We start from the raw sequence: 56,278 nt of genomic DNA, 5'->3' as shown, positions 1-56,278 counted from the left end.
CCAGAGCGGGTGCCCGCGTCCACCGCCGTCAGGATGAACAGTGCCTCGAACAGGATCGCGAAATGGTACCAGAAGGCCTTCATGCCAGGACCGCCCAGCACGTTGCTGAAGATTTCCGCCATCGCCACCGCCAGGGTTGGCGCGCCGCCGGCGCGGCTGACGATCGTCGCCTCGCCCACTTCGCGCGCGGTGGTGGCCAAAGTCTCGGGGGACACGGGGAAACCCATGGCGGTGACGGCGGCAGCGGCTGTCACGGGATCGCCGCCGGTGATCGCGGTGGGTGCGTTCATGGCGAAATAGATGCCGGGATCGAGGATCGATGCCGCGATCAGCGCCATGATCGCGACGGCGCTTTCCATCAGCATCGCCCCGTAACCGATGAACGGCGCATCACTCTCGCTGGCGATGAGTTTGGGCGTGGTGCCGCTGGAGATCAGGGCGTGGAACCCTGACACGGCCCCGCACGCGATGGTGATGAACAGGAACGGGAACAGCGGCCCAGCCCACACAGGTCCGGTGCCAGTGAAGGCAAACTCTGTCAGGGCCGGCATCTTCAGCGGCGGAGCCAGCACGACGATGCCGATCGCCAGCGCCGCAATCGCCCCGATCTTGAGGAAGGTCGACAGATAGTCGCGTGGCGCCAGCAGCAGCCAGACCGGCAGCAGCGACGCGATGGCGCCATAAGCGATCAGGCCGAAGCAAAGCTGTACCGGCGTCAGCGTGAAGATCGGCCCCCAGACCGGGCTTTCCGCCACCGACTGGCCAAAGATGATCGCAGCGATCAGGCCGATAAAGCCGATGATCGACACCTCGCCGATCGCACCGGGACGGATCCAGCGAGTGTAGGCGCCCATCACCATCGCCAGCGGGACGGTGGCGATGACAGTGAACAGCCCCCAGGGGCTTTCCGCAAGCGCACGCACCACGATCAAGGCGAGCACCGCCAGGATGATCACCATGATCATGAAGGCGCCGATCAGCGCGATTGTGCCCGGGATCGCGCCCATTTCCATGCGGACGAGCTCGCCCAGCGACTTGCCATCGCGACGCATGGAAATGAACAGGATCATGAAATCCTGCACCGCGCCGGCGAGCACCACGCCTGCCAGAATCCACAGCGTTCCCGGCAGATAGCCCATCTGCGCCGCGAGCACTGGTCCCACCAGCGGGCCAGCACCGGCAATCGCCGCAAAGTGATGACCGAACAGGACGCGCCGGTCGGTCGCGACATAGTCAAGGCCATCAGCGCGGCGAACCGCCGGCGTTGGGCGGGATGGGTTGATACCGACCACCGCGCGCGCAATGAACAGGGCATAATAACGATAGGCCACAAGATAGACCGACACGGCTGCTGCCACGATCCACAGGGCGTTGACCGGCTCGCCGCGCACGGTCGCGACCACGCCCAGGCTTCCCGCGCCGACCATCGCCAGCGCAATCCATGGAAGATGCCGCGTCATCAACAATCCCCTCCGCGCGTCGCCTTGTTGACCCGCCCGTAGTGCATGGCACGGCCGGCGACCAGCGCCAGGGGCACCGGCAGCGCAATCATCCCCGTTGCGGAACCCTCGCGTGGGTTCCGGCGATTGGGGGCAGTAACGGAACCGCGCGGGAGACGCAGCATGGCGGAAGCCACCTGGGGCGATGCACTCGACCCCTCGATCGACTGGAAGATGAGCGCTTCGCTCGAAGACGTGACCCGCGCAGGCGAAGCGGTTCCCGAGGTGACAAACCTGGAGGCGGCCGTGCGCGCCTGGCAGGATCTGGACGATGCGATGAAGAGCGACGCGGTACTGACCCTCGAACGGCCCGTGCACCTGGACGGCGCCATGCCACTCGACAGGTTCGTCGGCGAAGCTATCGGCGATCTCGCACAACGCCTGCCGGCCTGAGCCGCCGGCCACGCACCAAAGTAGAAGGAAGTAACTGATGGCAGACGGCCAATTGGAAATCGACACCAGTTCCGTCCTCGACAACATCGATGCCGAGCTCGTGGAGTTCACTGGCGAGGTCGACGGGGACGATTACGAATTCGCGGTTCAATATGATCTGCTGGAGGCGTTGAGCGGCGATCGTCCGGATGGAGACGCAGTGGACATGTTCAACCGCTTCATTGACCAAGTGGCCGAGGCGGCGCTGTCGGCGCTCGGCCGCAATTCCGACGCGAACCCGATCGTGGTGAGCGAATCGGATCTGGAGTAGCCCCGCAGCCGGGTTGCGCGATGCCCCTACGCACGTAAGACCTTCCTTCATGAAGCGAAGGGTTCATCGCGCTATCGGCAAAGGAACGCTCCGGCGCCCCAGCTACGGGATTGCCGAGCAGGGTTCGTCGCGATGAGGAGTGACATACGTCCTCCGCGCGGCGGGTTCACTGGGCCCGTCAAGCGGTCGATCACCATCGCCGGGCACCCGACCTCGATCAGCCTGGAACCATTGTTCTGGAAGGCATTGGAGCAGGCGGCGGTTGTGCACCAACTCCCGCTGTCTGCTCTGGTCGCCGAAATAGACGCCGTGCGCATCGTCGTGCCCGATCCTCCCAATCTCGCCAGTGCCCTGCGAACCTGGCTGCTCGACGACAGCATTCGGCGGTTAGATGATAATCAATCGCAACAAGATTGACATGACGGCAGTTCGCGGGCCATCGGGCGTTCAAGCCCGTTAGCAGCGCTGGCACCGGTCGCAGGTGCCCGGCATTGCTCGTTCGTTCCGGCGTGCGTGCCGCCTTCCGGAGGGCCGGGCGAGTCGGCGGCCGCGGGCGAGACGGGCGCCATCACCTTGTCGGAAGAGCCGTTCATGCTGATCGCCATCCCGGATGTTCTCGATGCCGATGAGCTCGGCCAAGTGCGCCGGATCATCGACGCCGCTGAATGGGTCGACGGCAATGTCACTTCCGGCCACCAATCGGCCCTTGCCAAGCGCAACGAGCAACTGCCGGAAGAAGGAGGCGCTGCCCGTGAAGCCGGGAGGATCGTGCTGGACGCGCTCGGCCGGTCGCCACTCTTTTTCGCGGCGACGTTGCCGTTGAAGGTGTTTCCGCCCTTGTTCAACCGGTACGGCGAGGGCCAGACATTCGGCACGCATGTCGATAATGCCATCCGCATCCAGCGTGGCACCGATTTTCGCATCCGCTCGGACATTTCCTGCACGCTCTTCCTGGCGGATCCCGCCAGCTATGACGGCGGCGAGCTGGTAATCGAGGATCTGTTCGGGGAGCAGCAGGTGAAGCTGCCGGCGGGACATGCAGTAGTGTACCCCTCCTCCAGCCTGCATCGCGTGACGCCGGTCACGCGCGGCACGCGTGTGGCTTCCTTCTTCTGGCTGCAATCCATGGTGCGCGCCGACGCCGATCGCCGCATCCTCTTTGAACTTGACCGCAGCATTCAGTCGGTTGCCGCGGAGCGGGGGCAGGGCGATCCCGCCGTGATTCAGCTGACCGGCGTTTATCACAATCTCCTGCGGCGCTGGGCGGACGCCTGAGCTGAGGTGCGTTCTCTTCCTGACATTTCCTTGGGCGCACTTTCGCGCTAGCGCGTTCCTGTCGATCCGTTCAGGAAACCGACAGCGAAACGAGTTACGCACGGGCCCGGGGGCATGCCGCCCGGTGCGCGTTAGAGAAAGAAGGAAGCCGCGATGTCGCAGACGGAAACGTTGATCGAGACGCCGGAGGCGCGCGGCCCGCAGCGCGCCGATCGACGCGCCTTCTTTGCCACCGCATTCGGGGCGGCGGCGGTTGGAGCGGGCGCCCTGGCGCTGACGACACAGCCGGCCGCGGCACAGACGATCGCCAGCGAAGTCGACGTGCTGAACTTCGTCCTGAACATCGAATATCTGCAGGCGAACTTCTTTGCGGTTGCGACCGGTGGAGCCGCTCTGGCGACGGCAGACATTTCGGGCAGCGGGACAGCAGGTGCGGCCAGTGGCGCACGCGCCGTTTCCTTCACCGATGCGGTGTTCGGCTCTATCGCCAAGGAGATGGCGGCCGACGCGCTTGCCCATGTCCGATTCCTGCGATCCTCGTTGACCACCGCTTACGCCGTCGCGCAGCCAGCGATCGATCTGGGATCGACACCCACCAGCGCGTTCAGCGGCTTGGCGCGTGCGGCCGGGCTGGTCGGTGCAGGGCAAGCGTTCGATCCGTATGCGAGCGAGGAGAATTTCCTGCTCGCGGCGTTCATGGTAAAGGATGTGAGCGTCACGGCCTATGGCGGCATCATGGGCCTGATCACGACCCGCGCCTATCAAGAAGCGGTCGGTGGCATGCTCGCCGTGGAGGCGCATCATGCCGCCGCGATCCGTGGCCTGTTGTACCGCCGCGGCTTGAGCACCCCGTCACTGATCGATGCCAGCGAGGCAATTTCCAACGCGCGCGACACGCTGGACGGCGCCGCTGCCGACCTGGATCAGGGCGTCCGGCCGAGTGCCTCGGCCTCCGGCGCGGCGATTGCCAATGTCGCGCCGCTGAACGCCAACGGCCTGGCAATCAGCCGTACGCCGCAGCAGGTGCTCAACGTCCTTTATCTGAACAGTGGCACGGCGACGAGCGGCGGCTTCTTCACCGCTGGGGTGAACGGCACGATCAAGTCAACCGCGACGAGCTGAGGCGACCCCGCTTCGCCCGCTTCTTAGTTTCCAGGACCATTCGCCATGACCGATCACGACAACCTGCCCCAGCCGCTCGAAGCCACCAGCCGGCACGCCGAGCGTCGCCGCTTTCTTCAGCTCGCCGGTGGCGCCTCGATCGCCGCTGGAGGGCTCGCACTGCTCTCCGCCTGCGGAGGCGATGACGACGACGATTCCGGGCCGTCCCCAACACCGTCCCCCACTCCGACGCCTACGCCCACCTCGACGACGAATGCCGACCGCGCGGCTGTGAACTTCGCGCTGCAGCTGGAATATCTCCAGGCACAATATTTCGCCTACGCAACGACGGGCGCGGGCGTGTCGGCCGACCTGCTGACCGGTACCGGCACCCCCGGTGGTGTGACCGGCGGCGCGCCCGTAACCTTCAGCGACCCGTTCGTTGCCGCCTGCGCGCGTGAGATCGCTGCTGAGTCACAGCGGCGCATCGCTTATCTGCGCGGTATCATCACTGCCGAAGCAGTGGCGCAGCCGGCGATCAACATCTCGGGCGCCGCGGACGGCCCGTTCTCCGCGGCGCTGAAGGAGACGTTCAATCCCTACTCGGGCGACGGCAACTTCCTGCTGGGTGCGTTCTTCCTGCAGGACGTGATCGTCACCGCGTACAAGGGGCTGCAGCCGCTGATCAATATCGGCAATACCCGCACCGGCTTCTTTGGTCTCCTTGGCGCGCAAAGCTATCATGCGGGGCTGATCCGCACTGCGCTCTACAGCGACCCCGCGCTTCGCACGCTGGCCGGTCGGTTCAGCGATGCTCGGGACTCGCTGGATGGCAGCAGCGATCTGGATCAGGGCGTTTCCATTGATGGCGCTGCGAACATCACCCCCGCCGATGGGAACGGCATCGCCTTCAGCCGCACCAATCCCGCCGTGCTGAACGTGTTGTACGTGAACAAGGCGTCCGTCTCGTCGGGAGGGTTCTTCCCGGCGGGCCTCAACGGCGACCTCAAGACCAGCGCGGCCAATTGATCCGCTTTCCCGGGCGCGGCGTCGGTCGCGCCCGGCTTTACCACGTCCGTGAAGGCGCGTAGAACGGCCATATCCCCGGGGGACCGCTGACGGCGGTTGAGAGGGGGGCACGAGCCCCCGACCCGCTGAACCTGATCCGGTTGACACCGGCGGAGGGAGGGAGCGGCGCGCCACCACCGGCAATCCGTCTTTCGCTCTTCGGCTATTGGAGAGTGAGACATGGCCGACGTAGATTCCCCCATCGAAGCAGCGCGCGGCGCCATCGGCGTCACCACCGGCCCGATCCGCGGCTCGCGCAAGATCCACGTCGGTCCGCTTAAGGTCGCGATGCGCGCGATCGATCTGGAGGCGGGCTGCGGCGAGCCCCCGCTCAATGTCTACGACACGTCGGGGCCGTACAGCGACCCGAACGTCCGCATCGACATCAACGCCGGCCTTGCGCCGCTGCGCCGCGACTGGATCATGGGTCGCGGCGATGTCGAGGCGTACGACGCGCGCGAGATCCGCCCGGAGGACAACGGCCAGCTCGGCCCCGACCGCTCCGGCGGCGTCCAGCCCTTCCCCAACGTCGTGAAGCGCCCGCTGCGCGCGAAGCCCGGCGCCAACGTCAGCCAGATGCACTACGCCCGCCGCGGCATCATCACGCCCGAGATGGAATATGTCGCCACGCGCGAGAACCTCGGCCGCGAGATGCTGCGCGAATACGTTCGCGACGGCGAGAGCTTCGGCGCGGCGATCCCCGATTACGTGACGCCCGAGTTCGTCCGCGACGAGGTGGCGCGCGGCCGGGCGATCATCCCCAACAATATCAACCATCCTGAATCCGAGCCGATGGCGATCGGCCGCAACTTCCTGGTCAAGATCAACGCCAACATCGGCAACAGCGCCGTCGCGTCGAACGTCGCCACCGAGGTCGACAAGCTCGTCTGGGCGATCCGCTGGGGCGCGGACACGGTGATGGACCTCAGCACCGGGCGCAACATCCACGACACGCGCGAGTGGATCATCCGCAACTCGCCCGTGCCGATCGGCACCGTGCCGATCTACCAGGCGCTGGAGAAGGTAGGTGGCATCGCCGAGGACCTGACGTGGGAGATCTTCCGCGACACGCTGATCGAACAGGCCGAACAGGGCGTCGACTATTTCACCATCCACGCCGGCGTTCGCCTGCCGTACGTGCCGCTGACCGCCAAGCGCGTCACTGGCATCGTCAGCCGCGGCGGCTCGATCATGGCGAAATGGTGCCTCGCGCACCACAAGGAGAGCTTCCTCTACGAGCGGTTCGACGAGATCACCGAGATCATGAAGGCCTATGACATCGCCTATTCGCTCGGCGATGGCCTGCGCCCCGGAAGCATCGCCGACGCCAATGACGAGGCGCAGTTCGCCGAGCTCTATACGCTCGGCGAGCTCACCCACCGCGCCTGGGCGCAGGACGTGCAGGTGATGATCGAGGGCCCCGGCCACGTGCCGATGCACAAGATCAAGGAGAATATGGACAAGCAGCTTGAGGCGTGCGGCGAGGCACCCTTCTACACGCTCGGGCCGCTGACCACCGACATCGCGCCCGGCTATGACCATATCACCAGCGGCATCGGCGCGGCGATGATCGGTTGGTATGGCACGGCAATGCTCTGCTACGTGACGCCGAAGGAGCATCTCGGCCTGCCGGACCGCGACGACGTGAAGGTCGGCGTCGTCACCTACAAGCTCGCCGCCCATGCCGCCGATCTCGCCAAGGGGCACCCGGCCGCCAAGATGCGCGACGACGCCCTGTCGCGCGCCCGCTTCGAATTCCGCTGGCGCGATCAGTTCAACCTCAGCCTCGATCCCGACACCGCGGAAAAGTACCACGATCAGACACTGCCGGCGGAAGGCGCCAAGACCGCGCATTTCTGCTCGATGTGCGGCCCCAAGTTCTGCTCGATGAAGATCACGCAGGAAGTGCGCGACTTCGCTCGGCTGCAGAACCAGGGCAGCGAAGGCTTCCTCGCCACCGAAGAGGCGGAGGCCGGCATGGCCAAGATGAGCAACGTCTATGAGGAAACCGGCCGCGAACTCTACATGGGCGCCGGCGACCGCGAGCATGACTAGGCCGGCCGCACACCGCTGAAACCTCACGTACCCGCGGCCCACCAGCCGCGGGTACAATCGTTTTGGGGTCACGCCCGGCGGATGCCCCGCTAGCCTTGGCGGCAAGATCAGGTTGGATGGCGTTAGGTTTGATGGCCCCGGAGTTGAGGCGCTGACGGAAAAAGGAGAGGCTTCGCCTGCTCCTCGTCTGGCACGACGCCAAATCCATGGCGCGGCATTTCGACCTGTCGGTGCATACGATCAACGAACGGCTGCGCGACGCCCGCCGCAAGCTCGCCGGCTCAAGCAGCAAGAAACAGCGCGGCTGCTGCACGAAGCGAAGGGCGACACGTCGCGCCAGTGCGCAAGCCCCGCCGGATCCACCTCTCGCACCGGGCCTGCCGCAATCTGCCGTGCTGTGCAAAGGTCCCGGCGATGCCATCCTGCCGGCCATCATACCATTACGCGATCAGTGCAGCCTTTCCGCATATCCCTGCTACATCCGCCACATGCCTCCCGAATCCACGCTCGAGCATCTCGCTGACACGCCCGCCACGCCGGACCAGACCGCGCCCGAGGGCATCTCACACCCACCCTATGCCTTCATCGCGCTGGCCGCCCTCGCGGGAGCGGTGCTGATCGTCACGCTGCTCGGCGGGACGATCGCGCGCGGCACGCAATTCGATTTCGACCATGCGATCATGCTCGCGCTGCGTACGTCCGGCGACGCCGCGACGCCGATTGGGCCGTCATGGCTGCAAGGGGCCATGATTGACATCACTGCGCTGGGCGGCGGCACGGTGCTGACGCTGATCGTCGCGCTCACCGTCGGCTTCCTCGTCGCCTGCCGCCATTTCCTTACCGCCGCGCTCGTTTTGGGCGGCACGGTGTCGGGCTCACTCGCGATCTCGTTGGGCAAGGAACTGGTCGGGCGGGATCGGCCAGCGCTGGTCGATCACCTGGTAGAGGTCGCCTCCGCCAGCTTCCCAAGCGGCCATGCCGGTAACAGTGCGATCGTCTATTTCACCATCGCGCTGATGGTGATGCAGATCGTGCCGCGCGCCGCCGCTCGCTGGTTCATCTTTGCTGCAGCGATCGCGCTGGTCGGGTCGGTCGGGTTCAGCCGCGTCTATCTGGGCGTGCACTGGCCAAGCGACGTGCTGGCCGGGTGGAGCGCGGGCGCGCTTTGGGCGCTCGCCTGGTGGGCGCTCGGCTCCTGGCTGCGGCTGCGGAAGGTTCACCGCTAAGAGCCTGTCCTACAAGCATGGCTTCATGTCATGGCACCTGCATCGAACATAAGGAGAACAAAGATGCAGATGCTGGTGGAGCGTGGGATCGACGGTGCGGGCCGTATTCTGCCGCGAGGCGCCCGCAAGCAGGGGCGCAGTGTCACGGTGAACATTGCGGAATCGCCGCTGTCATGGCTTGGCGCTCGCGGACTGCTCGACGCTCGGCAGATTGCCGCCGGTGAGCGACTGCGTGCCGATTATGAACGGGCGGCAATGGCACCCGCGGTGACGATGCGATGGTCCGTTCGGGTTGATGGCGGCGCGGGGCAGGGACTGGATCCGACGAGTGCTCACCTGGCCGCGAAGCGTCGCTTCGATGCCGCCGTGGCGGCGGTCGGACGCGGCCTCAGCGACGTGCTGTGGCGGGTGGTATGCGCGGGCGAAGGGCTCCCGGTCGCGGAAAAGTCGCTGGGCTGGCCCGCGCGGTCCGGCCGACTGGTGTTGACCATGGCGCTCGACCGATTGGCGGATCATTACCGGCTCGATTGATCCGCGCGTTCCGAGGCGGCTAGGGCGGTGACTTGGGACAAGGCTTGCGGCATCGGTACGGGGCGCAGATAAGCCGCAGCCATGCGCTTCGACATCACCAAATGCCATGGCTCCGGCAATGATTTCGCTCTGATCGACGCCCGCGACATCGGGTTGTCGGACGGTGAGTGGGCGCAGGTCGCGCGCGCCCTTGCGGATCGTGCCGGGCCGGTCGGGGGCGACGGCATCCTTCTGCTGACGCAAGGGGATGATCGTGCAGCCTTTGGCATGCGGATTTTCAATGCGGATGGATCGGAGCCGGAAACGTGCCTCAACGGCTTGCGCTGCGTGGCGCGGGCGGGGCTGGAGGCGACTGGCCGGCGTGAGGCATTCGTGCGGCTGAAGACGAGCGAGGCCGAGGTTGCGCGTGACGATGATCTGGCCCCGGGCGTCTACACGGTTCGTGAAACGGCAGGGCCAGCGACGCTGGGCGTGCGCGATTGGCCACTCGAGGGTGAGGGCGACCAGATCCGCGAAGCAGTGATCGAGCGGCTCTCGCCAAGCCTGCGCTTTACCGCGGTCGCCTTGCCCAATCCTCATCTGATCGCCTTTGTCGATCGCGTTGACGAGGCCGAGCTGGTCCGCATCGGGGAGATCTGCGAAGCCGCGCCCACCTGGCTGCCAAATCGTGCCAATGTGTCGTTCGTTGAGGTTCGCGATGGCGCAGAGCTTTACGTTCGTACCTTCGAGCGCGGGGTCGGCCTGACTAATGCCTGCGGCAGCGCGATGGGGGCAGCCACCTTTGTGGCGGGGCTGACGGGGCGCTTGCCGTTCAATCAGATCGTAACGGTGCGCAATCGCGGCGGCCTGGTGCGCGCCGCCGCCAGCGAAGCGGGCATGGTGACGCTAAGCGGCAATGCGACGGTTGAGTGGACCGGCGAAATCTCGGTCGATCTGGCCGAGGGGAAGGCAAGCGGTCTGCTGATAACGCGCCGGCATGAGGACGAAATCGCCGCCTGGGCGACAATCTAGCTAGTCGCTACACCCGAGCGCCGCTTCGTGCCCCGCCGGCGCCTAGCGCCCGGCGCCCGGCGCCCAGCGCGCGGGCCAAGCGCCCAGCGCCCGGTCGCGCTCCGCATGTTCCGCGGAGCGCGACAAGGCTCAAGCGGCGCTATGCACCGTCAGGTTCAAGCGCCGGCTGCCTTCAGCGCCTGCTCCACCTGCGGCCAGCTTGCCGCATCGAGCTTCTCGCCGTTCAGGATGAAGGTCGGCGTGCCCGTCACTTCCTTGTCGCGCATGGCGACTTCGGAAACCTTGGCGAGGTCCTCGATGCGCTTGCTGTCAGACAGGCACTGACGCGCCTGCGTCTCGGTCAAGCCGCGCTGCTTCACCCAATCGACATAGCCGAGATGCTCCACCCACGCGGTTGCCTGCTGGGCGGGGCTCATGCCTTGCAGCCGCTGCTGGAAGTCGGCCGGCACGCTTTCGAGCTTTTGGAGAAACTGGTCCTGCTCGACGAACATCTGCTCCAGGATCTGGAAGAACGGCGTCTCGCCAGCGCACTGGCCGAGGATGGCAACGCCAAGGTCGGGCGCGTGAACCAGGAAGTCGCGGAATTCGTAACTGACCTTGCCGGTCTTGATGTAATTGTCCTCGAGGGGGCGCGTACCGGTGCGGCCGAAGTTGCCGCAGGTCGGGCAGGTGCGCGAACCATATTCGACCAGCTTCAGCGGCGCGTTGGGATTGCCCATCACGAAGCCGCCGTCTGCCGTCTTGGAAACGACCTGCGTCCAATCCTGGCCCGCGGGTGCCGGTGCTGCCGCAATGGAGTTCGGCGCAGCGGCATTGGTGTTGCCGCTCTCTCCGCACGCGGCCAGCATCGCGAGCGCGCAAGCCAGGAGAGGGGTGGACGCGGCAAAACGCAGTTTCATGCTATCACTCCGTATCAATCACTTGGCGCCGGCGGCGCGCAGCATCGGTTCAAGCTCCGCCCAACCGGTGTTCTGGATCAGCTTGCCGTTCAGTTCAAAGGCGGGCGTGCCGCTGATCTTGCCCTGAATCGACTGTGCCACCTGCAGTGTTTTCGCGACATTCGACTCGTTGGCGAAACAGGCGGCGATCGCGCCGTCAGTCATGCCCGCCGCCTTCGCGATGGCAGTCAGCCCTGCACCGTCGGCCAGCGCGCGCATGATCTGGGTCTGCGACTTGCCGGCATTGGCTTGCCCCGATGCCTGATCATAAGTCGCGGCCTGCTTCAGCCACGCCTCCTGCCGGGTGAACAGCAGGTCATGGATCTTGGGAAACAGCGCAGGGCCGGAGCAGCGCGCCAGCGTAGCCGCCACCAGATCGTAGCGATCGTGGATCGAGCTGCGCACCTCGAGGCTGGTGGAGCCCGACGCGATCATCTTGCCCTTCAGGACAGCGGCGGAATCGCGGGAAAAGTGGCCGCAATGAGGGCAGGTATAGCTGACATATTCGATCAACTTCACCTTCGCCTTGGGATTGCCGATGACATAGCTGCCGGAGGGCGCGACAGCCGCAGTCGCCGTCCACGGCTTCTGGGTCGCGGCGGTCAGCGGCGCGGCAAGGGCGATAGCGGCGAACGCGAATAGCTTTTTCATTTGACGATGGGCAGTCCGCTGGAGGCGCCAACGCTGGCGGCGAGCGCCTCCAGCACGGCCTTGAGTTCGGGATCTTCGATGGTCTTGAGGCTGTGCCCCAGTTCGACCGGCACCGGGCGAGGCTCCGGTACCGGGCGCGGCTTGGGCCGGGGCGCCAGATCGCCCTGGCGAATGGCCACCTTGGCGACAGCGGGATAGCCGAAGAACAGGTTCACCCGCTCGATGATTTCCGGCACGACATGCTGGATCATCACCGCATGGGCACTTCGCACCATCAGGGTCAGTGTGCCGTCCTGCTTCTTGCCGATCGGAAACTTGATCGATTCGGGTGCGCTGGCGGCGGCCAGCTTTTCGCCGACGATCTCGGGCCAGCGGGTCACGATGGACGATTGCACGAAGCCGAATCGACGGAATGCCGCGCCGCCCACAGAGGGCAACAGTTCGGACACCGGGCGCGAACGGTTCGACCGCGCGGGTTCCGGTTGTGATTGGGACGCTCGCACCCGCTTGCTCATCTGGCGCCCCATGCCATAGCCGGGCCGTGGACGCCAAGCGCTCGATCGCCGACAAGCTGCTCGATTGGTATGATCGGCATGCCCGAACCCTGCCGTGGCGCGCGCCGCCTGGTGTGCGCGCGGATCCCTATCGCGTCTGGTTGTCGGAAGTGATGCTTCAGCAGACGACGGTCGCAACGGTGCGCCCGCGCTTCGAGGCATGGGTCGCGCGCTGGCCGGACATTGCCAGCCTGGCGGCGGCGGACGAGGCGGAGGTGATGGCCGCTTGGGCAGGCCTTGGCTATTATGCGCGTGCCCGCAATCTCGTGCGGGCGGCAAAGGTGATCGCTGCCGATCATGGTGGGCGCTTGCCGGCGACGGAAGCCGCGCTGCGCGCCTTGCCGGGGCTGGGTGACTATACCGCGGCGGCAGTGGCGGCTATCGCTTTCGGTCAGCGCGCCGTTGTGATCGATGCCAATGTCGAACGGGTGGTGTCGCGCCTGTTCTGCGCTGCCGGGAAGCCGGCGGTACGCGCCGCGGCGGAGCAGGTGACGCCCGATCAGCGCGCCGGTGATTTTGCGCAGGCGATGATGGACCTGGGATCGGCCATTTGTTCGCCGAGAAGGCCCAAGTGCCTGCTGTGCCCGCTCGCTGATGATTGCGCCGCCCATCGCGCTGGCATGGAAGAAGCGTTCCCGGTCAAACCGGCGAAGAAAGCGCGGCCAGCGCGTTTCGGCACGATCTTCTGGCTGGAGCGCGAGATGGGCGCGGCTGACAGCGCAAACCGACGCGAGCTTCTGCTGGTCCGTCGCCCGTCCAAGGGGTTGTTGGGCGGGATGCGGGCATTGCCGACCGGGCCGTGGGAGCTCTCGGCGCCCGGTCTCGCCGAAGCGCCAGCGCCTGCCGACTGGGTGATGTTGAACCGTGCCGTCAGCCATGGTTTCACGCACTTCACCCTCGAACTCGCGCTTGCCGTGGGGCGCTGGGACGCGCATTCCACGCATGCCGAGGGCGAATGGTGGCCGGTCGATGATCTTGCGTCAGCGGGGTTGCCGACCGTCTTTGCAAAGGCCGCAGAGGCGATAGGGAGGACGCGATGAGGGCGCATTGGCTTGGCGGCACGGCCGCGTTCCTGGCATTCGCTGCCACGGTCGGCGACGCGCGGCAGGCCCGCCCGGCGGTGCAGCCCGCGCCGGCCGCGGCCAGCGCGACGCCTGCCCGCAATGCGCTGCTGCCTGCAACTCAGGCGCTCTTCGACGGCTATGTCGCCAGTGGAAAGATGCCGGGCATCGTTGCTGCCTTTGGACTGGGGGATTCCCCGCCGCAGTTCGTTGCCGCCGGCCGTATCGCCGATGATGCCGGCGCGCCGATCGCCGGCCCGGACAGCTTGTGGCGGATCTATTCCATGACGAAGCCGGTCACTGGCATCGCCGCCATGCTCCTCGTTGAGGACGGACGAATCAGTCTTGATGATCCGGTCAGCAAATATTTCCCGGCCTTTGCCAACATGCGGGTGCTGACCAGTCCGGATACGTCGCTCGACAGTGTTCCGGCGAAGAACCCAATCCTGATCCGTCATTTGCTCACCCACACGGCAGGCCTGGGTTACAGCATCAGCGCCAAGGGGCCGCTGCTGCAGGATTATGAGCGGCGCGGCATCGTGCCGGCACAGGTGAATGCGCAAGTGGAGGTAAAGGCGCGCCTTACGCGCCCCACGAGCCTTGCCGAATTCGCCAACCGGGTGGCCGCCGTGCCGCTGATCGCCGAGCCGGGCACCAAATGGCACTATTCCATCGGACTCGACGTGATGGGGGCGGTTATAGAAAAGGCGAGCGGGATGCCGTTCGACCGTTTCGTGCAGGCGCGCTTGCTGGATCCGTTGGGCATGCGCTCTACCTATTGGAGCGTGCCGGCAAGTGAGGCTCGGCGCCTGTCCACCAACTATGTCTTCGTCGGGGACAATCGGGCGCCGATCGATGCGGGTGCGACCTCGGTGTACCTGAAGCCGCCCAGTTTCCCCTATGGCGGCGCAGGCCTCGTCTCCAGCGCGCGCGATTACGACCGCTTTCTTCACATGCTGGCCAATGGCGGCACGCTGGACGGACGCCGCGTGATGAGGGCGGAAACGGCGGCGCTTGCCATGTCGAACCTCTTGCCCGCTGGCGTTTCGTTCGCCGGATTGGGTGATGGAACAGGCGGCGCCATGTCGGCCCGCATGGGCTTTGGCGCCGGCGGGTCAGTCTATCTCGAGGATGCGCCCGGCGGCGTACCTTCCAAGGGAACATTCGGCTGGGGCGGTGCCGCTGGCACCATCGCCTGGGTCGATCCGGTCAAGAAGATGCGAGGAACGGTGATGGTGCAATATTTTCCGGCGGAGAAATGGGGTCTGCGGCAGAGCGTGCCCGCCGCTTTGGCGCGCGACATGCAGCGGCTTGCCGCACGATGAGCGTCCCTGGCTTCACCGGCGGCACCCTGACCCGCGTCGCCGATCACCGCAACGATGCCGAGGCATTTGCCGCCGCGCTGGGCGACTGGCGCGCACGGCTGCTCAAGCTCGACGGCTATGATCCCGAAATCACCGAGGACGGCCGCCTCGGCTGGACGATGGTGACCGAGGCCCCGGACGATGCCCATATCGTCCTGCTGGGTTTTGATGAGGGCCGCCCGCGCTTCGCTGCCGCGCCCGAGGGCGTGCCCGCACCCCCGCTGCGCTCGCCGGCGCTGTTCCGTGCGCTGGACCAGCTCGCGCCGGGGGAAGCGGCGACGTATGCCATGGCCCGTGCGGTGCTCGACTGGAATGCGCGGCATCGTTTCTGCGCAAACTGCGGCACCCAGACGGAGGCGTTCCGAGCCGGCTGGGGTCGCAAGTGCACTAACTGCTCCACCGAGCATTTTCCCCGCGTCGACCCGGTCGTCATCATGATCGCGGAGCATGAAGGGCGCGCGCTGCTCGGCCGGCAGCCAAGCTGGCCGGCCGGCCGCTATTCTGCGCTGGCAGGTTTCCTGGAGCCGGGCGAATCGATTGAGGAAGCGGTGGCGCGCGAGATCCAGGAAGAGGCCGGCGTGCGCGTCTCCGGCGTGCGCTACGTCGCCAGCCAGCCCTGGCCGTTTCCGTCACAGCTGATGATCGCCTGTGTCGGCGTGGCAGACGATGATGCAATCACGCTGGACGAGAACGAGCTGGAAAAGGCCGGCTGGTTCACCCGCGAGGAAGTCCGCGCGTCGCTGGCCGGCGACGGCCCGTTTGTGGCGCCGCCGACCTATGCCATCGCCCATACTTTGTTGACACTCTGGGCTAACGAAGGCTGATCGCGGGCCCGCCCTTCCCGGTGGTGACCGGGACGGGCGGGCAGCCGCTTATTTCACGACGTTCAGCTGCTGGAGCACGAAGGCGCCCCATTCGGCATTCTGGCGATATCGTTCGAAGCGGCCGGACTTGCCGCCATGGCCTGCTTCCATGTTCACCCGGAACAGCAGCGGATTGTTGTCCGTCTTCTTGTCACGCAGGCGCGCCACCCACTTTGCGGGCTCATAATATTGCACCTGGCTGTCCCACAGGCCGGTGCCGACATACATTGCCGGATAGGCCCTGGCCGCGACCTGGTCGTACGGTGAGTAGCTCAGCATATAGTCATAATATTGCTTCTGAGCCGGGTTGCCCCACTCGTCATATTCGAAGGTGGTGAGCGGGATGGAGGCGTCCAGCATCGTCGTTACCACGTCGACGAACGGCACCTGTGCCACGATCACCTTGTAATCCTCGGGTGCCATATTGGCGACGCCGCCCATCAGCAGCCCGCCCGCCGATCCGCCCATCGCGGCAACGCGGCCTTTGGCGGCATATTTCTGCGCGACGAGATAGCGGGTCACGTCGACGAAGTCGGTGAAGCTGTTCTTCTTGTTCAGCAGATGGCCGTCATCATACCATTGGCGGCCCATTTCCTGTCCACCCCGGATATGGGCGATGGCATAGACGACCCCGCGGTCGAGCAACCCGATCCGGCCCGGATCCACCGCCGGATCCGTTGAGATCCCGTAGCTGCCATAGGCGTATTGGAACAACGGCGCCGTGCCGTCGCGCTTCACGTCCTTGCGATGAACCAGGCTCACCGGGATCTTCGTGCCGTCGCGGGCAGTCGCCCACACGCGTTCGGTGATGTAATTCGCGGGATCGTAGCCGGGGACCGGCGCCACTTTCAGCACGCGCCGCTCGCCCGTCTTGGCGTTCACCTCATAGGTGGTCGTCGGGGTGACGAGCGAACCATAGGTATAGCGCACCCAAGCCGTGTCCGGCTCTTCGTTGACGTCCAGCGCCATGCGATAGGCGGGCTCGTCGGCCCTGACCGGCAGCGACTTGCCAGTGGCATCGAGTACCCGGATCATCCGGTTGCCACCTTCGCGCTGATCGATGGCGATGAAGCCGGTGAACGGCTTGAACCCTTCGATGAACACCGTGTCGCTGGCGGGGGTCAGATCCTTCCACGCGCCGGTGCCCCGGGCAGCATCGCCATCAGCGACCGTCATCAGCGTATAGTTTTTCGCCCGCAGATTCGTGCGGACGATCCAGCGACCGTCCATGTGATCCGCTTCGTAGCGCAGCTCACGCTTGCGGGGTGCCAGCGTCTGGAAGGCAGCGGGGCTCGTCGCGGGCGCGCAGCGCTGCTCATCGCTGACGGTGGACTGGACGATGATGCAGACAAAGCGATCATCGCTGGTGCGCGTGATGCCCATCTGGAAGGTATCGTCCTTCTCCTCGTAGAGCATCTTGTCCTGCGCGACAGGGGTGCCCAGGACATGCGCCATCACCTTGTAACCACGTAATGTGGTCGGATCCTTGGCGACGTACAGGATCGTGCGATTGTCGTCGGCCCAGACGATGTTGGGTTCGGCGTTGGTGATCGTGTCGGCCATCAGCTGACCGGTGGCGAGATCCTTGATCTTCAGCGTGTATTGCCGGCGTCCGACCACATCCTCGGCATAGGCCACCATGCGGTTGTTCGGGCTGACGGCCCAGGCCGACAGGGCGAAGAAATTATGCCCCTTGGCCATCGCCGGCTGATCGAACATCAATTCTGCCGGTGCGTTGCGATCGCCCTTGCGGCGCTCGATCACAGGATAGTCTGCGCCCGTCTCGAACCGAGTCTGATACCAATAGCCGTTCTTCAGATAGGGAACGGAACTGTCATCCTGTTTGATGTGGCTGACCGTCTCCTGGTACAATGTGTCCTGCAGAGGCTTCAGCGTCGCCAGTTGCGTGTCCGCATAGGCGTTCTCGGCCTGCAGGTAGGCGAGCATCTCCGGGTTCTTGCGGGTGTCGTCGCGCAGCCAGTAATATTCGTCGCTGCGGATGCCGTTGGGGGAGGAAACCTCATGCGGCTTCTTCGCGACGCGCGGCGCACTGGGCGCCCCTTGCGCAACCGCACTTGTAGATACGGCGAGGGCCACGCCCGCCAGCAACATCTTACGCATCGTCATCCGCTCGCCTTCTCCTTGTCGTATCGGGTGATACGACAGCGCGGGCGCGACGCAAGCTGCGGCGTGGCGGCGATGCGACCAGTTGCAGCGGCCTAGCCGCGCTTGCGCGCCTGCCGATAGGTGCCCAGCACGCGAACCCACTTCGTCTGGAAACCGAGTTCTTCCAGCGCGCGGTCCACATTCTCGTCGCCCGGCTTGCCTTCGATATCGCAGTAGAAGTCGGTCGCGGCAAAGGTGCCACCGCGCTGGTAGCTTTCCAGCTTGGTCATGTTCACGCCGTTCGTGGCGAAGCCGCCAAGCGCCTTGTAAAGCGCGGCGGGCACGTTCTTCACCTCGAAGATGAAGGTAGTCATCCACGGGCCGTCACCCACCGGCGGCTTGCTGCCGCGCGCCAGCACGACAAAGCGGGTCATGTTGTGATCGGCATCGGCGATATCGGTGGCGAGCAGGTTGAGGCCGTATATGTCCGCTGCTGCGGGCGGGGCGAGCGCGGCGATGGCGGGATTGGCCTGTTCCGCGACCATGGCCGCCGCACCCGCGGTATCCGGGTAGGAAATCGGTCGAATGTCATGCGCCTTCAGCCAGTGGCGGCATTGTCCCAGCGCCTGCGGATGGCTCATCGCCTCGCGGATGTCGTCCCGTTCGCCCACTCCCATCAGGGCGTGCCGGATCGGCAGGAAATGCTCGCCCGTGATCACCAGCCCCGATTCGGGCAGCAGGAAATGGATGTCGGCGACGCGGCCGTGCAGCGAATTTTCGATCGGGATCATCGCTCGGTCGGCCGTGCCGCCCTTCACCGCGTCGATCGCGTCCTCGAAGGAAAAGCAGGGCAGCGGCAGCGCGTCGGGGAACACTTCCGTCACCGCGACATGGCTGTTTGCCCCCGGCGCGCCCTGGAAGGCGACCGTGCGTTCGGGTGCTTCGGAAGCGGCGGCGATCATGTTGGCGACGATCGGGCGAGCAGGCGCTGCGAAATTTTCCATCGATCTGACCGCTAAGCGACGATCAACTTCCTCTCAAGCGCTTGCCGTCCGATGACGGCTTTTCTATGGACGCACGACTTTGGAGGGGTAACCGCACGACATGGATGATCGGACCAACACGATTGCAGGCTGGGTTCTTGCTGCCTGCGGCGCCGCGCTTGGGCTGTCGATCGTCGGCGGCATGGTCTTCCACTCGGGCGAGGCCGAAAAGTCGGGCTATCCCATTGAGGCCGCCGAGGAAGCCGGTGGTGGCGCCGCCGCCGAAGTGCCGATCGCGTCGCTGCTCGCCAGCGCGGACGCGGCCAAGGGCGCCGACGTGTTCAAGAAGTGCGCGGCCTGCCACACCATGACTCAGGGTGGCGCAAATGGCATCGGCCCGAATCTTTACGGCGTGATGGGCGAAGCGGTGGCGCATGGCCGCGGCGGTTTCGCTTTCTCCGACGCGCTGAAGAAGGTGGGTGGCAACTGGGACTTCGACAAGATGAACGCGTGGCTCACCAGCCCGCGTAAGTTCGCGCCGGGCACGAAGATGACCTTCGCCGGCCTGTCGAATCCGCAGGATCGCGCGAACCTGATCCTGTACATGAACCAGCAGGGCTCAAACCTGCCGCTCCCGGCCGCTCCGGCGCCCGGCGCTGCGGCGGAAACCGATGGCGGAAACGCGGTTGAGGGCGCCGGTGGTGCCGCGCCGGATGCCGTGAACGCGGTGGACGCCGTTGAGAAGGACGTGCGGGGCCAGACCGGCGATATCGCCAACACCGCCACACCGGCCAGCGGCGCGCCTTCGGTGGATCCGGCAGCGCAGAAGCAGACCGGTCGCTGATCAGAACTGCTTGGACCCGCCCGGTGCGTCAGCACGGGCGGGTTTCCAGGCTTTGGCCTGATGTAACAGGCCGCCGGGCGGCGCCCACTCCTCCACTCCGTTTCCTCGCCGTATTCGCTTATGCTCCTCAGGGCGGTGACACGGCTCGCTTGTCCACCGGATATCGCCGTGCCATAGGCCGCGCCCCGCACGGCGGCTCACCCCGGCGACAAAGGAGCAGGTCGTGGACAGCGGCGTCCCAGCGCTCGGCATTGATTTCGGCACCACCAACACGGTCGTGGCCCGCGGTGGCGGCAATGGCGAATCACGTCTGATTGACTTCGCCGGTGATGCCGCCAGTGGCCCGGTATTCCGCTCCGCGCTGTGCTTTTGGGAGGATGATTCCGCCTGGAACGGGGTCGCTCACGAAGCCGGGCCCTGGGCGATCGAGGAATATCTCGAGGCACCGCTCGACAGCAGGTTTGTGCAATCGTTCAAGACGGTCGCCGCCAGCACCACGTTCGAACGCGCGCTGATCTTCGGCAAGCCCTTCCGCTTCGAGGATCTGGGCCAGCGATTTCTCCAGAAGCTGATCGGTCACGCTGGCGGTCAGCTGGACGCGCGGCCGCAGCGGATCGTGATCGGCCGACCCGTGCAATATGCCGGCGCCCGGCCGGACGAGTCGCTCGCTCGCCAGCGATACGGGGCGATGTTCGAGTGCCTCGGCGCTGATCTCCACTATGTCTATGAACCGCTAGGTGCGGCCTACAGTTATGCGTCGCGGCTGACCGAGCCTGCGACGATCATGGTTGCGGATTTCGGTGGCGGCACCACTGACTTCTCGATCGTACGCGTGGCAGAACCGGGCGCCATGCGTCGCTGCGTGCCGCTATCGTCGGCAGGAATCGGCATCGCGGGCGATCGCTTTGACCAGCGCATCGTCGACCAGCTGGTCCTGCCGCTGATCGGCAAGGGAACCACCTATCGCTCGTTCGGCAAGCTGCTCGACATCCCCGGCGGCTATTTCGCCGACTTCGCCGATTGGTCGCGCCTTGCCCTGATGCGAAACCGCCGAACGCTTGAGGAACTGCGCCGCCTGAAAAGGGACGCAACGGACCCTCAGGCAGTCGGGCGGATGATCGCGCTGATCGAGAACGAACAGGGCTTTCCGCTCTACGACTCGGTCGGCCGAGTGAAACGTGCCTTGTCGGGATCGGAGGAAGCGGAGTTTCGCTTTGAGGGCGGCGGCGTATCCATCGCCGCAACGGTCCAGCGTGCCGAGTTCGAGCAATGGATTGCCGGCGATCTTCTTCGCATCGAAGGCGCGATGGAAACGGCGCTTACCCGTGCCCAGCTTGACGGGCGGGCGATCGACCGGGTGTTCCTGACCGGCGGCTCGTCACTCATTCCAGCGATCCGCGCGATTTTCGAGCGGCGCTTCGGTGGGGAGCGGATCGCGGCCGGTGATGAACTAACCTCGATTGCCCACGGACTCGCACTGATCGGCGAGCAGCCGGACGTCGCGGAATGGAGCGCGTGATCAAGGCGTAGGTGTCGGCCCTCGTCGCGCCACTGGCCGTTTACCAGAAGCGTTTTGCCTTGATCAGGGCCGCATGCGCCTTGGTGGCCTTTGCCAGCAACGCTTTGCGGCGATCGGGCGGGAGCGAACCGTGGTCCAGGCCAAGGTCCCTCATCAATGACGGCGCAGTCGCCAAGTCGTTCAGCTCGCCCAGATGCTCCTGAAGCCTGGCCAGCCTTTTTCGGAACTTGGTGTATCGCCGGCGGGCCCTCTTGCCCGTGAACAGACTTTCGAAGAACTCAGCGGCGTAACGCAGCTTCTTGGCCTGGATGCGGACGCGGTGGCGGTCTTCGTCTTCAAGCGTGCCAAGCTGGCGACCGCGCTTCTTGAGCCTGCCCCGCAACTTCTTGAGCGCCGCGGCCGCGAATTCGCGCGCCGGCTGGGTGATTGCGCCGGGATCCGCCGGGTGCGTGCGCCACGCGCCAAGCGAGATCCATTCGATGAGATCGATCATCAGATCGCGCGTTCGCTGCGAGTCCAATGTGGCGAGGGCCGCGGCATAGGCTTGGCCATGGGCAGCCTGGATGTTCACGTCGGCATTCGGGCCCAGTCTGCCGACGAGAACGTCGAGGTCGCGTGCCTTGCCGAGCGACCGGGCCAGCAAGCGCAGCTCATCGGCGAGATGGGCGAAGCGATCATCCGTGATGACCGTTCTGAAGATCGACAGCGCCGAGCGGAGCCGGCGCAACACAACCCGGGCCTGATGAAGCGCATCCGCCCCCGGATTGGTGCGCAGGGCCTCCTCGTTGAGGCGGAACTGGCGCAGGCATGCACCCACGATCGCGGCAAAGGCCTCCGCGACGTCCATGCCCGGATCAAGCAGCACGCGCTGCGCTTTTGCAGGCTCGTTCAACTGCCCGCCGGCCAGGCGAAAGCCACGCTCCGCCTTGGTCAGTACGCCGAGCCGTACGGGTATGTGCTGGCCAATCGCACGCGCAAGGGAGAACAGGGCGTCCGGCGAGCCGCATTTCAGCTCGGCTTCGATCTCCGCAACTGGAGCCTGGCGGCCGTTGGCGTTCGCCGTCCCTTCGTCCGCGACGAGCTCGATGGCGGCGCCTGCCCATTCGACCTGCCAACTTCGGCGCCGTACCGCGACTGAAAACGCGGGGCGGATTCGCGCAACCACGCTGTCATCCACCAGCGCGCGAAGCGGCGATGATTCACCCACATCGGGATCGGGCCCGGCGAGGTCCTGTTCCCACTCGGGCCGCGCAAACATTCCCGCGGTCGCCGCGCCGCCGGCCTTGATCGTCTGGACATGCCGTTCGCCGGTGCGGCGGACGCGAAGCGAAATGCCCGCGGCGCTTAGCGTTTGGTCGGGCGTGTCATAGTAAGTCGCCAGCTGCTCGCGGTCGTCAGCGGCAATCCCCGCCAGCACGGGTAGCCGGCAAAGCGCCGCGAACGCACCGTGACCGACCTCCAGCTTGAGCTCGATCTCCGCGGCCGGACTGCCTGACGTTGTGGTCATGGTCAGACAATCACTACTGACCGGCTTTGATCCCTTCTGCCCCGGCGGCGGGTCCGCGTCGCGTCACTTCTGCGCGGACGGGTCCGGCAGTTCCAGCCAGTCGGTGGGGGCAAGCCCGTAGAGCATGTCGAAAAATTCGAGCTGAAGCCGCGCCGCCACGTGGCGGTTGCTGTTCCACAGCATCACGATCCCGCTCCGATCGGCGGGGTCGAACAGGATCAGTGATCCGTAACCGTCGACCGAGCCGCGGTGGCCGACCAGTGTGTGCCCGGCATAGTGAAAGCTGCGCCAGCCCAAGCCATAGGATGCGTCGGCCAGCGCCTTGTCCATTGCCGCGCGTCGGCCATGCGGGGGCGTCGCGATTCGGGGACGGTGCATGGTGTCGAGCATTGCGGGCGGCAGCACCTGGGGCGCCGCGCCCATCTGTGCCAGCATCCAGCGCGTCAGGTCCCGCACCGATGAATTCACGCCGCCCGCGGCGGGAACGCGGTAATAATAATCATTCACCGCGGTCGGCCGGCGACCCATGTGATGCGGTTTGGCCCAGCGTGCGGCGGACTCCAGTCCGGCACGCCCGACGCTCGCGTTGCTCATGCCCAGCGGGGTAAACAGCCGGTCACGCGCCGCGGTGGCATAATCCTGTCCCGTCGCTCGCTCGACGATCTCCGCCGCCGTGTCATAAGCGATGTTCTGATAGGCGTAACAGGTGCCCGGCTTGCAGAACGGCGCAAGCGTGTGGAGTTCGGATCGGATTACCTTGGGATCCGCGCCTGCCTCCAGACGATCGTCCCAGGCATTGCGGACAAGCCCCAGGCGATGCGACAGCAGGTCAGCAACGGTGGCGTTGCGCGTGTCGCCGGGCAGGGTGAGGGTGGTGCCCATGTCCGACAGCGGCGCGTCCAGCGAAAGGCGACCTTCCCCGGCCAGCTTGGTGACCAGCGCGGACGCCACGCCCTTCGACAGCGATGCCCAGCGGAACACCGTATCCGGTGTCACCGCCTCCCCAGATCCGGCGAGCGTCTCGCCATAGCCGCGGATGAAGCGCAGGCGGCCGCGCTCGACCGTTGCGACTGCCAGGCCGACCATGTTCGGCTCCTGCATCACCAGGGCGATCCGCTGATCCAGTTGCTGGTAGTTCACGCGGGGAGGATCAGCGGCCTCTGGACTCGGCGGCCGCATCTTCGCGGTGATCGGATCGGCTGCCCCGCTCGGCTGCTTCGATGTGAACGCCAGCGTTGACCCGACGCCGACGAGCAAGGCGACGGCGGCGGCTATAGTGATCCCTTTACCGCGTTTCGGCTTTGTCCACGTTCCGTGCATCAATCTTCCTGAGTGAGCGTGACGGCGAACCGGTCAAGCGCTGCTGCGGCCCATTTCATCCAAATTGCGCCGCGTCGAGCCAGAAGCGGCCAATATCGATGTCTTTGTCGTTCAATGGAGCGGGCGCACCAGCCGAACCGGGATTGATGGCGCCCGCCGCGGCCGCGCGCGAAAACGCGTTTCTGATGCCAAACGGGCAGGGCTTTGCGTCGCCGCCCGGCGCCATCGCTGCCCCGCCAATAGGAGGTAAACGGGATTAAGCCTTTCTCCGGCGCCGAATTCTGCTAACGAGCGCCGGCATGGCAGGAGCTAAGATTCCCGACTTCGGCGAACGCGCGTCAGCGTCCCGAGAAGCGAAGCAGCGCGCACTGGAGAAATTGCGCAGCAAACCGGCACTCGATCCCGAGGCAGCAGCAGCCCGCACCGCCGCGCTGGAGGCGCGTGAAGCGGCTGCCGCAGAGCGTCGTGCCGCTCACCGCGCTGCGATCGAAACCGAAAAGGCTGCGCGGGCGGAAGCGCGTGCACGGGCGCAGGCAGAAGCCGACGCCGAGGCCGAGCGTATTGCCGCTTCGCGCCGCGCTACGCCCATCAAGGTGCCCACCCCGGCCGAGCTGAAGGCGGCTCGCGATGCCCGCTACGCCGCACGCAAGGCCCGCCAGCGCGGGTGACCCCGCGTGAGTTGATCGGCACTGCCGAGGTGCCCGGTGGCCCGCCGCTGCGGCTGTTTCGCCGCGGCGCGGACTTCATGATCGTGCTTGAACGCAATGAACTGATGAGCACGCGCATGAGCGGCTCGGAAGTGGCGCTGGGCACCATGACATGCGATCGGCTTTCCGACCGGCCGGCACCCCGGTTGCTGATCGGCGGCTATGGCATGGGATTCACGCTGCGTGCGGTGCTGGAGCGGCTCGGTGCGGATGCGCGGGTCACCGTCGCCGAACTGGTGCCCGGAATCATCGAATGGGCGCGGGGCCCGATGGCGGATCTGACCGCCGGGTGTCTGGATGATCCGCGGGTCACGCTCGACATGGGCGATGTCGCCGAGTCGATCCGGCGCGCCGGTGGCGATTACGACGCTATCATGCTGGACGTGGACAATGGCCCGGACGGTCTGACCCGTCCGGCCAACGATGGCATTTATTCCGCGCGCGGCCTCGCCGCGGCCATGCAGGCGCTGAGGCCGGACGGAACGCTCGCGATCTGGTCCGCCGCACCCGATCCGCTTTTTGCGCGACGCTTGGCGAAAGCGGGTTTTGCCGTGGACGAGGTGCGCGTGCGGGCGCGGGACAATGGAAAAGGCGCCACCCACATCATCTGGTTCGCTCGCCGGCCCTGAGGCCAGTGCGGCCTGGGGACATCTCTGCCCCTCTTGCAACCGCGCGGGGCGGATTGCCGCCCGCTGCTTGCCCGTCAGCTTGATCTGAATCGCATCGGTCGCCGGGAACTCTCTGCCGCCGCCGTGCTTGGACATGGGGATGATGGAGACGGACCGGTAATGGCGATGATCAACGATCCAGAGGTGAGCGATGGCCGGTCGCTGGCCTGAACGGCTCTGGATCGTGCGCCACGGCGAAAGCGCGGGCAATGTGGCGCGGCAGGCGGCGTACAGCGCCGGCGAAGAACGCATCTCGCTCACGGCGCGCGACGTGGATGTGCCGCTGTCGCCCCGCGGCGAGGCACAGGCGGCGGCGCTTGGCGCTTGGTTTGCGGGACGGCCGGCGGAGGAGCGGCCGGAAGTGCTGCTCGCCTCTCCTTATGTGCGAGCGCGCGAAACCGCCCGGATCTTCCGCGATGCGGGCGGCGGTGTCGGTGACGAGCCGATCTGCCTTGATGAGCGGCTGCGTGAGAAGGAGTTCGGGATCCTTGATGGGCTGACCACCCGCGGGATCGCCGTGAACGAGCCTGAACAGGCTGAATTCCGCCGGCTGCTGGGAAAATTCTACCACCGCCCCCCCGGCGGGGAGAGCTGGTGCGACGTGATCCTGCGGTTGCGCGCGCTGCTGGATACGGTCGCCCTGCATCACTCGGGGCAGCGGGTCATGATCGTTGCCCATCAGGTGGTGGTGCTTTGCTTGCGCTATGTGATCGAGAACATGACGGAGGAGGAGATCATCGCGATCGACCGGACTGGTGAAGTCGCCAATTGCTCCGTCACAGAATACCGGTTCGATCCGTCGCTCGGGTCCGCCGGGAAGCTGGCGCTGGTGCGATACAATGATGTGCGCGCGGTGGATTCAAGTGCGGTGCCGGTGACGGCAGAACCCGATGCCGCAGCGGTGCGGCGATGATCGAGCTCGATGCAGGCTGGCGCGCCAGCCATCCGATCAAGGCGGCTGAAAGGGGCACGGACAAGGACGCGCGTGGCCGCCTGCTTGTGGTTGGTGGGTCGATCAATGTGCCTGGCGCCATCGCCTTGACGGGCGAGGCGGCGCTTCGCGTCGGTGCGGGCAAGATCCAGCTGGCCACGGTTCGATCGGCGGCGCTGCCGCTGGGTGTGCGCTTCCCGGAAGGGCGGGTGCTCGCACTGCCCGAGGACGACGCGGGCGAGATCGCGATTGATCCGCCGGAGCCACTGCATCAGGCGCTCGGCCGCGTGAACGTCGCGGTGATCGGGCCTGGAATGACCGATAATGACGCGGCCGCGCGGTTAGTGGTGCAAGCAAGCAAGGCAGAGGTCGAGATCCCGATCATTCTGGATGCGGCGGCGGTGGCCTGCATTCACGGCATGGAAGCGGCGCTGGACCCGCTGCGCGGGCGGCTGATCATGACGCCGCACCCGGGCGAAATGGCGGCGCTGCTCGGATGCGAGGAGGATGAGGTCCGCGAGGATCTGCCGCGCCACGCCACCGCTTCTGCCCGGCAGTTTGGCGCGGTGATCGTGTTGAAGGATGCGGAAACCGTGATTGCCTCGCCCGACGGCAACCTGGTGCATTACAGCGGCGGCGGCCCGGGTCTCGGCACGGGTGGGTCGGGTGACGTGCTGGTCGGCGCGATCGGCGGCCTTGCCGCGCGCGGTCTGCCGCTGTCCGATGCCGCGGCTTGGGGCGTGTGGCTGCACGGCGAGGCAGGGCGAACGCTGGCGATGCAGACCGGCCCGATCGGCTTCCTCGCGCGGCAGCTGCTCCCACTGCTGCCGGCTCTGCTGCCACGGTGAGGAAGGACGACCCGGGCCGCGAACGCGGCTGCCTTCAACGTCAGCTTTGTCAGATGCGGTGAAGACCGGCCGCGCGACCGGCCGGGTCAGCCTTTTTCCGGTCGCCCCGCGGCTGGCGACCGGGGCCAAGCGTCAGAAGCGGGCAGGATGCAGACGGATCGGGATCGGTTCCGCCAGCGCTCGCCAGCCGAGCCGGGCGATCACCTCGTTGCTTTCCTTGGCGCGGCGCCCGCGCCGGCGGTCGAGCGACCAGGTGATGTGGAAAATGCCGTCGTCTGCCCGGACACAGGATCCGCCGATCCGCACTACGAGTGCCTGAACGCCGTCGCGGTCGTCGATCTCACCGATGATCTCGCCACGCTCGTCCTCCGGGAGCGGCGTGTTGGCGTCGGTACCGGATCGCAGCGTCACATGATCAGCGACCACGTCGGGGAACAACGGGGGGAAACGCGCGAGCAGGCCGGCACGGTCGACCCGGTCGAGCTTCCAGCCGGTGACAAGGCGCGGGGGCGGGCCATTGCGTCGGAACGTCAGATGCATGTTCATCGGCCACCCTTTGCGGTGTTCCGGACGCCGCCTCCCCACGGCCCGTTGGTTGTCGATCGCTCCGAAAGAGAGCCGCCCCCGCGGCCCCCTTTTCGGAAATCACCTCAAAGCAGATCACCGCCGCATGCGGCGGCAGTGGTGCCGTCGCGCTGGAACGCCTTGATGACGTTACGGCCCACCGTCCAGCGATGCACCTCGTCCGGCCCGTCAACCAGCCGCTGCGAGCGGATATGCGTGTACCAGGCGGCGAGCGGCGTATCGAGGCTGAAGCCCAGCGCGCCGTGCAGCTGGATCGCGGTGTCCACCACCTGATGCACCATGTTGGCGAGGAAGATCTTCGCGATCGAATTTTCCTGCCGGATGTCGGCGCCCTTTTCCGCCTTGTAGGCGATGTGGAGCAGCATCAGCCGCGCCTTGTAGATTTCCGCCGCGCAATCCGCGAGCATCCACTGCACGCCCTGACGCTCCGACAGGAGCTTGCCGAACGTCTCGCGCTGGGTGACGTGCGCGGTCGCCAGATCAAGCGCGCGCTGCGCCATGGACACGTTGTGCATGCCGTGGCGCAGGCGGCCATAGGCGAGGCGATGCTGGCCCATGTTGAAGCCGTTGCCCTCACCACCCAGCAGGTTGTCGGCGGGAACGACAAGATCCTTGATCTCAACCTCCGAATGCCCACCACCCAGTACCTCGCTCAAGGGGCCGTGCACCGCCATGGTCTCGATATCGCGAACGATACGATAGCCGGGGTTGGGCAGTTCGACGATGAAGGTCGAATAACGCTGGTGCCGCGGCGCATCGGGATCCGTCATCGCCATGACGAGCGCGATGTCGGCGACGCTGGCGGCGGACGAGAACCACTTTTCGCCGTTCAGCACGTAATTTTCATTGCCGTCCTTCACCGCGCGGGTCTGCATGCCGGTGGCGTCGGCGCCCGCCGCCTTTTCGGTCATCGAATAGCAGATGCGCTTTTCACCGTTGAGCAGCGGCTTGAGGAACTTTTCTTTCTGATAATCGGTGCCATGCGCCAGCAGCGTCATCATCGTGGCGTCATCGGGCCCTTGCGTGTTCATCGACAGCGCGCCGAGGTGGCTTTCGCCAAGCTCCATCTGGACCAGCGCATTGGCAAGCGGGCCTAGGCCCATGCCGCCATATTCCTTGGGGATGAACGGGCACCAAAGGCCCTGCGCCCGCGCCTTGGTGCGAAGCTCGCCCAGCACCGTCTTGTAATCCTCGCCGGCCAGCAGACGCTGCTCCGCCGGCTTGCACTCGTCCTGCACCCATTGGCGAACCTTGGCGCGGATCGCCTTGGCATCTTCTGGTATTTCGAAATCGATCGACATGCGGCATCCTTTCCTGGGGGTTATTGTCGCCGTGATCGACGATCAGTTCTTCAGTGCTTCCGCGGCCTTGTTAAGGTCCGGCGCATTGGGGGAGCGCATCGCGACCCCGCCTTCCTGGCCTGCCTTGAGCGCGGCGGCGGCGCCCTCGTGCGCCATGATCTTGGAGAGAACGGCCTGGCCGGCGCGTTCGAAGGACTCCCGGTGATCGATCACATACTGGCGCGAGGTGCGATATCCGTCGAGCAGGCCGTGGATCTCCGGGATCACGTAGCGGGCGACGAGGTCCCAGCTGCGCAGCGTATTTTCCCGGTTGGCCCAGTCATGGGCAAAGCCCAGTACGGTGCCAAAGCCGCCCGCGGAGGCATGAAGCTTGCGGATCGCCGCCACCAGATCGTCGGGCGTGCCGATCACCGCCGCCGCTCCATCCACGAACGCGGTCTGGTCAACCGCGTGGTCCGGCGACGTGAAGGGCTGGGCACCCGGGCGCATCAGCGTGCCGACCGTATATTCGTTGTGCCAGCGCATCAGCCCGGCGCCGGCCTGCGCCCGCGCTTCCTCGCGGGTTTCGGCAATGTGCCACGACATCAGCACGCGCCAGTCGTTGCGGCTGACCGTCTTGCCCGATTTCGCCGCGGCTTCCTCGGCAAAGCCCCATTGCGTGGGCAGGGCGGCGAGCCCGGCCTCGGAATTGGACCCGATCGACAGGGCGCCGATGCCGTATTTACCCGCCAGCGTCATGCCCGAAGGGCTGATCGATGATGCCACGACGAACGGCAGGTCTTCCTGCAAGGGGAACAGCTGCAGCCGCGCGTCGCGCAGCGTGAACCAGTCGCTCTCATGGGTCACCCGTTCCCCGGCGAAAAGCCGGCGGATGACGCCAATTGCCTCATCCTGTCGATCGCGCTGGGTCATCGGATCGATGCCCAGCATATAGGCGTCGGATGGCAGGGCGCCGGGCCCGGTGCCGAAGATCACGCGCCCGCGGGTCATATGATCCAGCTGGACGATGCGCTGCGCCACGTTGAACGGGTGATGGTACGGCAGGGAGACGACGCCGGTGCCAAGGCGAATGCGCTGGGTCTGTTCGCCGACCGCAGCCAGAAACAACTCGGGCGACGCGATCACTTCCCAGCCGGTGGAATGATGTTCGCCGACCCAGAATTCGTCGAACCCCAGTTCGTCGAGATGCTTGGCCAGCTGAATGTCGCTGCGCATCTGAAGCATGGGATGCTCACCAATGGGATGGTGAGGGGCTATGAACGCGCCAAATTTCAATCGAGCCATGAAAGCCTCCGTGATCAATCCATGAAGACGTCACGGCCCGGCAAAGGAACGCGCACGCGCCCCCTGATCGAACACTCAACATCCTCTCCCTTGTGCCGTGAAGACACTTTGGCTGGCTCCTGTCACCTGAACGGTGCGGATCCTTGTCGTTACGGAAAGCTGTCATTGCCGGGGATTGGTTTGTCAATACAAGGAGCGCCCGTCCGCTTGCCGTCGTGCCGGCCGCGGACCCTACGGGCCGGCACTGTGGTGCCTGTGCCCGCACGTTGGCGCAGCAGTGGGATTACGACTTTCGAGCCGGTTCATTGTCCGGCCTCGAGGGCCCGATGAAACGGCAGGGCGCGCCAGCCCGCCAGGCTGACGCGCCCTGTTCGTTCAACACGTTCCCCCAGCGGGGGGCAGCGGGAACGATCGTCAACGGATCACGGCAGAATGGTGGTGCCGGCATCCTGGACGAAGAAGCCTGCATTGAGGCCAAAGCTTGCATCAAACGCCGCGGTGCCGCCGCCAGTGACCGCATCCTGTCCCGCCACGGCGAACACATCTTGCGCCACCAGGGATGAAACGCCGTCCAGTTTGATCTGGATGTCCAAACCGTCGAGCACTCCGTCGTCGTTGACGTCCGCCCACAGGATGCTGCGGCTTGTTTCGAAGACCAGCTGAAGCGCGCCTTCCCCCGCCGTCACCGACGTTTGGGCGTCGGCGAAGTCGAACACATTGCCGAGGAACTCGACATTGCTCAGGCCGGTCGCTTCCTGGAGCCAGCGCAAGTCGATCCGGTCGGTGCCAGACAGGAAGTCCGTAACCGTGTCGCGGGTCTGCGGCGTGGCGCTGTCCAGGCCGGAGGTAAAGACGAACACGTCGCTTCCGCTCCCGCCGGTCAACGTGTCGGCGTCGGCGCCGCCGTGGATCACGTCGTCACCTCCATCGCCGGTGATCACATCCTGGCCAGTGCCACCGCTGAGCACGTCATTCCCGGCACCGCCAAACAGGGTGTCGTTGCCAGCATCGCCCTGCACACGGTCATCCCCGCCGCTGAGGGTGGCAACATCGTCCCCGCCGCCAAGGTTGATGCGCGAATCCTGGTCGGTGGTGGCGCCGCTGAGCAGCACCGTATCCGCGCCCGCGCCGGTCGAGATGGAGCCCGCAACACCCGTGACCAGATCATCCCCATCACCGCTCGCGACGCGATCCTGGTCCGCCGGAAGTGCAAAGCCGTAGGTGGAACCGCCCGATCCTGCAGCACCGAGATTGATCACGTCATTGCCGGTGCCGGTGATGACGTAATCGACATTGGGCGTATCGGCCGTCGCCAGGTTGATGACGAGGTTGGCCGTCGCCGCCGCAGCACTGATGAAATAAGCGTCGCCGAAGGAGCCGGCATTCGTTGCGGCAGAAATCGTCTGTGTGTCACCGGCGATATCGTTCGCGCTGGTATCGAGAACCAGGGTCGTCGACGTGAAGACCAATGCGGCAGAAGCGCCGACCACCATGTTGATCGTTTCCACCTCGGTGAGGTTGGTGAGGTCGGCAACCTCATTGTCGCTGGTGACTGTGATCCGGGCGATGTCGCCGATGCCGGCGCCGCCCTGTAGATTGTCGCCCGTGGTGAACTCACCGGTGTCCCCCACGAAAGTCACTGCGGCACTTGAAACCGAACCGTTGAACGATCCCACCACTGTGTCGTCGCCCCCGGCCAGGTTGATCGTCAACGCTGTGGTGAACCCGCCGTCCAGCAGCACCCGGTTGTTCCGGTTTGAGAAATTGACGGTCTGAAGCCCGGAGGCCGACGCGCGGTCTCCCAGGATCGCGTTCACGCCTGTCGTGGCTGTGCTTTCCAGCATCTCCACGCCGCGCACGCCGACAGTGTCGTTATTCGCATCGCCATAGCTATCGTCGGTGATCAGGCCGCCCGTCTGCACCACTGCGTCGATGCCGCCATTGCCGTTGAACGTGATCGTCGAGCCAAGATCGCCGCCGCTCACGTACAGGCGATCGACTCCGCTGCCGCCCTGGAAGCGGATGTTGTTGTTTGTCCCGACGTTGTTCTTGAACACTTCGGTGGTCGCTGCCGAGCCGCGGATCGTCAGCTGATAGTCGGCGTCGCGCAGATCGTCGTCCAGCGTGACTCGCATCGTGTCGAGCGTGTCGATCAGCAAAGAGGAATCGACCGTGATGTTGACGAGCGATCCGACACCCCCCGCCACGCTTCCCTGGAAGCTCAGCGCATAGACATCGGCGTCGTCGCCGGCCGGCGGGGTGGACGGATCGCTGCCATTGCCTGCCAGGCGATACAGTTCGACATTGCGGACCAGGTCGAGATTGACCGCGGCACTTACAGCACGCCCGTCGCCTTGCGCATCGATGTTGTTGAGGAGCACGGTGTCGTCGCCAGCACCGCCGTCGAAGCCGTCGCTGATATCCAGTTCGTTGCCATCGACGATCAGCGTGTCGTTGCCGGCCCCCGATGAGACCGACTGACTGCCGACACCAGCCTCCACCGTGTCATTGCCGCTGCCAGTGATGATCCGGTCATTCCCGCCCGCGGACGCGACGACCAGCAAGTCGGCGGCATATTGCCCGGCGTCCAGCGTGTCGCCGACTCGGCCGGCATTGTTGAGATAGACCGCGCGAATGCCGCCTTCTTCGGCTTCCCTCCCGATCTGAACGTTGCTGCCGGTCCCCAGAACGATGAGGCGCTCGATGTCGCTGACGTTGGTGAAGGCAGTATCGCCCAGCGCTGCGCCCTGCACGACCAGCGCGTCGTTGCCGAGTGCGCCCCCGTTGATCGTGTCCGCCGCCGTAAGCTGGTCGGCAATAGTCCGATTGCCCGAGACGATCGTGTCGTTGCCGGCGCCTCCATCGACATTGTCGCTGCCGGTGCCCAGGGTGATGCTGTCGGCACCGCCGCCGCCAACGGCGACGTTATTGCCGGACACCAGGATGATGGTGTCGGAACCGGCCTGGCCGTCGACGATGTCGCCGCCCACCGCGAACACGGTATCATCGCCTTGTCCGGCGGCGATGGTGTCGGAAAGCGCACCGCCCTGGATCACGTCGTTGGCGCGGCCGCCGGTGACGTTGAAGGCGAAGCTGGTAACCGCTGAGCCGTCGAGCGTCAGCGTTTCCGCACCCAGCGGCCCATCGGACAGCTGGACCGCCCGGATCGTCAGCGTGCCGCCGGGGGTGGGCGCGTTGTCGTTGTCCAGAACCAGATTGTAGGTCGCCGGCGCGTTGCGACTGCCATAGCCGCTGAGCAGATTGATCTGTTCGAAATTGCTGATGAGGCTGGCGGTGGTCAGCGCGGTGGTGAAGTTCACCGTCAGCGAATCCGTGCCTTCGCCGCCATCCAGATCATCGCCGTCCGTCAGCTGGTCATTCCAGGTGAAGCCATCGTCGCCGCGACCGGATGTCACCGTGTCGGCACCGCCTGCACTGGTGCTGATCTGAAGGCCGCGGTCGAAACTGCTCGCATCAACAACGTCATCGCCGCCGCCGAGCAGGGCAAGACGACGAATACCGGCTTGTTCTGCATTGTTCAGTCCGCCCTGGTTCAAGGCGTTGTTGTTGCCGCCCAGCCAGGTGTCGCCACTGGTGAGCAGCTGCAGCGTCTCGATGGAGCTGACATTCTCCAGGCGAGCGTCGTCGTCACGATCCGACCCGCCAAGGGCATTGATCTGCAGCGTGTCGTTGCCCGCGCCGCCGTTCACGATATCCACCGGGATGCCCGACACATCGTTGCGCGCATCCAGGCTGTCGCCGACATTGATCGTATCGTTGCCGCTACCGCCGTCCACATCGTGCCGGCCTGTGCCCACGACGATGACGTCGCTGCCGGCACCTGCGTCAATCTCTTCGCGAAGCAGGCCGAGGGCGGGTGCGTCGCCGCTATCGATGTAATCGTCGCCATCGCCGCCGTCGATCATGTCGCGATCGCCGCCCGAGAAGATCACGTCGCGACCAGCGCCAGCGTTGATGACGTTGCGCCCGGCCCCTGCGGAAATCCTGTCGTCGCCAGTGCCAGCATCGATGAAGTCCTCGCCGCCGCCGGCGTCGATCACGTCGCTGCCGTCGCCAGTGAAGACGGTGTTGTTGCCCCCGGCGGCGTTGACGTAATCGTTGCCGCTGCGCGTATCGATGCGGTCATCGCCATTGCCGCCGATGATCGTGTCCGCGCCCGTGCTGCCGATCACCGCAGCGCCAGCCAGATTGTTCGCGAAGCTGAGGCTCAGTCGTCCCGTTGCGGCGGTGGCGTCGATGACCCGCACCGTGTCGTTGAGCGCGGTTGCGATCGCGATGCTGCCAGTGCCGCTGATGTTCAGGGTGGTGAGGTTCGTATCCAGACGGTCGATGACGGAGTTGCCCCGCACCATCAGGTTGATCGTTTCGATCCCGGAATTGCCCGAGCTGACGCTACCGATTCGGATAGCGCTGACGTCGGTGCGGGTGATGTTGACCTTGACCTGATCGTTGGCGCCGGTGACCACCCGGTCGCGAAACAGCATTTCAACGTCCGTGGTGCCCGCTTCCGTCGTATCGACAACATCCAGCGATGTACCGGCATTGATCTTGGCGATCTGGGTGAACCGGACCGAATTCGTACTGTTGGTCACGGCATAGCGGCTGGTCTGCGCCGAACCCGACATGTCGAAGATCAGCTGCGCGGTTGAATCGTTGGTAACTTCGAACCGCTCAATGCTCCTCAGCTCGAAAGCGCCGTAGGTGACCTGGGTCCGTCCTCCGTAATCGCCATCGGCGAAGAAGCGGAAGCGATCAAAGCCGGTGTCGCCGAAAAGGATATCGCCTGCGTCGAAATTGTCCTCGTTCCCGATGAAAATATCGTCTTCGTCCGGATTGCCGACGGCCAGTTCCTGACCATTGGTAAGAGTGATGTTCGCCAAGCTTCTTCTCCTGCCCGTTGCGGAGGCGGCTTTCAGCGGAGGGGCCAGGATCGGCGCCAAGACTAGGTATAGAGTGCGTCTATCCTGGAAATCCTTGCCTCGGCTCGTTCCCTGTTGAAGAAGACCGTCCGACAAGATGAGTCGTAAGATCAACCGAGGACGTGATAGTTGATGTCGTGATCGTTCACATACATCCCAGTGATCGGATAATAATCGTAAACCGATGTAATTGGGTCTGATGAATATAGTTAAGGAGTATGGGTCCGCGCTTGGCCCGCGGCGTACCTTTGCGATTGAAAGGTTTTGCCCTGCGCGCCGCGGATCTTCTGTCGCGGACCGGTGGCGCAGCGGATACTATCAGGTGGTTGACGCCGGCGCCTGCTGCCTTACCTGGGAGTGGACCCCTACGGCTCGAGGGTTCCTTGCGCCGTCGCCTGGTCCGGCCGATCCTGGCGGGGTTCGATGAGCCCCATCGCCGAAAGCACTTTCACGATCGCTCGTGCCATGGCGCGGATGAGGACCGCAGTCCGGAATGGCCGGGCCGGTGGGTAGGGGGCGGCCGAAGCTGCGCCACTGAGCCCGTCCCGCTGCGCATCTCGCTGGCCCGCCTGCGATGTGCCTGGACGGGGCGGCAATGCGGGGCGTGCGGGCGCGTCGCCTTCCCAGCAGTCGTGGCTCGCGGCCGGCGCGCTCATTGCCCGACCTCCGCGAGAAGCGAGAGGAGGACGGCAACGATCCCGTTGCGCCCAGAGGGGGTGAGGGACAGCAAGCGCCGGCGGCGATCTGCCGGGTCCGGCCGGCCGACGATCAGGCCGCAATGCTCCAGTCGCCTGATCCACTCCAGGGCAGTAGTATCGGGAAGTTCCGCCCCGACCGTCACACTCTTGACGTAGGACGGCCGCGAGCTCCCCTCATCGATGAAAATGCTGAGCAGAATGTCCCAGGCGGGATCGCTGAACATCCCCGCCTGACCGAAGAACAGCTTCTGCTTCCTACGAAGGTCGCCAAGGCTTCTTGCGGCTGAGAGAAGGCGCTTGTGCAGGTGGGTATTGTCTACGACCGACAAGGGCAAGTCTAGCGAGCGCAAACTGCGGTAAAGGTGCGCAGTTTGTGCTAGTCCAGGGTCTGGCGAAAGCATGCCTAGTGTCTCCCTTGGTTCAGGGCGACTCGCTTTATTTTTGTTATAGTGACGACACTAAACAACTATCGCTATTCGGCAAGACGAATTGTCGATAATAAAAGGTAAGAAAGAGGTGGGGAGGGCGCAGTCACTCCACTCAAGAACTATTTCTATTCGATGAGTGGCAATGACTGTGCTCGATTGATGAGCGTCAGGCGCCGAGACGACTAATATACCACGGTTCACGTGCGGGCCGTTCGCCTCCTGCATCCGTAATGGATGCAAAACGGGGGCGCCTCCAAACCATCTTACTCCCCGTCACTCCTCCTCTGATGAAGTTTCGGAGAGTGCCTCTGTGATCTGGTCGATCGTCAGGCCAAATACCGAGGCGAGGCTTGCAACGGAGGCGCCTCGTTCGGCGAGCGTTCGGATCCGGTCGGCGTTGACGACCATCGTGTAATTGCTGGTGTCGCGTTGCACGCGCACGATATCCTTGCGGCCCGAGCCGCGCTTGCGCTGGCTGGCTGCCTTGTGCGGATCACTCAGCGCCAGTTGGGCCTCGGCTTCGCGACGCTCCTGCCTGATCCGCTCGCGTTCGGCGGCCTGTGCCTCGCGTGCCTGGGCCCGCGCGTCCAGCCGTTCGGCGGCCGTATCGACGCGTGCGCGTGCCCGTTCTTCGCGCGCCCGCGCCCGCTCGGCGGCACGTTCTTCGAGGCTGTCGTTCGTGCGGATGCGAAAGCCCGGAGACGCCGCGCTGCCCCAACTCTTATCAACCACGAACCACTCTCGTCTCGTTACTCGTCGCCATCAGGCAACCATGCTGAGGGCTGGCCAGCTACCTTGGCGCAGATTGGATTGCCAGAGCATGGGCGATGATCGTGGAACGCCCGGCGATCCGCCGCGCTTGGTTCCGGTTGCGTCTGCTGCGCAAGCGCGGCTGCACGCAGGATCAGTGAAAGGAAGACCATGGCCGACGATCGACGGGGGCGGGCGGTGCCAAGCGGGCGATTGTCGCGCTTTGGCCGCTTTGGCCGGCTGGCGGGCGGAGTCGCTGGCGGCGTCCTGGCCGAAGGCACGCGCCGGCTCGCCTCGGGCGAGCGCCCCCGGATGAGCGACCTGCTGCTCACGCCGGCCAATGCCGCGCGTGTTGCGGACCAGCTGTCCCATTTGCGCGGCGCGGCCATGAAGCTGGGCCAGATGATTTCTATGGACGCGGGCGAGTTGCTGCCGCCGGAGCTGACGCAGATTTTGGCGCGGCTGCGCGACAATGCGCATCACATGCCGCCAGCGCAGCTTGAGCGGGTGCTCGCGGCGGAATGGGGCCGTGACTGGCGGCGGCGCTTCCGGCATTTCCAGGCGCATCCGATTGCCGCCGCATCGATCGGCCAGGTCCATCGTGCGGAACTGCCCGATGGGCGCGTGTTGGCGATCAAGGTGCAATATCCCGGTGTCGCCAGCAGCATCGATGCGGACGTCGACAATGTCGCCACGTTGCTGCGGGTGTCCGGGTTGCTGCCGCGGGAGATCGACATCGCCCCGCTGCTCGCCGAAGCGAAGCAGCAGCTCCACGATGAAGCGGATTACGAGCGCGAACTCGCCATGCTGGAGCGCTACCGCCAGCTGATCGGCGATAATCCCGCTTATGTCGTGCCCGGTGCCGTGCGGGAACTCAGCACCAGACAGGTGCTGGCGATGGATTTTGTCTCCGGCGCCCCGATCGAAGCGCTGGAGGGCGAGCCTCAACCGGTTCGCGACCGCGCGGCCAGCGCGCTGATTTCGCTGGTGCTGCGTGAGTTGTTCGACTGGGGCCTCATGCAGACCGATCCCAATTTCGCCAATTACCGGTGGCAGGCGGAAACGGGGCGGCTGGTGTTGCTCGATTTCGGCGCGGCGCGGCCGGTGGAGCGCGCGACGCGCGCCGGCTACCATCGATTGCTCATGACCGCACTGGACGATGATCGGGAGCGGGTGCGCGAGGCGGCGATCGCGGCCGGCTTCCTCGGCGAGCAGGCGGCACAGCGGCATGACGCGATCGTCGCGCGAATGATCGACGTGATCGTGGCGGAACTTCACCGGCCCGGCCCTTTCGACTTTGGCGATCGCGGGTTTGTCACGGTGGTGCGCGAAGAGGCCGTGCCAATGGCCCGTGATCGGGAGACTTGGCACGTCCCGCCGGTGGACACCTTGTTTGCCCAGCGAAAGGTGAGCGGCACCGCCCTGCTATGTGCGCGGCTGAAGGCGCGGGTGGATCTGCGCGCGATGATCGAATCGCATCGCGATGCGCCGGCCGGCCGGGAATCGTAAGGCACAGGGAACGCTGCCTCGCCGCGATCGTCCTTTCCCATGACAATCGAAAGGACAGCGACATGGCGATCTTCAACAAGGATATGATCGATCTCACGAGCCGGAACACGCTCTGGCAGAAGGAAGTGTACCGCGATCGCAAGGTGCAGATCGTGCTGATGAGCATTCCGGCCGGCGAGGAGATCGGCATGGAAACTCACCCTGCGGACCAGACGACCTTTATTGTCAGCGGCGAGGCGCAGGTCGTGGTCGATGGCCATTCCACGAAGGCGGGCGCCAACCATATGGTGGTCGTGCCCAAGGGATCGGAGCACAATATCGTCAACAAGGGGTCGGGGGATCTGAAGCTCTTCTCGGTTTATGCCCCGCCCGCCGAACCCGAGGGCGCTGCCTTCAAGACCAAGGAAGAGGCGGAGGAAGCCGAAAAAGGCCTGCTCGCGAAGGCGGCCGACAAGGTGAAGGAAGCGGTCGGGCGATGAGCGGCCAGCACCGCGTCGTCATTACCGGCGCATCGAGCGGGATCGGCGCGGCCACCGCGGTCGAGTTCGCCCGCGCTGGCGCGGCGCTGGTGTTGGCGGCGCGCGGGGAGGCTGGTTTGGCCGACATTGCCGCGCGGTGCCAGGCGGCCGGCGGCACTGCTCATGTCCGGGTGGTGGATGCGACCGACGCAGCCGCCGTCGCGGCTCTGGCGGCGGAGGCGCGAGACCTTCTCGGCGGCATCGACCTTTGGTTCAGCTGTGTCGGTGCGGGCGTCGTCGGCCGGTACGAAGACGTTCCCATCGCCGATCACCGCCAGGTGATCGAGACCAATCTCATCAGTCATATGAACGACGTGCACGCCGTGCTGCCGATCTTTCTGGCGCAGGATCGGGGCACGTGGGTGAACATGATTTCGGTCGGGGGCTTCGTCGCGACGCCTTATGCCGCCGCTTATGCCGCCAGTAAGTTCGGCCTGCGGGGTTTCAGCGAGGCGTTGCGGGGCGAGCTGTCGAAGAAGCCGCACATCCACGTGTGCGATATCTATCCGACCTTCGTCGATACGCCGGGTATTGATCATGCCGGCAATTACAGCGGCGCAAGGCTGTCGCTCCCGCCCGGCGCCTTGGCGCCGGAAACGGTGGCAAAGGCGGTGGTCAGGCTGGCCAGTCGTCCGCGGAACACGACGGCGGTGGGCGCGCCGGCGCTCGCGCTGAAGCTCGGACAGTTCGCGGTGCCGAACCTGTCGGCGGCGGTGATGAGCGGCTTCATGGACACTTGGTCTGACAAGGCGCCACCGGGCGAGGATGGACCTGGCGCATTGTTCACCCCGCCGGGATCGGCCAGCGGCATCGACGGGGGCAGGCGCCGTCCCGATCAGCGCCGCGCTGCCGGTGTGGCGATCGGCGTCACCGCCGTGGCCGCTATCTGCGGCGCGGCGCTGTTGTGGCCGCGCCGCCGCTGACCCGCGAACCGCGGAACGATCGGCGGTCGTCCGACCCGCCCGTTACACCGGACGGCCGCTATCTCGTGGTCCGCGGCCGGCTGTGGCGTCGCGCCAATCCCGACCTCCCTTCGCCCCGGCGCGACGCGCTTGTGGCCGAGCTCATGGCAGCGCGTCGGGCAGTTCGAGCAGCCCTTCGTGGCGACGATCCGGCGGCGCTCGCGGCCGCCCGCGCCCGCGTCGATGAAACCAAGATCGCGCTAGGCGAACGTGGCCCAGTGTGGTGGGACGATGGCGCGCCGGACGAGAACCGGCGGATGGCCCGGAACAGCCGCTATGCCGAGTGGTTCGAGGCGCTGGAGCGTGCTGGCCGAGACCAGGCGGGTTCAGGCCGTTTTAGTCCGGAACAAGGCCAAGAAACGCCGCGCCCGGCACGTCGGCGCGGTCCGCCGGACGCTGCGGCAGGCCGTCCGCGTCGACCGGTAAAAGCGTGACGCCGCCCTCCTCCTCATGGGCGACGAGCAGGCGCTGCTGGTCCGGCAACAACAGCAGATAGCGCGGCGAACTGCCGCCACAGGAACTATGGCCGAGGAGCGTCGCTTGGCCCTTCGCATCGAGAGCAAAGGTGGCGACACTGTTATGCCCGCGGTTGCTGACATACAGACGGCGGCCGTCAGGCCTGAGCGCGATGGCGCCGCCAAGGCTCTCCCCGGCGAAATCGTCCGGCAGTGTGGAAAGCGTCTGACCGACCGCGAACCGTTCGTCATCAATACTCAGGACAGTGAGCGTCGATGCCAGTTCGCTGACCAGATATGCGATCGGCAGCCTCGGGTGAAAGGCAAGCTGGCGGGGCCCCGAACCCGGGGGTGCGCGCAGAACCGGCGCCGGCTCTGCCAGCGGAGATGCCGCTCCCGGTACCCGAAACGCCAGCAGTTGATCGATCCCGAGATCCGCCACGTACAGGCGGCCATCAGGGCCGAAGCCGACCCAATGTGCATGGGCGCTCTCCTGACGATCTGGATCGGGGCCGTGGCCCCGGTTCTGGTGCAGCACCGGCGGGGTGAGCGGATGGTGAGCGGCGTCCAGCTCGAACAGCGCAACCGTGCCGCTGTCATAATTGGCCGCCGCGACACGGGTGGCATTGGCGTCGAGTGCCAGGTGGCAGGGACCTTCGCCCCCGGATGGCACTGACGCGAGCTCTCGCCACTCGTCGCTCGCGTCTGCCAGCCTGACGCACCCGGCGGCTTCATCGACGAACAGCCATTTGCTCGACGTGGGTATTCGCACACCAGCGGAAACGTTCACGATCGGTGTGACAAGATCGTTCCGGGTAAACCGGTCACCGTCGATCTGAAGGAGGCGCAGACCCTCCGCGCCCTGCTCCGCATAGCCGCCGGCGATAACGCGCGTGATTGCCAAGCGAGAGCCTCCCGGCCGATGTCGGCCTGTTGTCGAACGACGATGTGGCGCAAACGCCGGCGCTTCAACGAGCGGACCCGGTTTTGGATCAACACGCCGCCGCGAGGTGCAGCGATCTGCCCGAAAAGACAGGTTCCGCCACTACGCGCGGAGCGGACGCGCGCGTCACCCGTTGGGAAGCGCTCCAAAGGACGAATGCGTGACCAAGCCCTTGAAATTCCTGATTGCGGAAAGCGAGCCCCCGGAAGCTCGCGACAAGCGCCGCGCGTCGGTAGGCCGAAGTTCCGGCGAGACGTACCAGGCGGTCTTGCGCCACATCGCACCGACTGCCGAGCTGGCCCGCATCACACCGGCGGACGGTGCCGTGGATCGGCCCGCGCTTGATGCACTGCAGGCGGCAGACGCCATATTCCTCACCGGCTCTCCGCTGCACCTTTATGACGACACGACGGAGGGGCGACGCGTGGTGGAGTTCATGCGCGCGGTCTTTGACTCAGGTACCCCCGCTTTCGGATCCTGTGCTGGCCTTCAGATCGCGACAGTCGCCGCCGGGGGAAGTGTTCGCCCGATGGAGCCGCGCCGGGAGGCGGGGTTTGCAAGGCGCCTTTACTTGACGGGTGAGGGTGCTGGCCATCCCCTGATGAACGGGAGGCCGCCGGTGTTCGACGCACCCGCTATCCACACCGACGAAGTGTCCTGCCTGCCGGAGGGAAGCGTCCTCTTGTGCACGAACGCGACCACCAGTGTTCAGGCGGCCGAGATCAGATGCGGGCAGGGTCTCTTTTGGGGCGTGCAATATCATCCCGAAATCAGCCTGTTCGAGGTGGCTGCCGCCTTGCGCCGGCAGGCCGACGACCTGATCGAACACGGCCTTGCTGCCGATGAAACGGGGGTGGCGGCCCATGCTGCGCTGATCGAAGCGCTGGACGAAGCGCCGGATCGTCTCGACCTCGCCTGGCGCCTCGGCGTGGATAGCGAGATCATCGTTCCGGAACGTCGCACCAGAGAGATCCGAAACTTCGTCGAACGGCTGGTTCTGCCCACACAATCACACCGTGGCCGAGCCTGACAGGAAAGGTGCGCTGACCGCCCGGCCAGGGAAGTGGGCCGTGCCTGACGAGGCACCGGCGCATGAAGAACCCCCACGTCACCGTGCTGGTGTCGAGCCTTCCGCTCTGCCAACGGTGTCAGCATGAAACTGCGCGACTTCCTCTTGCTGGTGCTGATCTGCCTCGTCTGGGGCTACAGCAATGTCCTCAGCAAGATCGTGGTCGGCAATTGGGGCGTGCCGCCGCTGTTCTTTGCTGCCGTCCGCTTCGCGGTGGTGATCGCAGCGACGGTCCCCTGGCTGTTGCCCATGCCGCGGCCGCGTTGGCGCATTCTCGTGATCGGCCTGCTGATGGGCGCGGGCAACTTCGCATTGCTGTTCATCGGTCTGCAGACGGCGAGCCCTTCGGCAGCGGCAGTGGTGATCCAGATTGGCGTTCCCTTCACGACGTTGCTCTCCATCGTGATGCTGGGGGAGCGGATCCATTGGCGCCGTGGGCTCGGCATCGCGCTCACCCTGGCAGGCGTGCTCTTGGTGGTATGGAATCCGGAGGGCGTAGCACTTTCGGCCGGGCTGTGGTTCGTGGTGGGCGCTGCTTTCACGGGTTCGCTGGGCGCGGTGCTGATGAAGCAGGTGGAGGATGTCGCCCCCTTGCGGTTCCAGGCCTGGGTGGGCCTCGTCTCCTTCCTTCCGCTGGCGCTTGCCACCGCTCTGTTCGAGCAGGGACAATGGACCAGTGCATCGGCGATCGGCTGGCCATTCGTCGGCGCCGTGCTGTTTGCGGCGTTGGTGGTCTCGGTCATCGGCCACACCAGCTATTACGGGCTGATCCGCAGGTACGAGGCCAATCTGCTCGCTCCGCTCACCCTCATGACGCCCCTGTTCACCATCGCGTTCGGCGTGATGCTTACCGGCGATCGACTGGATCTCAGAATGGTCGCGGGTGCGATGCTGGCGCTAGCGGGGGTGCTGGTGGTCGCGCTGCGCTCCCGACCCGAAAGCCCGCTGCTGGCGGAGCGGGAGCAGGCCTGAAGCGCTAGAGGTCAGGCGCGGGCTGTCGTTTTGCCGAGATGATCGCGGACGAAATCGAGGTCTGACGGCTTGTCCACGTCTACGGCGGCGAGACCGTCCCGGCACTCAACCACCGCAGCGACAACGCCCGCGCGCCGCCCAAGTGCTGCAATCGCGTCCGACAGCGACAGGCGACCCATCAGATAGCGCAGCAGCAGCCCCGGGCCGAGTCGTCCGACGATACGCCATGGACGCTTGCGATCGCGTTCCACCGCCTGCCACAGCCGAACTGCCGCTTCCGCCTGGGGCGTCGCCAGCAGGAAGAGGTTGCAACCGGACCAATGGCCGTCCGCAAAGCGCAGGTAGGTTCGTCGCGAGCCGGGCGCGGCCCGTTCTACCGACTCCTGGCGCGCGAGCAGCACCGCAACGTCCGTACCCGCCGGCACGTCAGCGACAAAGCTGCGCACCCACTCGGGGCGGAGAAGTGCATGATCGCCGGTCGTGACCAGCAGGGGCGCGCCCAAGGCGGCAAGCGCCTCGGCCGTGCTCGCGCTGGGGCCAGCGGCCGCCGGCAGCATCCGCGCGCCGTGACGCTGGGCCTCTTCTGCTACCGCAGGCGCGTTCGCGGCCACCGCCACATCAGCCACGCCTGCATCACGCAGTGCGCGAAGCACGCGCGCGAGCATCGTCTCGCTGCCGAGTTCAATCAGCGCCTTATCGGAAATACCGGCATATTGGGCGACAGGGTCGGTGCCACCGCGCGAGCCGGCGAGCACGACCGCCGCCGGCATCATCGCAGCACCGTGTGGCGCCATAGCTGCCAGAGCACACCCGGCGCCGCCATGATCGGGTGCCGCTCACGAAATGGGGTCACCATCACTTGCATGCCGGTATGCCGCTCGATCTTCCAGGCAGCGTAGCGGGTGGCCCCGTCAAAGGTGAATGCCGCCTTCATCAGCCGGGCCAGGTTCAGGCGCTTGCCCGCCCGCTCCAGGCGCAGCCAAGCCGAGGCAAGCGCAATGATCTTCGGCTCGGGCAAGCGAGGGGAAAGATCGTCGCCATGCTGCTCGAAATCGACCCCCGCCTCACGCCAGGCGAGCGGCAGGAGCGTCTTGTAGCGAAGCTGATCATATCCCAGGATTTGATCCTCCCGCCCGGGCGCTTCCACGCGCAACTCGGCCGCATAGGTCGCCCGGAACAGGGCACGCCAGAAGGTAATGGCATCGGCGTGTTCCGGCCCGTGAAGCGCGGCGAAGCGCGATGCGGTCATTGCCGCGTCCGCCACGGCCTCGATCGTCCTGTGCCGGAAGCTCGCCCCCTTGGCCCAGACCAGAGCGGCTGGCTGAACGAACCGCGCCCACACCGTCGTGTCCAGCGTTTCGCCCTGTGCCGCGCGGGCGAACGTATCCAGGGGCATGGTCGCGACCTTCGCCCGGACTACCTTGCCCCCGACGTTTACCTCATGATAGCTGACGTCCGGCCACAGCAGCCGACCCACTGCGCTGCGCGAGCGGCCCTCCCGCAGGACGTAGAAGTCGAGCAGCCCGGTCAGGTCGCCGGTGCGAAGAACCGATCCGTAGAACAGCACCGCAACGCCGCCCAGCCGGCTGGCGATCACGCGGCCGGCCTGCTCCACCTCCGGAGGGACCGGCCGGTCCAGCTCGGAGGCAAGGAAATCGGTGAGGGGGTTCACGGCGTCACGAACCGGATCGGCGCGCCCGTCCGCACATCGATCGTGCCGCCAGGGAACATCTCGCCATCAAGGATGAAGCCGCGTTCCAGCTTCAGCTGAACCGGCGGTATGTCATGGCCATGATGATAACCCAGCCGTTGCAGCCAGCCGCCTTCGCGGCCGGCGACAATAGCAGCAGCAGCCACGGGCAGGAGGCGGGGCGGCGCATCGACCGCCAGCACGTCAAAGCCGGCTCCCGTCTTGCCCAAGGGCTTGATGCCAAGCGGCATCCGCTGGAGCGTGGAGCCGAGCAGCAGGTACAGATTGCGGACGCTGGTCTCTCCGGTCTGATAGTCGAGGATCTCGACCCGCTCACCGACCCGCCAGCGGTTGGCCAGGCTGCCAAAGCACGTCTGCGCCACCGCCCCAATGAGCGAAAGACCCACGGCCAGACCATCGATCGCGCCCAGACGGTGCGTTCCTTGTGCCAGTTCGGTGGCCATCACAAAGCCACCGACGCCAAAGATGAAGCCGCACAGCGGCTCCTCGGCGTCGCGGCGGATCTCGATCGGAGCACGTGTCTGGATACGGCCGGTCGCTTGCGCGGCAACGGCGTCCTGCAGCGACCAGCCGACCGGCACTCCCAGATCCAGCGCCAGCGCGTTCGTCTTGCCTGACGGAAGGAGGGCGAGCGGAGGCAAGTCATTGCCGTAGATGCCGGCGGCCGCGCTCAGGACATCGCGCACGGTGCCGTCGCCGCCGTCGATGACGAGCAGCTCGAGTTCCTGCTCGGCGAACGAACGCAGGGTCTTCACCAGTTGCTCGTTGGTCGTCGGGGCAGCGGCCAGCACACCCGGGCCGATCTTGCGTTCCAGATCGACCGTCCAGTTGCGGCGGCTGCGAGGATTGCTGATGATTCCCACGCGCGCGGCGCCGCGTTCGAAGCGGAACGCGGAATTTGGCGTAGGCGCGAGCTGTTTGCCGCCCGGATCACTCATCAGATCCGCGCGCGGCCCTGGCTTTGGAGGAAGTGCGACGCCGGTCGGAAAAGGCACTTTCACGAAATCTGACGTCCTCACAAATGCGTAACAGGGAGTGTTACCTACCGTACCGCAGAGTTGCCAACGCAAGTGGGCGCAAATGCGGCATTTCCGGTGCGGAAGTGGAACTGACCGTTTCTTCCGGGCGATGGTCTGGCACGTTCGATCGCTTGGCAGGGCCCGTGTTCACATGCGCCGACCGGCTCCTTCAGCCTTGTAGGTCGCAACCCGAGCCGGTGAATTCAAGGCGCGAGGCTCGCCGCCCCCTCAGGCGCGCGTCAGGACATAGGCGCTGCGCATCAGGGCGATCAGCGCGACGGCTGATGCGATCAATGATGCCGCGCCTGCCCCGATGATCCCGAAGGACGGCATCAAAAGGATCACGAACGAGAAAAGCACCGCGGCCGAAAGCATGCGGATGCGCAGCGCGCGTGCCGCGTGACCTGTTCCCAGCAGCACCGGTTCGAAGCCGACCGCCATGATGTCCAGTCCGGCGGCAAGGCCCAGCAGTACCAACACCGGGTAAGCGCCAAGATACGCCTCTCCAGCGATCAGGTAGAGCGCGGGCTTGCCGAGCAGCGGCACCAGCACGCAGGTTGCGAGCCCCACGCCCATTGCCAGCTTGGCCGATTGACGCACCAGCTTGCGAAGCTCGCCGGCGCGCTGGCTGGCGTGGGCGCGGGTCACTTCGGGGAACACACCGCGTGCGAACATGTCGGCGAGGCGGACCAGCGATTGGCTGAGCTGATAGGCGAGCCGGTAATTGCCGGCCGCCGCCGCTCCGGTGAGCAGGCCGACCAGCACCACGGCGAACTGCCGGCTGGCGGCGTTCAGGGTGGAGTTCAGATTGGTGACAAAGGCGAAGTGCCAGATTCCCGGGTTTTCCGAAGGGGCGAGCGTGGTCCCTCGCCAGCTGCGAAGCGCATGTGGCGCAACCCGCGCCGCACTGATCCAATAGCCGACCGCCGTCAGCACCTCGGCCGCTGCCCAGGCGATCAGAAAGCCGGTCAGGGTGGCGTCCTGCCAGACTGCGATCAACGCCCCGACGAACCGAGCCATCGGCGTTACCGCATCCGCGCCGGCGCCGATCGCAAACCGATCATGCAGGCGCAGGACTCCGACTGCCGTGGAGCGCACAGACAATAGAAGGACGACCGAAAACGCGAATGCCTGCCACGCAAGCGACGTTGACCAGTCGAAATGCGCCTGCATCAGCCACAGCGCCGCGCCCGCGATGCCGATGCCCACCAATGCCCCGCCAATATCCAGTGCCAGGCAGAAGCGAACGAGCCGGGATAGTGCCGCCGAGGCGCGGCTCTCGCGGTGCACCATCCCGAACCGCACCACGATCTGCCACGTCTGGAAGCCGACGAGTGCCGCAACCGCCTGAGCCGTGCTGAGGATCAAGGTGAATACACCGAACGTCTGGACGCCAAGCGAGCGCGTCGCCAGCGCCAGATAGACGATGCTGAGCACGGCGCCGAGGCCTTTGCCGGTCAGCAGCCAACCGACATTGCGCAGCGCGCGGCGAAACGGGGATATTGCTTCAGGGGGGGACGTCAACGGCTGTCTTCCAATCGCCACCGCGCTATGGGCCACGCGGATGCGCATTGCTTTCCTCTATATCGCAGAAGCCTATCAGTGCTACCATGGCGCAGCCATCGCGCTCGAGCTTGCACGCCGGACCGGCTGGACGATCGTCAATTACTTCAACGATCCAGAGACGCCGCACCACTTGGCGCGGATCACCCAGGCATGGGGTGGGCCAGAGCTGGAGCAACGTCCATTGCGCAAGTCGCGGCTCACGCGGGGGCTGCAACGGATGAAGCGGCTTGGCATGTTCAAGGACATGGTGATGCGCGACAACATCGCCGAACTGAACGGCTATGACGCCATCTTCGCGGTGGAGAATACCGTTGCCGCGCTGCGCCGTCTGGGCGCCACCCATCCCCGGCTGATCTACAGTCCCCACGGCTTTGGTGATCGCGCACGCGGCTTCATCCCGAGGATCGCGACCTTCGACCTCGTCCTGCTCGCCGGGCCGAAGACCGCCGCGCGAATGCTGGAAGCGGGGCTGGTCAGGGAAGGCGGCTATGCGCTTACGGGATCGGTGAAGCTGGATACGGCCGAGCATATCGCCCGCACCACCGCGCTGCCGTTCGCCAAGACGCAGACCACCGTGCTCTACAATGCCCATAAGGAGCCCAAGCTCACGTCATGGCATCGCTTCGTGGAGCCGATGCTCGCCGGCTTCGCCGCCGACCCATCCATGAACCTGATCGTCGCGCCCCATGTGAAGCTCTTCCGCAGGCGGAGCGACACACTGCGCAGTCGCTGGCGGGCGCGCAGCACCCCCAATGTGCTGATCGATCCCGGTTCCGACCGCTCCGTCGACATGAGTTATGCGGCCGCCGCAGATATCTATGTCGGTGACGTCAGCAGTCAGGTCTATGAGTTTCTCGCCAGCCCAAGACCGTGCGTGTTCCTGAACGCGCACGGCATCGACTGGCGGGATGACCCGAGCTTTGCACATTGGCATCTGGGCGATGTGGTGGATGATCCCGCCGACCTGATGACCGCAATCCGCGCGGCGCCGGAGCGCCATGCGCTCTATAGAGAGCGTCAGGAGGCCATGGCGAAGGCCAGTCTTGGCGATACGTCGCCGGGCGCGGCGGAGAGAGCCGCCGAGGCCGTCATCGCCTATCTGGAGGGCCAGGCCCGGGCATGAAGGTAGGTTTTCTCTTCAACCACGACGCCCTGCATCAGATCCGCCATACAGCGCCCGTGATCGGGGAGATCGTGCGCTATCCTCAGGTGGAGGCGGTGGTTCTCACCTCGTCTGCGGAGCAGGAACGCGAAGTTCGCGCGCTTCTGGGCGCTGCAGCGGCAAAGGTGAGGTTCGTTTCCCTGAAGATCGGGAAAGTCGCTGCGGCGCTGGACCGGGCGCTGCGCTTTGTCGCACCATTTCGGCGCATCGCGACGCTTCGCGAGAACCTACCGGCTTTTGCCGCGCTCGATGTGCTTGTGGTGCCCGAAACCACCTCGCTTCTGCTGCGCGACCGCTTCGGACTCGATCAGCTAAAATATGTGTGGATCCCGCACGGCGCAGGCGACCGGTCCGTCGGCTTCCGGGCGGTGATGCGCGGGTTTGATCTCGTGCTTCTTTCCGGTGCGAAGGTACGCGACAGGATGCTCGCCGCCGGCCTGATCACGCCCGACAATCACGTCATCGTCGGTTATCCGAAGTTCGATACGATCGATAACGGGCCGCCGCCGCGCCTGTTCGCCAATGATCGACCAACGGTGCTGTACAACCCGCACTTCGATCCCTTGCTCTCATCCTGGTATTCGATGGGCGAGGATGTGGTTGCCTGGTTTGCAGCGCAATCGGACTACAATCTGGTGGTCGCGCCCCATGTGATGCTGGCGCAGCGACGGGTCCACGCCTCCGTCGAGCACCGCGTGGTGCACTGGCGCCGCGACGTTGCAGAGCGTTATCGCAGCTTGCCCAATATTCATGTCGACATGGGCAGCGAAGCTTCGGTGGACATGACATATACGCGCGGCGCGGACATCTACCTCGGCGACGCCAGCAGCCAGATCTACGAATGGATCGTGCGCCCGCGCCCCGCGATCTTTCTCGATGCGAGCAAGGCGGAATGGCAGGACAGCCCCGATTTTGCACATTGGCGTCTGGGGGAAGTGATCGGCGACATCCGGGAATTGCCGGGTGCGCTGGACCGCGCCGTCCGCGAACCTGACCGCTTCCGCGCGGCGCAGGAAGCCGCCTTCGCAGCAACCTTTTCGCTGACCGATCAGCCCGCGTCCGCGCGCGCAGCGGCCGCCATTGTGACGCGCTTCGGCGGCGCTTAGCCGGCCCCCCAGTCCGCGATCTGCCAGCCGCGCTCGCCGGCCAAGGCGCGCAACTTGCGGTGCGGATTGACTGCTACTGGCTCGTCCACCCACTCGAAGGTCGGCTGATCGGTCGCATGGTCGGAATAGAAGCGGATGTGCGTGTTGGCACGGTCCATCCCGCTGCGCGCGAACCATGCGGTGATCATGGCGTGCTTTGCCGAACCGTAGCAGTTCGGGCCGCTCAGCGCCGGTAAGATGTCGCCACCGGCCCCGCGCGAAGCCTCGGTTGCGACCAGATCTGCGACACCCAGGCGGCGTGCGATCGGCTCCGCGTAGAAGCGGTGCGCCGCGGTGGCGATGACGATGCGCCGCCCCTCTCCTTTGTCGGCGGTCAATTGCGCGCGCGCACCCGGGCGGACGTGATTGCGCACGATCCATTCGGCGAACGCTTCGGATACCTTCGCCAGCCGGTCCGGCGGCACGGCGGGGCCCAGGAGCAGGCGATGCATCGCCTCCTTCAACTGGTCACGGTTCATGATACCGAGCGATCGCGTAGCGGCGGAGGCGACCACGGCCGGCAGCAGCGCGAGCCGGGCCGGCTCGAGCCGCCGCGCAGCAAACAGCAGATAGGGCGTCCAGGTGGGAAGGCTGGTGATGGTGCGGTCAAGGTCATAGATCGCGAGCGGGACCGGCGGCGTCTTAGTCATCGCCTGTGCCGTGCAATGCCGCACGGGCGAATGTCAAAAGGGGCGCCGGTGCGCCGCGCCAACCGTTGCGCGGATCGCCTCAGGAAATCTGATAGGCCACTTCGCTCAGCAAAAGGCGGGCGATGGCCCGATCGGCGATTTCCACGTCGACGCTGCCGCCAATCGTCCGCTGCCCGCGGCGCACTGGGGTGCGCACCAGTGTGCGGGCAAAGCGTTGCGCATGAGCCATAGCCGCGTCGAGGTCAGGCAGTTCATCACGTTGCACACGATGGGTGACGTTGTCAGGGGTACGGACACGGAAGACATAGCTCGGCATGCCAGCTAAATGCCTGAGAGACGGTGGAGTTTCAGGCTTCAACATAGATTGTGATGAATCCCGCAAACCAGACTGCGTGGGCCTCGCCTTGGGCTGAGCAATACTGTTGCAGACAGGTCACGCCGAGTGATGCAGCCTCACCGCCGGCGGGCGGATTGCAGCCTTGTTCGCCCGCGCTTCTACGTCAGAGACATTGCCGCGCTGGCTGATCCCGGCCGCGGGCGCCTGCGTTGCATGTACGATCCGCCGACGTTGCCGATCGCGACTATGGACAAGCTATTGAAAACACGGGCGGGCGTCCCACATTCCTGTTATCGTTCAACAACGGAAAGGAGGTGGTCGAATGTCTCATTGTCTCACGCCGCTCGCGGCAAGTCTGATGGACGTGACCTCCGCCGCGGAGGTTCTCGCCTGACGAGAGCCGCGAATGGCTGACAATGGAAAGGCCGCTCTCGCAAGAGGGCGGCCTTTCGATTTTGTGGATGTTGGGAGGCGCTGATCAGCCATCAGGCAGGGTAGCGCCGACGCCTTGCTTCCCCGTTAAGGTCGCGCCGCTCAATACGGGATGTGTGGCACCGAGTCCGGATCTGTCGGCGTCGCCACTGCCGGCGCGGGCTGATTGTCCCGCCGAGATCCGCCGCGACGGAACGCCGCGACCAGCGCGATTCCCACGGCCAGGGTGGCACCAGCCTTCAGCACGAACCCTTTCTTGTTGTGCTGCCACTCCGAACGCGCGCCCATTTCACCGGGGATGTTGGGCAGCTTGCCGCGCGTGAGATCTTCCACCACGCCTTCGACCACATTGATCCGGTCGGCACCCATCAACAGCAGCCAGTGCCACCAGTCGGATTCGCTGCGGCGAAACGCGTAGCGGCGGATCGCACCGGACAGACCGCTCGGCGGCGTCGACGTGCCGATCACCGCCGGCAGGCGATTATGCTCGATCGATCGCAGCACTTCGACCTGAGGAATCTGTTGCGACGGGCGCGTCCAGGTGAGCCCGCGGTCCTTTTGGTCCTCGATATGGCGGATCGGATAGGTGGGATTGTTCTTCGGATCCGCATCCACGCCCCAGCCGGGGATCTTGGACGTGTCGACCAGTTGCTTTGTCATCGTACCTCTCCGCTCACTGGCCGTTCGGCAGCAGCACCGGCTTGATGCAGCCGTCGAGCTTCGCCGAGAACATGTGGTAAGCATCCGCGATGTCGGTCAGCGGAACGCGATGGGTGATCATGGCCTTGGGATTGAGGTGCCCGGCCTTGATGTGGTCCACCAGCCGGGGCAGCAGCCGCTTCACCGACGCCTGATTGGCGCGAACGGTGATGCCCTTGTTCACGACATTGCCGATCGGGATCATGTTACCCGTCGGGCCGTAAACGCCGACGATCGACACGATCCCGCCCTTTTTCACGGAGTTGATCGCCCAGTGGAGCGCGATGGCGTTCCCGGCCTCCAGCTTCAGCTTGGTGCCGAATACATATTGCAGGGCATTGCCCGCAGCATCGCCGCCTACCGCATCGATACAGACATCCGCGCCAAGTGAGTCCGTCTGCTTCTTCAGGAACACGACGACGTCGTCGATCTCGCGGAAATTGTACACTTCCGCAGGGGCGAAGACGCGTGCGAATTCCAGCCGATAATCGAGATGGTCGATCACGATCACCCGTCCGGCGCCGAACAGCCAGGCGGAACGCGCCGCCATCAGCCCCACGGGGCCAGCGCCGAACACCACCACGGTGTCGCCCGGCTGGATGCCGCCCATCTCGGCCGCCTGGTAGCCTGTCGGCACGACATCGGTGAGCAGGACCGCATCGTCCGGGTCCATCCAGTCCGGGATCACCATCGGTCCGACGTCGGCATAGGGCACGCGGACATATTGGGCTTGGCCACCGTCATAGCCGCCTGCGGTATGCGAATAGCCGAAGATGCCGCCTACCGCCGTCGCCTGGGCGTTCGATTCGTGGCAGTTGCCGTACAGGCCCTGCTGGCAGAAATGACATTTGCCGCACGCGATGTTGAACGGCACGAGCACATGATCGCCTGGCTTCAGGTTGCGGACTTCCGGCCCGACCTGTTCCACGATCCCGCAGAACTCATGCCCGAAGGTCATCCCGATTCGCGTGTCCGGAACCATTCCGTGGTAGAGGTGCAGGTCCGATCCGCAGATGCACGATCGGGTCACACGGACAATGGCGTCCTCCGGGTGAAGGATCTGCGGCATCGGTTTCTCGTCGGCACGGACGCGATAGGGTCCGCGATAGTTCATCGCCAGCATGCAAGGGCTCCCATGCGAGCGGCGTTGCTCGCCTGACGCCTTCAAGTCGGAACGCCATCTTGGGTTCCGCCACTTGCTTCAGATCAAGGCTCGCAACTACCCACCGGCGCGTCCCCTTGATCTACGTTAGGCAGAAAGCAGCGCAGCGATCATCGCGGCAGGAACACCCCGCACGGCTTGTCGTTGCTACTCCAGCAGAGGAGCAGGAACATGGCGACATCAGGCAATGTGTCAGGCACGGGCACGAACCGGCAGACGGCGGCGATCGGTGCCGCGGCTGGAATTGCGATCGGCTTGGCAGCGAACCTGCTGCGAAAGTCGGCAGTGCAGGCCCCGACGATGTTCGCCGGAAACTGGGACAAGGCACTGGCGGCGGAGCATGCGGCAGCACTGAAGATCTTCGATCTCCTGGAGGAGACTGAGGACACGGCAGTTGCGCGTCGGACAATGCTGCTGACGCAGCTGAAGCACGCCATCAGCAAACACGCCTTCCAGGAAGAGAATGTTGTGTATGCGATGATGCGCGATCACGGGCTGACGGAGGCTGCGGATCACCTCCATCACGAACACGGCTACGTGAAGCAGTATTTCTTCGACTTGGGGGAGATGCCCAAAGACGACCCGAACTGGCTGCCGAAGCTGAAGGAGTTTCGCGCCATGATCGAAAGCCACATGCGGGAAGAGGAGAATGACCTGTTCCCGCGGCTGAGTTCAAAGCTCACCGAGGAGCAGAACAAGCACATCACCGCCGCGATGAACAAGGAAGGTTTCAAGCTGGCCTGAATGTTCCGGCCGGGCCCATGGCACCATGAGTCCGCCAACGCGCGCCCGCGAGATTCTGGAGGATGATATGACCGATAAACAGCCGATGCAGGCCGATGGCAGCGGAACCAAGCCGCACGTTCCCGATGAGAATGGGGAGGTCGCCAGCCGGCGGGATAGCAGCGGTGAAAGCCAGGGCGGCGCCTACCCCAATCCACACACCGGGAAGAAGGGCGGCCATTTCGACGGCGGGCAGTCGGGACGCGCCTATCATGGCACCGGCCAACTCGGCGATGAGAAGACGGGGGAGCAGCCCAACTCAGCCTCGACCGAATAAAGGTCGGTCACAGCTGTTTCTACCGCGTAGCATTCCGCGGGTGCCTTATGGTCGCGGGCGCGCTCTGGCTGCACGACCTTTCGCTTGGCCGCCAGCGTTTGTTCTGATCAACGATAGCGCGGCAGGATCATCGGGAGAGGCCGGATGGAATATGTGAAGCTTGGCGCCACGGGCTTGGACGTGTCGCGGCTTTGTCTCGGTTGCATGACCTTCGGGGATCCCGGGCGCGGCAATCATGAATGGACCCTTCCGGAGGAGCAAAGTCGTCCACTGCTGCGCCAGGCGATCGAGGCAGGGATCAACTTCTTCGATACCGCTAACGTCTATTCCGACGGCAGCTCCGAGGAGATCGTAGGGCGAGCGCTGAAGGAGTTCACCCGCCGCGAGGAGGTGGTCATCGCCACGAAGGTGCATGGCCGGATGCGGCCCGGTCCCAATGGCGCTGGCTTGAGCCGCAAGGCGATCATGCAGGAAATCGATGCCAGTCTGACGCGCCTCGGGACCGACTATGTCGATCTCTATCAGATCCACCGTTTCGACTATGAAACGCCGATCGAGGAGACACTGGAGGCGCTCCACGACGTCGTGAAGGCCGGAAAGGCGCGCTATATAGGTGCGTCCTCGATGTACGCTTGGCAATTCGCGACCATGCTGCACACGGCTGACGCGAACGGATGGACGCGCTTCGTCACCATGCAGAATTATCTGAACCTGCTTTATCGGGAGGAAGAGCGCGAAATGCTCCCGCTGTGCGAAGCGGAGGGTATCGGAGTCATTCCGTGGAGCCCGCTGGCACGCGGGCGGCTGACACGAGACTGGGGGGAATCAACCAGTCGGTCGGAGACCGACAAGTTCGGCCAGACGCTCTTCGCCCATACTGCCGACGCGGACAGGAAGGTGGTCGAAGCGGTGGCCGCTGTAGCGGCTGAACGCGGCGTGCCACGCGCGCAGATCGCACTGGCATGGGTCTTGTCGAAGTCGGTTGTGTCTGCCCCGATCGTCGGCGCCTCGAAGGAAGGCCATCTGGAGGATGCCGTCGCTGCTCTCGACATCGTTCTGAACGATGAGGAACTGCGTCGCCTCGAGCAGGCGTACGTGCCGCACGCGGTGGTCGGCTTCCAATGACACCGCTCGATTCGAGCTCGCGTCGATGCGCCAGCTCGAATCGAAACGCGCAGCTGAAAGGAGCCTCCGGTCCAGATTCGGAGGATATCGTCGGAATCGCGGGCGAGATTCGCGTGCTCGGTCAGATTCACCCCTGCAGCCTCCCAAAAGCACGGCGAGTCTCGGACATGCGATGGCCTTGAATAGAAGGGTCTCCGTCGGACAGGCGCCTCGTAACTCTCGAGGAAGCAGCCACTTTTTTATGAAATCTGACGGCTGCCGGAAAAACCTGTTGACGGTTGGGGGCGGTCCGCCTAGATGGGTGTCACCGCAGCGGTGGCCGGCACGGTTGCTGAGGCGGTTAGCGAAAACAAGGCGCCATGGTCGCCCCGAGAAAAAGGGGTTAGCCGAGGCGTCGGTTTTTGTCGCTCTTTGACATTGTTGGTCAAGATGAAGGGACATGTGGGCGGCGGCTCCGGGTCCG

The 56,278-nt window shown here is 65.3% G+C and carries 53 protein-coding genes, 1 pseudogene and 1 riboswitch (1 of these 55 cut by a window edge); of the genes and pseudogenes, 30 read left to right on the top strand and 24 right to left on the bottom strand.

Translation table 11 applies throughout. From position 1 onward, the window contains the following. Positions 1-1,460, bottom strand: the 5' portion of a protein-coding gene (locus LQ954_RS15050) for a carbon starvation CstA family protein (RefSeq protein WP_231023871.1). Its footprint begins 592 nt before the window's first position; 1,460 of the gene's 2,052 nt are visible here — the first part of the coding sequence; its start codon is at positions 1,458-1,460; its stop codon lies beyond the left edge, outside the window. Between the two features lie 162 nt (positions 1,461-1,622). Here LQ954_RS15050 and LQ954_RS15045 point away from each other — a divergent pair, with 162 nt between their 5' ends. The 11 genes and pseudogenes from LQ954_RS15045 to dapF all read left to right on the top strand — a co-directional run bounded on the left by LQ954_RS15045 (position 1,623) and on the right by dapF (position 10,469). Further along, positions 1,623-1,892: a hypothetical protein gene (locus LQ954_RS15045; protein ID WP_231023869.1), complete on the top strand. Its 270-nt coding sequence runs from the start codon at positions 1,623-1,625 to the stop codon at positions 1,890-1,892. Between the two features lie 37 nt (positions 1,893-1,929). Beyond that, a complete protein-coding gene (locus LQ954_RS15040) occupies positions 1,930-2,202 on the top strand; it encodes a hypothetical protein (protein WP_231023867.1) in 273 nt (90 codons plus the stop codon). Between the two features lie 132 nt (positions 2,203-2,334). Beyond that, positions 2,335-2,619: a ribbon-helix-helix domain-containing protein gene (locus tag LQ954_RS15035; RefSeq protein ID WP_227772821.1), complete on the top strand. Its 285-nt coding sequence runs from the start codon at positions 2,335-2,337 to the stop codon at positions 2,617-2,619. A gap of 174 nt (positions 2,620-2,793) precedes the next feature. Beyond that, positions 2,794-3,477 (top strand): Fe2+-dependent dioxygenase, encoded by a 684-nt coding sequence (locus LQ954_RS15030; RefSeq protein WP_227772822.1) that lies wholly within the window; start codon positions 2,794-2,796, stop codon positions 3,475-3,477. A gap of 153 nt (positions 3,478-3,630) precedes the next feature. Then, the gene (locus tag LQ954_RS15025; protein ID WP_231023865.1) at positions 3,631-4,599 is read left to right on the top strand and encodes a ferritin-like domain-containing protein; all 969 of its coding nucleotides are present in this window, start codon (positions 3,631-3,633) and stop codon (positions 4,597-4,599) included. Between the two features lie 45 nt (positions 4,600-4,644). After that, the gene (locus LQ954_RS15020; RefSeq protein ID WP_231023863.1) at positions 4,645-5,607 is read left to right on the top strand and encodes a ferritin-like domain-containing protein; all 963 of its coding nucleotides are present in this window, start codon (positions 4,645-4,647) and stop codon (positions 5,605-5,607) included. Between the two features lie 66 nt (positions 5,608-5,673). Then, positions 5,674-5,782, top strand: a riboswitch (TPP riboswitch). A gap of 44 nt (positions 5,783-5,826) precedes the next feature. Then, entirely contained in the window at positions 5,827-7,701 is a 1,875-nt protein-coding gene (thiC, locus tag LQ954_RS15015; RefSeq protein WP_231023862.1) for a phosphomethylpyrimidine synthase ThiC, read from the top strand. Positions 7,702-7,877: 176 nt separating this feature from the next. After that, positions 7,878-8,026: pseudogene (locus LQ954_RS16350) on the top strand (LuxR family transcriptional regulator); the annotation flags it as partial. 163 nt (positions 8,027-8,189) lie between these two features. Continuing rightward, positions 8,190-8,927, top strand: a complete 738-nt coding sequence (locus tag LQ954_RS15010) for a phosphatase PAP2 family protein (RefSeq protein WP_227772826.1) — start codon at positions 8,190-8,192, stop codon at positions 8,925-8,927. Positions 8,928-8,990: 63 nt separating this feature from the next. Further along, positions 8,991-9,458: a DUF6456 domain-containing protein gene (locus LQ954_RS15005; protein WP_231023861.1), complete on the top strand. Its 468-nt coding sequence runs from the start codon at positions 8,991-8,993 to the stop codon at positions 9,456-9,458. An 81-nt stretch (positions 9,459-9,539) separates the two neighbouring features. Then, a complete protein-coding gene (gene dapF, locus LQ954_RS15000) occupies positions 9,540-10,469 on the top strand; it encodes a diaminopimelate epimerase (protein ID WP_231023860.1) in 930 nt (309 codons plus the stop codon). Between the two features lie 155 nt (positions 10,470-10,624). Here dapF and LQ954_RS14995 read toward each other — a convergent pair whose 3' ends face one another. Genes LQ954_RS14995 through LQ954_RS14985 form a run of 3 tightly spaced genes read right to left on the bottom strand, consistent with a single transcriptional unit; the run spans position 10,625 to position 12,585 of the window. Continuing rightward, on the bottom strand, positions 10,625-11,368 hold the full coding sequence (locus LQ954_RS14995; protein ID WP_227772829.1) for a thioredoxin domain-containing protein: 744 nt from the start codon (positions 11,366-11,368) through the stop codon (positions 10,625-10,627). Between the two features lie 18 nt (positions 11,369-11,386). After that, the gene (locus LQ954_RS14990; RefSeq protein ID WP_227772830.1) at positions 11,387-12,058 is read right to left on the bottom strand and encodes a thioredoxin domain-containing protein; all 672 of its coding nucleotides are present in this window, start codon (positions 12,056-12,058) and stop codon (positions 11,387-11,389) included. Next, entirely contained in the window at positions 12,055-12,585 is a 531-nt protein-coding gene (locus tag LQ954_RS14985; RefSeq protein WP_231023859.1) for a DUF721 domain-containing protein, read from the bottom strand. Before LQ954_RS14985 ends, LQ954_RS14990 begins: the two co-directional genes overlap by 4 nt. Before the next feature lie 14 nt (positions 12,586-12,599). Between LQ954_RS14985 and LQ954_RS14980 the strand changes: the two genes are divergently transcribed. Genes LQ954_RS14980 through nudC form a run of 3 tightly spaced genes read left to right on the top strand, consistent with a single transcriptional unit; the run spans position 12,600 to position 15,861 of the window. Then, entirely contained in the window at positions 12,600-13,652 is a 1,053-nt protein-coding gene (locus tag LQ954_RS14980) for an A/G-specific adenine glycosylase (protein WP_443026640.1), read from the top strand. Then, on the top strand, positions 13,649-14,998 hold the full coding sequence (locus tag LQ954_RS14975; RefSeq protein ID WP_231023858.1) for a serine hydrolase domain-containing protein: 1,350 nt from the start codon (positions 13,649-13,651) through the stop codon (positions 14,996-14,998). Before LQ954_RS14980 ends, LQ954_RS14975 begins: the two co-directional genes overlap by 4 nt. Next, complete coding sequence (gene nudC, locus LQ954_RS14970; protein WP_231023857.1) at positions 14,995-15,861, top strand: NAD(+) diphosphatase; 867 nt, start codon at positions 14,995-14,997, stop codon at positions 15,859-15,861. Before LQ954_RS14975 ends, nudC begins: the two co-directional genes overlap by 4 nt. Positions 15,862-15,909: 48 nt before the next feature. On the opposite strand, the gene LQ954_RS14965 is transcribed toward nudC, so the two are convergent. Both LQ954_RS14965 and LQ954_RS14960 read right to left on the bottom strand, forming a co-directional pair. After that, a complete protein-coding gene (locus LQ954_RS14965; protein ID WP_231023855.1) occupies positions 15,910-18,027 on the bottom strand; it encodes a S9 family peptidase in 2,118 nt (705 codons plus the stop codon). A 92-nt stretch (positions 18,028-18,119) separates the two neighbouring features. After that, entirely contained in the window at positions 18,120-19,010 is an 891-nt protein-coding gene (locus LQ954_RS14960) for a prephenate dehydratase (protein ID WP_227772835.1), read from the bottom strand. A 100-nt stretch (positions 19,011-19,110) separates the two neighbouring features. Here LQ954_RS14960 and LQ954_RS14955 point away from each other — a divergent pair, with 100 nt between their 5' ends. Together LQ954_RS14955 and LQ954_RS14950 are read left to right on the top strand one after the other, a co-directional pair. Beyond that, positions 19,111-19,833: a c-type cytochrome gene (locus tag LQ954_RS14955; RefSeq protein WP_231023854.1), complete on the top strand. Its 723-nt coding sequence runs from the start codon at positions 19,111-19,113 to the stop codon at positions 19,831-19,833. A 223-nt stretch (positions 19,834-20,056) separates the two neighbouring features. Continuing rightward, positions 20,057-21,352 (top strand): Hsp70 family protein, encoded by a 1,296-nt coding sequence (locus LQ954_RS14950; protein WP_231023853.1) that lies wholly within the window; start codon positions 20,057-20,059, stop codon positions 21,350-21,352. Positions 21,353-21,392: 40 nt separating this feature from the next. Here LQ954_RS14950 and LQ954_RS14945 read toward each other — a convergent pair whose 3' ends face one another. From LQ954_RS14945 to LQ954_RS14935, 3 genes are all read right to left on the bottom strand, one after another. Next, on the bottom strand, positions 21,393-22,859 hold the full coding sequence (locus LQ954_RS14945; RefSeq protein ID WP_231023852.1) for a CYTH and CHAD domain-containing protein: 1,467 nt from the start codon (positions 22,857-22,859) through the stop codon (positions 21,393-21,395). A 63-nt stretch (positions 22,860-22,922) separates the two neighbouring features. Continuing rightward, a complete protein-coding gene (locus LQ954_RS14940) occupies positions 22,923-24,179 on the bottom strand; it encodes a serine hydrolase domain-containing protein (protein WP_231023851.1) in 1,257 nt (418 codons plus the stop codon). Between the two features lie 55 nt (positions 24,180-24,234). After that, positions 24,235-24,405: a hypothetical protein gene (locus LQ954_RS14935; protein ID WP_231023850.1), complete on the bottom strand. Its 171-nt coding sequence runs from the start codon at positions 24,403-24,405 to the stop codon at positions 24,235-24,237. 73 nt (positions 24,406-24,478) lie between these two features. Here LQ954_RS14935 and LQ954_RS14930 point away from each other — a divergent pair, with 73 nt between their 5' ends. The 4 genes from LQ954_RS14930 (at position 24,479) to LQ954_RS14915 (ending at position 27,333) form a co-directional block, all read left to right on the top strand. Beyond that, positions 24,479-24,847 (top strand): DUF6481 family protein, encoded by a 369-nt coding sequence (locus LQ954_RS14930; protein WP_231023848.1) that lies wholly within the window; start codon positions 24,479-24,481, stop codon positions 24,845-24,847. Further along, complete coding sequence (locus LQ954_RS14925; RefSeq protein ID WP_231023847.1) at positions 24,844-25,515, top strand: spermidine synthase; 672 nt, start codon at positions 24,844-24,846, stop codon at positions 25,513-25,515. Before LQ954_RS14930 ends, LQ954_RS14925 begins: the two co-directional genes overlap by 4 nt. Before the next feature lie 190 nt (positions 25,516-25,705). Then, positions 25,706-26,467 carry a histidine phosphatase family protein gene (locus LQ954_RS14920; protein ID WP_227772842.1) on the top strand — a complete coding sequence of 254 codons (762 nt, stop codon included), beginning with the start codon at positions 25,706-25,708 and terminating at the stop codon, positions 26,465-26,467. Beyond that, positions 26,464-27,333: an NAD(P)H-hydrate dehydratase gene (locus LQ954_RS14915; RefSeq protein ID WP_231023846.1), complete on the top strand. Its 870-nt coding sequence runs from the start codon at positions 26,464-26,466 to the stop codon at positions 27,331-27,333. Before LQ954_RS14920 ends, LQ954_RS14915 begins: the two co-directional genes overlap by 4 nt. 132 nt (positions 27,334-27,465) lie before the next feature. Here LQ954_RS14915 and LQ954_RS14910 read toward each other — a convergent pair whose 3' ends face one another. The 6 genes from LQ954_RS14910 to LQ954_RS14885 all read right to left on the bottom strand — a co-directional run bounded on the left by LQ954_RS14910 (position 27,466) and on the right by LQ954_RS14885 (position 37,301). After that, positions 27,466-27,879 carry a hypothetical protein gene (locus LQ954_RS14910; RefSeq protein ID WP_227772844.1) on the bottom strand — a complete coding sequence of 138 codons (414 nt, stop codon included), beginning with the start codon at positions 27,877-27,879 and terminating at the stop codon, positions 27,466-27,468. Between the two features lie 104 nt (positions 27,880-27,983). Further along, positions 27,984-29,219, bottom strand: a complete 1,236-nt coding sequence (locus tag LQ954_RS14905; RefSeq protein WP_231023845.1) for an acyl-CoA dehydrogenase family protein — start codon at positions 29,217-29,219, stop codon at positions 27,984-27,986. Positions 29,220-29,261: 42 nt separating this feature from the next. After that, positions 29,262-30,503 (bottom strand): LLM class flavin-dependent oxidoreductase, encoded by a 1,242-nt coding sequence (locus LQ954_RS14900; RefSeq protein WP_231023843.1) that lies wholly within the window; start codon positions 30,501-30,503, stop codon positions 29,262-29,264. Positions 30,504-30,925: 422 nt separating this feature from the next. After that, entirely contained in the window at positions 30,926-35,404 is a 4,479-nt protein-coding gene (locus LQ954_RS14895) for a beta strand repeat-containing protein (protein ID WP_231023841.1), read from the bottom strand. A 691-nt stretch (positions 35,405-36,095) separates the two neighbouring features. Beyond that, entirely contained in the window at positions 36,096-36,542 is a 447-nt protein-coding gene (locus LQ954_RS14890) for a winged helix DNA-binding protein (RefSeq protein ID WP_231023839.1), read from the bottom strand. Positions 36,543-36,842: 300 nt separating this feature from the next. Beyond that, entirely contained in the window at positions 36,843-37,301 is a 459-nt protein-coding gene (locus LQ954_RS14885) for a hypothetical protein (protein ID WP_227772849.1), read from the bottom strand. A gap of 189 nt (positions 37,302-37,490) precedes the next feature. On the opposite strand from LQ954_RS14885, the gene LQ954_RS14880 reads away from it, so the two are divergent. From LQ954_RS14880 to LQ954_RS14870, 3 genes are all read left to right on the top strand, one after another. After that, complete coding sequence (locus tag LQ954_RS14880; protein ID WP_231023837.1) at positions 37,491-38,828, top strand: ABC1 kinase family protein; 1,338 nt, start codon at positions 37,491-37,493, stop codon at positions 38,826-38,828. Positions 38,829-38,890: 62 nt separating this feature from the next. Beyond that, positions 38,891-39,307: a cupin domain-containing protein gene (locus tag LQ954_RS14875; RefSeq protein WP_231023836.1), complete on the top strand. Its 417-nt coding sequence runs from the start codon at positions 38,891-38,893 to the stop codon at positions 39,305-39,307. Next, the gene (locus LQ954_RS14870; protein WP_227772852.1) at positions 39,304-40,269 is read left to right on the top strand and encodes an SDR family oxidoreductase; all 966 of its coding nucleotides are present in this window, start codon (positions 39,304-39,306) and stop codon (positions 40,267-40,269) included. Before LQ954_RS14875 ends, LQ954_RS14870 begins: the two co-directional genes overlap by 4 nt. Before the next feature lie 375 nt (positions 40,270-40,644). Here LQ954_RS14870 and LQ954_RS14860 read toward each other — a convergent pair whose 3' ends face one another. Beyond that, positions 40,645-41,667 carry a lactonase family protein gene (locus LQ954_RS14860; RefSeq protein ID WP_231023835.1) on the bottom strand — a complete coding sequence of 341 codons (1,023 nt, stop codon included), beginning with the start codon at positions 41,665-41,667 and terminating at the stop codon, positions 40,645-40,647. A gap of 199 nt (positions 41,668-41,866) precedes the next feature. On the opposite strand from LQ954_RS14860, the gene LQ954_RS14855 reads away from it, so the two are divergent. Both LQ954_RS14855 and LQ954_RS14850 read left to right on the top strand, forming a co-directional pair. Then, a complete protein-coding gene (locus tag LQ954_RS14855) occupies positions 41,867-42,736 on the top strand; it encodes a type 1 glutamine amidotransferase (protein WP_231023834.1) in 870 nt (289 codons plus the stop codon). A gap of 123 nt (positions 42,737-42,859) precedes the next feature. Further along, on the top strand, positions 42,860-43,747 hold the full coding sequence (locus LQ954_RS14850; RefSeq protein ID WP_231023833.1) for a DMT family transporter: 888 nt from the start codon (positions 42,860-42,862) through the stop codon (positions 43,745-43,747). 11 nt (positions 43,748-43,758) lie between these two features. On the opposite strand, the gene LQ954_RS14845 is transcribed toward LQ954_RS14850, so the two are convergent. From LQ954_RS14845 to LQ954_RS14830, 4 genes are all read right to left on the bottom strand, one after another. Beyond that, entirely contained in the window at positions 43,759-44,520 is a 762-nt protein-coding gene (locus LQ954_RS14845; RefSeq protein WP_231023832.1) for an NTP transferase domain-containing protein, read from the bottom strand. Continuing rightward, positions 44,517-45,419, bottom strand: a complete 903-nt coding sequence (locus LQ954_RS14840) for a hypothetical protein (protein WP_231023831.1) — start codon at positions 45,417-45,419, stop codon at positions 44,517-44,519. Before LQ954_RS14840 ends, LQ954_RS14845 begins: the two co-directional genes overlap by 4 nt. Beyond that, complete coding sequence (locus tag LQ954_RS14835; protein WP_231023830.1) at positions 45,416-46,396, bottom strand: diacylglycerol/lipid kinase family protein; 981 nt, start codon at positions 46,394-46,396, stop codon at positions 45,416-45,418. Before LQ954_RS14835 ends, LQ954_RS14840 begins: the two co-directional genes overlap by 4 nt. A gap of 309 nt (positions 46,397-46,705) precedes the next feature. Further along, positions 46,706-48,049, bottom strand: coding sequence for a lipopolysaccharide biosynthesis protein (locus tag LQ954_RS14830; RefSeq protein ID WP_231023829.1), 1,344 nt, complete (start codon positions 48,047-48,049; stop codon positions 46,706-46,708). Between LQ954_RS14830 and LQ954_RS14825 the strand changes: the two genes are divergently transcribed. After that, the gene (locus LQ954_RS14825; RefSeq protein ID WP_231023828.1) at positions 48,042-49,166 is read left to right on the top strand and encodes a hypothetical protein; all 1,125 of its coding nucleotides are present in this window, start codon (positions 48,042-48,044) and stop codon (positions 49,164-49,166) included. The genes LQ954_RS14830 and LQ954_RS14825 overlap by 8 nt on opposite strands. Beyond that, complete coding sequence (locus LQ954_RS14820; protein ID WP_231023827.1) at positions 49,163-50,311, top strand: hypothetical protein; 1,149 nt, start codon at positions 49,163-49,165, stop codon at positions 50,309-50,311. The genes LQ954_RS14825 and LQ954_RS14820 overlap by 4 nt, the downstream gene beginning before the upstream one ends. On the opposite strand, the gene LQ954_RS14815 is transcribed toward LQ954_RS14820, so the two are convergent. From LQ954_RS14815 to LQ954_RS14800, 4 genes are all read right to left on the bottom strand, one after another. Further along, positions 50,308-51,000, bottom strand: coding sequence for an HAD family hydrolase (locus tag LQ954_RS14815; RefSeq protein WP_231023826.1), 693 nt, complete (start codon positions 50,998-51,000; stop codon positions 50,308-50,310). The two genes, LQ954_RS14820 and LQ954_RS14815, sit on opposite strands and share 4 nt — an antisense overlap. A 79-nt stretch (positions 51,001-51,079) precedes the next feature. After that, positions 51,080-51,316, bottom strand: coding sequence for a DUF6894 family protein (locus LQ954_RS14810; protein ID WP_231023824.1), 237 nt, complete (start codon positions 51,314-51,316; stop codon positions 51,080-51,082). Positions 51,317-51,871: 555 nt separating this feature from the next. Next, a complete protein-coding gene (locus LQ954_RS14805; RefSeq protein WP_231023823.1) occupies positions 51,872-52,429 on the bottom strand; it encodes a hypothetical protein in 558 nt (185 codons plus the stop codon). A gap of 13 nt (positions 52,430-52,442) precedes the next feature. Further along, the gene (locus LQ954_RS14800; RefSeq protein ID WP_231023822.1) at positions 52,443-53,591 is read right to left on the bottom strand and encodes a zinc-dependent alcohol dehydrogenase; all 1,149 of its coding nucleotides are present in this window, start codon (positions 53,589-53,591) and stop codon (positions 52,443-52,445) included. Between the two features lie 210 nt (positions 53,592-53,801). On the opposite strand from LQ954_RS14800, the gene LQ954_RS14795 reads away from it, so the two are divergent. The 3 genes from LQ954_RS14795 (at position 53,802) to LQ954_RS14785 (ending at position 55,815) form a co-directional block, all read left to right on the top strand. Beyond that, positions 53,802-54,374 (top strand): hemerythrin domain-containing protein, encoded by a 573-nt coding sequence (locus LQ954_RS14795; protein ID WP_231023821.1) that lies wholly within the window; start codon positions 53,802-53,804, stop codon positions 54,372-54,374. A gap of 67 nt (positions 54,375-54,441) precedes the next feature. Then, the gene (locus LQ954_RS14790) at positions 54,442-54,690 is read left to right on the top strand and encodes a hypothetical protein (protein WP_227772867.1); all 249 of its coding nucleotides are present in this window, start codon (positions 54,442-54,444) and stop codon (positions 54,688-54,690) included. A 144-nt stretch (positions 54,691-54,834) separates the two neighbouring features. After that, positions 54,835-55,815 (top strand): aldo/keto reductase, encoded by a 981-nt coding sequence (locus LQ954_RS14785; RefSeq protein ID WP_231023820.1) that lies wholly within the window; start codon positions 54,835-54,837, stop codon positions 55,813-55,815. The last annotated feature ends 463 nt before the right edge of the window (positions 55,816-56,278 follow it).

Source organism: Sphingomonas sp. IC-11 (assembly GCF_021043365.1).
GTDB lineage: Bacteria > Pseudomonadota > Alphaproteobacteria > Sphingomonadales > Sphingomonadaceae > Sphingomonas.
Note: the sequence above shows the minus strand (reverse complement) of the source record. Positions and strands in the feature narration are given on the sequence as shown.

Excerpts from the sequence above, each read along its gene's own strand:
- LQ954_RS14905 (WP_231023845.1), bottom strand. The coding sequence starts at position 29,219 with ATGTCGATCGATTTCGAAATACCAGAAGATGCCAAGGCGATCCGCGCC.
- LQ954_RS15005 (WP_231023861.1), top strand. The coding sequence starts at position 8,991 with ATGCAGATGCTGGTGGAGCGTGGGATCGACGGTGCGGGCCGTATTCTG.
- LQ954_RS15020 (WP_231023863.1), top strand. The coding sequence starts at position 4,645 with ATGACCGATCACGACAACCTGCCCCAGCCGCTCGAAGCCACCAGCCGG.
- thiC (WP_231023862.1), top strand. The coding sequence starts at position 5,827 with ATGGCCGACGTAGATTCCCCCATCGAAGCAGCGCGCGGCGCCATCGGC.
- LQ954_RS14930 (WP_231023848.1), top strand. The coding sequence starts at position 24,479 with ATGGCAGGAGCTAAGATTCCCGACTTCGGCGAACGCGCGTCAGCGTCC.
- LQ954_RS14825 (WP_231023828.1), top strand. The coding sequence starts at position 48,042 with ATGCGCATTGCTTTCCTCTATATCGCAGAAGCCTATCAGTGCTACCAT.
- LQ954_RS14835 (WP_231023830.1), bottom strand. The coding sequence starts at position 46,396 with ATGAGTGATCCGGGCGGCAAACAGCTCGCGCCTACGCCAAATTCCGCG.
- LQ954_RS14815 (WP_231023826.1), bottom strand. The coding sequence starts at position 51,000 with ATGACTAAGACGCCGCCGGTCCCGCTCGCGATCTATGACCTTGACCGC.
- LQ954_RS14915 (WP_231023846.1), top strand. The coding sequence starts at position 26,464 with ATGATCGAGCTCGATGCAGGCTGGCGCGCCAGCCATCCGATCAAGGCG.
- LQ954_RS14795 (WP_231023821.1), top strand. The coding sequence starts at position 53,802 with ATGGCGACATCAGGCAATGTGTCAGGCACGGGCACGAACCGGCAGACG.
- LQ954_RS14810 (WP_231023824.1), bottom strand. The coding sequence starts at position 51,316 with ATGCCGAGCTATGTCTTCCGTGTCCGTACCCCTGACAACGTCACCCAT.
- LQ954_RS15045 (WP_231023869.1), top strand. The coding sequence starts at position 1,623 with ATGGCGGAAGCCACCTGGGGCGATGCACTCGACCCCTCGATCGACTGG.
- LQ954_RS14870 (WP_227772852.1), top strand. The coding sequence starts at position 39,304 with ATGAGCGGCCAGCACCGCGTCGTCATTACCGGCGCATCGAGCGGGATC.
- LQ954_RS14920 (WP_227772842.1), top strand. The coding sequence starts at position 25,706 with ATGGCCGGTCGCTGGCCTGAACGGCTCTGGATCGTGCGCCACGGCGAA.
- LQ954_RS14990 (WP_227772830.1), bottom strand. The coding sequence starts at position 12,058 with ATGAAAAAGCTATTCGCGTTCGCCGCTATCGCCCTTGCCGCGCCGCTG.
- LQ954_RS15035 (WP_227772821.1), top strand. The coding sequence starts at position 2,335 with ATGAGGAGTGACATACGTCCTCCGCGCGGCGGGTTCACTGGGCCCGTC.
- nudC (WP_231023857.1), top strand. The coding sequence starts at position 14,995 with ATGAGCGTCCCTGGCTTCACCGGCGGCACCCTGACCCGCGTCGCCGAT.
- LQ954_RS14910 (WP_227772844.1), bottom strand. The coding sequence starts at position 27,879 with ATGAACATGCATCTGACGTTCCGACGCAATGGCCCGCCCCCGCGCCTT.
- LQ954_RS14845 (WP_231023832.1), bottom strand. The coding sequence starts at position 44,520 with ATGATGCCGGCGGCGGTCGTGCTCGCCGGCTCGCGCGGTGGCACCGAC.
- LQ954_RS14875 (WP_231023836.1), top strand. The coding sequence starts at position 38,891 with ATGGCGATCTTCAACAAGGATATGATCGATCTCACGAGCCGGAACACG.
- LQ954_RS14975 (WP_231023858.1), top strand. The coding sequence starts at position 13,649 with ATGAGGGCGCATTGGCTTGGCGGCACGGCCGCGTTCCTGGCATTCGCT.
- LQ954_RS14985 (WP_231023859.1), bottom strand. The coding sequence starts at position 12,585 with ATGGGGCGCCAGATGAGCAAGCGGGTGCGAGCGTCCCAATCACAACCG.
- LQ954_RS15040 (WP_231023867.1), top strand. The coding sequence starts at position 1,930 with ATGGCAGACGGCCAATTGGAAATCGACACCAGTTCCGTCCTCGACAAC.
- LQ954_RS14995 (WP_227772829.1), bottom strand. The coding sequence starts at position 11,368 with ATGAAACTGCGTTTTGCCGCGTCCACCCCTCTCCTGGCTTGCGCGCTC.
- LQ954_RS15025 (WP_231023865.1), top strand. The coding sequence starts at position 3,631 with ATGTCGCAGACGGAAACGTTGATCGAGACGCCGGAGGCGCGCGGCCCG.
- LQ954_RS14940 (WP_231023851.1), bottom strand. The coding sequence starts at position 24,179 with ATGCACGGAACGTGGACAAAGCCGAAACGCGGTAAAGGGATCACTATA.
- LQ954_RS14965 (WP_231023855.1), bottom strand. The coding sequence starts at position 18,027 with ATGACGATGCGTAAGATGTTGCTGGCGGGCGTGGCCCTCGCCGTATCT.
- LQ954_RS14935 (WP_231023850.1), bottom strand. The coding sequence starts at position 24,405 with ATGGCGCCGGGCGGCGACGCAAAGCCCTGCCCGTTTGGCATCAGAAAC.
- LQ954_RS14790 (WP_227772867.1), top strand. The coding sequence starts at position 54,442 with ATGACCGATAAACAGCCGATGCAGGCCGATGGCAGCGGAACCAAGCCG.
- LQ954_RS14880 (WP_231023837.1), top strand. The coding sequence starts at position 37,491 with ATGGCCGACGATCGACGGGGGCGGGCGGTGCCAAGCGGGCGATTGTCG.
- LQ954_RS14820 (WP_231023827.1), top strand. The coding sequence starts at position 49,163 with ATGAAGGTAGGTTTTCTCTTCAACCACGACGCCCTGCATCAGATCCGC.
- LQ954_RS14800 (WP_231023822.1), bottom strand. The coding sequence starts at position 53,591 with ATGCTGGCGATGAACTATCGCGGACCCTATCGCGTCCGTGCCGACGAG.
- LQ954_RS14945 (WP_231023852.1), bottom strand. The coding sequence starts at position 22,859 with ATGACCACAACGTCAGGCAGTCCGGCCGCGGAGATCGAGCTCAAGCTG.
- LQ954_RS14785 (WP_231023820.1), top strand. The coding sequence starts at position 54,835 with ATGGAATATGTGAAGCTTGGCGCCACGGGCTTGGACGTGTCGCGGCTT.
- LQ954_RS14830 (WP_231023829.1), bottom strand. The coding sequence starts at position 48,049 with ATGCGCATCCGCGTGGCCCATAGCGCGGTGGCGATTGGAAGACAGCCG.
- LQ954_RS14850 (WP_231023833.1), top strand. The coding sequence starts at position 42,860 with ATGAAACTGCGCGACTTCCTCTTGCTGGTGCTGATCTGCCTCGTCTGG.
- LQ954_RS14805 (WP_231023823.1), bottom strand. The coding sequence starts at position 52,429 with ATGACAAAGCAACTGGTCGACACGTCCAAGATCCCCGGCTGGGGCGTG.
- LQ954_RS14955 (WP_231023854.1), top strand. The coding sequence starts at position 19,111 with ATGGATGATCGGACCAACACGATTGCAGGCTGGGTTCTTGCTGCCTGC.
- LQ954_RS15030 (WP_227772822.1), top strand. The coding sequence starts at position 2,794 with ATGCTGATCGCCATCCCGGATGTTCTCGATGCCGATGAGCTCGGCCAA.
- dapF (WP_231023860.1), top strand. The coding sequence starts at position 9,540 with ATGCGCTTCGACATCACCAAATGCCATGGCTCCGGCAATGATTTCGCT.
- LQ954_RS14960 (WP_227772835.1), bottom strand. The coding sequence starts at position 19,010 with ATGGAAAATTTCGCAGCGCCTGCTCGCCCGATCGTCGCCAACATGATC.
- LQ954_RS14890 (WP_231023839.1), bottom strand. The coding sequence starts at position 36,542 with ATGCTTTCGCCAGACCCTGGACTAGCACAAACTGCGCACCTTTACCGC.
- LQ954_RS14900 (WP_231023843.1), bottom strand. The coding sequence starts at position 30,503 with ATGGCTCGATTGAAATTTGGCGCGTTCATAGCCCCTCACCATCCCATT.
- LQ954_RS15010 (WP_227772826.1), top strand. The coding sequence starts at position 8,190 with ATGCCTCCCGAATCCACGCTCGAGCATCTCGCTGACACGCCCGCCACG.